The 56,611-nt window shown below is 63.7% G+C and carries 56 protein-coding genes, 2 tRNA genes and 1 pseudogene (2 of these 59 only partly in view); 17 read left to right on the top strand and 42 right to left on the bottom strand.

Going from position 1 to position 56,611, the window contains the following annotated elements:
- On the bottom strand, positions 1–167 hold the 5' portion of the coding sequence (gene pepN, locus HW932_RS13755) for an aminopeptidase N (protein ID WP_176977067.1). 2,470 nt of this gene lie to the left of the window's left edge; only the first 167 of its 2,637 coding nucleotides appear in the window; the start codon lies at positions 165–167; its stop codon lies beyond the left edge, outside the window.
- Between the two features lie 110 nt (positions 168–277).
- Here pepN and grxC point away from each other — a divergent pair, with 110 nt between their 5' ends.
- Genes grxC through HW932_RS13775 form a run of 4 tightly spaced genes read left to right on the top strand, consistent with a single transcriptional unit; the run spans position 278 to position 2,290 of the window.
- Entirely contained in the window at positions 278–544 is a 267-nt protein-coding gene (gene grxC / locus HW932_RS13760; protein ID WP_176977068.1) for a glutaredoxin 3, read from the top strand.
- The gene (locus HW932_RS13765) at positions 537–953 is read left to right on the top strand and encodes an RNA-binding S4 domain-containing protein (protein WP_176977069.1); all 417 of its coding nucleotides are present in this window, start codon (positions 537–539) and stop codon (positions 951–953) included. Before grxC ends, HW932_RS13765 begins: the two co-directional genes overlap by 8 nt.
- Before the next feature lie 20 nt (positions 954–973).
- Entirely contained in the window at positions 974–1,426 is a 453-nt protein-coding gene (locus HW932_RS13770) for a hypothetical protein (protein ID WP_176977070.1), read from the top strand.
- Positions 1,427–1,432: 6 nt separating this feature from the next.
- Positions 1,433–2,290 (top strand): SDR family NAD(P)-dependent oxidoreductase, encoded by an 858-nt coding sequence (locus tag HW932_RS13775; protein ID WP_176977071.1) that lies wholly within the window; start codon positions 1,433–1,435, stop codon positions 2,288–2,290.
- Here HW932_RS13775 and HW932_RS13780 read toward each other — a convergent pair.
- Positions 2,276–2,872, bottom strand: coding sequence for an EF-hand domain-containing protein (locus HW932_RS13780; protein ID WP_176977072.1), 597 nt, complete (start codon positions 2,870–2,872; stop codon positions 2,276–2,278). The two genes, HW932_RS13775 and HW932_RS13780, sit on opposite strands and share 15 nt — an antisense overlap.
- Before the next feature lie 375 nt (positions 2,873–3,247).
- On the opposite strand from HW932_RS13780, the gene HW932_RS13785 reads away from it, so the two are divergent.
- Positions 3,248–4,033: a metallophosphoesterase gene (locus HW932_RS13785; RefSeq protein WP_176977073.1), complete on the top strand. Its 786-nt coding sequence runs from the start codon at positions 3,248–3,250 to the stop codon at positions 4,031–4,033.
- A 12-nt stretch (positions 4,034–4,045) separates the two neighbouring features.
- Here HW932_RS13785 and HW932_RS13790 read toward each other — a convergent pair whose 3' ends face one another.
- Positions 4,046–4,336 (bottom strand): acylphosphatase, encoded by a 291-nt coding sequence (locus HW932_RS13790; RefSeq protein ID WP_176977074.1) that lies wholly within the window; start codon positions 4,334–4,336, stop codon positions 4,046–4,048.
- Positions 4,337–4,515: 179 nt separating this feature from the next.
- On the opposite strand from HW932_RS13790, the gene wrbA reads away from it, so the two are divergent.
- Together wrbA and hda are read left to right on the top strand one after the other, a co-directional pair.
- Positions 4,516–5,106 carry an NAD(P)H:quinone oxidoreductase gene (wrbA, locus tag HW932_RS13795; RefSeq protein ID WP_176977170.1) on the top strand — a complete coding sequence of 197 codons (591 nt, stop codon included), beginning with the start codon at positions 4,516–4,518 and terminating at the stop codon, positions 5,104–5,106.
- Positions 5,107–5,129: 23 nt separating this feature from the next.
- Positions 5,130–5,843, top strand: coding sequence for a DnaA regulatory inactivator Hda (gene hda, locus HW932_RS13800; protein WP_176977075.1), 714 nt, complete (start codon positions 5,130–5,132; stop codon positions 5,841–5,843).
- 2 nt (positions 5,844–5,845) lie between these two features.
- Here hda and HW932_RS13805 read toward each other — a convergent pair whose 3' ends face one another.
- Positions 5,846–6,412, bottom strand: coding sequence for a CDP-alcohol phosphatidyltransferase family protein (locus HW932_RS13805; protein WP_425485121.1), 567 nt, complete (start codon positions 6,410–6,412; stop codon positions 5,846–5,848).
- An 82-nt stretch (positions 6,413–6,494) separates the two neighbouring features.
- On the opposite strand from HW932_RS13805, the gene purM reads away from it, so the two are divergent.
- Together purM and purN are read left to right on the top strand one after the other, a co-directional pair.
- Positions 6,495–7,565: a phosphoribosylformylglycinamidine cyclo-ligase gene (purM, locus tag HW932_RS13810; protein WP_176977076.1), complete on the top strand. Its 1,071-nt coding sequence runs from the start codon at positions 6,495–6,497 to the stop codon at positions 7,563–7,565.
- Complete coding sequence (gene purN / locus HW932_RS13815; RefSeq protein ID WP_176977077.1) at positions 7,555–8,226, top strand: phosphoribosylglycinamide formyltransferase; 672 nt, start codon at positions 7,555–7,557, stop codon at positions 8,224–8,226. The genes purM and purN overlap by 11 nt, the downstream gene beginning before the upstream one ends.
- Here the strand turns inward: purN and HW932_RS13820 are convergent.
- The 7 genes from HW932_RS13820 to rnr all read right to left on the bottom strand — a co-directional run bounded on the left by HW932_RS13820 (position 8,211) and on the right by rnr (position 17,285).
- Positions 8,211–8,888 (bottom strand): Lcl C-terminal domain-containing protein, encoded by a 678-nt coding sequence (locus HW932_RS13820; RefSeq protein ID WP_246296838.1) that lies wholly within the window; start codon positions 8,886–8,888, stop codon positions 8,211–8,213. The two genes, purN and HW932_RS13820, sit on opposite strands and share 16 nt — an antisense overlap.
- Before the next feature lie 25 nt (positions 8,889–8,913).
- A complete protein-coding gene (locus HW932_RS13825) occupies positions 8,914–9,171 on the bottom strand; it encodes a DUF6489 family protein (RefSeq protein ID WP_176977078.1) in 258 nt (85 codons plus the stop codon).
- Positions 9,172–9,211: 40 nt separating this feature from the next.
- Positions 9,212–9,670, bottom strand: coding sequence for a hypothetical protein (locus HW932_RS13830; RefSeq protein WP_176977079.1), 459 nt, complete (start codon positions 9,668–9,670; stop codon positions 9,212–9,214).
- 351 nt (positions 9,671–10,021) lie between these two features.
- Positions 10,022–10,096: transfer RNA gene (locus HW932_RS13835), tRNA-Val, on the bottom strand.
- Positions 10,097–10,168: 72 nt separating this feature from the next.
- On the bottom strand, positions 10,169–14,080 hold the full coding sequence (gene purL, locus HW932_RS13840) for a phosphoribosylformylglycinamidine synthase (RefSeq protein WP_176977080.1): 3,912 nt from the start codon (positions 14,078–14,080) through the stop codon (positions 10,169–10,171).
- 48 nt (positions 14,081–14,128) lie between these two features.
- Positions 14,129–14,872, bottom strand: a complete 744-nt coding sequence (gene rlmB / locus HW932_RS13845; RefSeq protein WP_012970800.1) for a 23S rRNA (guanosine(2251)-2'-O)-methyltransferase RlmB — start codon at positions 14,870–14,872, stop codon at positions 14,129–14,131.
- On the bottom strand, positions 14,865–17,285 hold the full coding sequence (gene rnr / locus HW932_RS13850; RefSeq protein ID WP_176977081.1) for a ribonuclease R: 2,421 nt from the start codon (positions 17,283–17,285) through the stop codon (positions 14,865–14,867). Before rnr ends, rlmB begins: the two co-directional genes overlap by 8 nt.
- 117 nt (positions 17,286–17,402) lie before the next feature.
- Here rnr and HW932_RS13855 point away from each other — a divergent pair.
- The 5 genes from HW932_RS13855 (at position 17,403) to HW932_RS13875 (ending at position 23,046) form a co-directional block, all read left to right on the top strand.
- A tRNA-Leu gene (locus tag HW932_RS13855) sits at positions 17,403–17,489 on the top strand.
- Positions 17,490–17,607: 118 nt separating this feature from the next.
- Positions 17,608–18,975, top strand: a complete 1,368-nt coding sequence (purB, locus tag HW932_RS13860; RefSeq protein WP_176977173.1) for an adenylosuccinate lyase — start codon at positions 17,608–17,610, stop codon at positions 18,973–18,975.
- 222 nt (positions 18,976–19,197) lie between these two features.
- Positions 19,198–20,163 carry a 4-hydroxy-3-methylbut-2-enyl diphosphate reductase gene (ispH, locus tag HW932_RS13865; RefSeq protein WP_176977082.1) on the top strand — a complete coding sequence of 322 codons (966 nt, stop codon included), beginning with the start codon at positions 19,198–19,200 and terminating at the stop codon, positions 20,161–20,163.
- 104 nt (positions 20,164–20,267) lie between these two features.
- A complete protein-coding gene (thiO, locus tag HW932_RS13870; RefSeq protein ID WP_176977083.1) occupies positions 20,268–21,353 on the top strand; it encodes a glycine oxidase ThiO in 1,086 nt (361 codons plus the stop codon).
- A 67-nt stretch (positions 21,354–21,420) separates the two neighbouring features.
- Positions 21,421–23,046: an ATP-binding protein gene (locus tag HW932_RS13875; RefSeq protein WP_176977084.1), complete on the top strand. Its 1,626-nt coding sequence runs from the start codon at positions 21,421–21,423 to the stop codon at positions 23,044–23,046.
- Between the two features lie 12 nt (positions 23,047–23,058).
- Here the strand turns inward: HW932_RS13875 and folC are convergent, their stop codons facing one another.
- The 20 genes from folC to HW932_RS13975 all read right to left on the bottom strand — a co-directional run bounded on the left by folC (position 23,059) and on the right by HW932_RS13975 (position 45,644).
- Positions 23,059–24,339 (bottom strand): bifunctional tetrahydrofolate synthase/dihydrofolate synthase, encoded by a 1,281-nt coding sequence (gene folC, locus HW932_RS13880; protein ID WP_176977085.1) that lies wholly within the window; start codon positions 24,337–24,339, stop codon positions 23,059–23,061.
- A gap of 26 nt (positions 24,340–24,365) precedes the next feature.
- Complete coding sequence (accD, locus tag HW932_RS13885; protein WP_176977174.1) at positions 24,366–25,259, bottom strand: acetyl-CoA carboxylase, carboxyltransferase subunit beta; 894 nt, start codon at positions 25,257–25,259, stop codon at positions 24,366–24,368.
- A gap of 105 nt (positions 25,260–25,364) precedes the next feature.
- Positions 25,365–26,174 carry a tryptophan synthase subunit alpha gene (trpA, locus tag HW932_RS13890; protein WP_176977086.1) on the bottom strand — a complete coding sequence of 270 codons (810 nt, stop codon included), beginning with the start codon at positions 26,172–26,174 and terminating at the stop codon, positions 25,365–25,367.
- The gene (trpB, locus tag HW932_RS13895; protein WP_176977087.1) at positions 26,171–27,421 is read right to left on the bottom strand and encodes a tryptophan synthase subunit beta; all 1,251 of its coding nucleotides are present in this window, start codon (positions 27,419–27,421) and stop codon (positions 26,171–26,173) included. The genes trpA and trpB overlap by 4 nt, the downstream gene beginning before the upstream one ends.
- Positions 27,390–28,049, bottom strand: coding sequence for a phosphoribosylanthranilate isomerase (locus HW932_RS13900; RefSeq protein WP_222932380.1), 660 nt, complete (start codon positions 28,047–28,049; stop codon positions 27,390–27,392). The genes trpB and HW932_RS13900 overlap by 32 nt, the downstream gene beginning before the upstream one ends.
- Positions 28,050–28,065: 16 nt before the next feature.
- Positions 28,066–28,872, bottom strand: coding sequence for a tRNA pseudouridine(38-40) synthase TruA (truA, locus tag HW932_RS13905; protein WP_222932381.1), 807 nt, complete (start codon positions 28,870–28,872; stop codon positions 28,066–28,068).
- A gap of 7 nt (positions 28,873–28,879) precedes the next feature.
- Positions 28,880–31,852 (bottom strand): FimV/HubP family polar landmark protein, encoded by a 2,973-nt coding sequence (locus HW932_RS13910; RefSeq protein WP_176977088.1) that lies wholly within the window; start codon positions 31,850–31,852, stop codon positions 28,880–28,882.
- A gap of 61 nt (positions 31,853–31,913) precedes the next feature.
- Positions 31,914–33,029 (bottom strand): aspartate-semialdehyde dehydrogenase, encoded by a 1,116-nt coding sequence (gene asd, locus HW932_RS13915; RefSeq protein WP_176977089.1) that lies wholly within the window; start codon positions 33,027–33,029, stop codon positions 31,914–31,916.
- A 225-nt stretch (positions 33,030–33,254) separates the two neighbouring features.
- Positions 33,255–34,334, bottom strand: a complete 1,080-nt coding sequence (gene leuB, locus HW932_RS13920) for a 3-isopropylmalate dehydrogenase (RefSeq protein ID WP_176977090.1) — start codon at positions 34,332–34,334, stop codon at positions 33,255–33,257.
- Positions 34,335–34,353: 19 nt separating this feature from the next.
- Positions 34,354–34,992 carry a 3-isopropylmalate dehydratase small subunit gene (leuD, locus tag HW932_RS13925; RefSeq protein ID WP_176977091.1) on the bottom strand — a complete coding sequence of 213 codons (639 nt, stop codon included), beginning with the start codon at positions 34,990–34,992 and terminating at the stop codon, positions 34,354–34,356.
- Positions 34,992–36,395, bottom strand: a complete 1,404-nt coding sequence (leuC, locus tag HW932_RS13930; RefSeq protein WP_176977092.1) for a 3-isopropylmalate dehydratase large subunit — start codon at positions 36,393–36,395, stop codon at positions 34,992–34,994. The genes leuD and leuC overlap by 1 nt, the downstream gene beginning before the upstream one ends.
- Before the next feature lie 55 nt (positions 36,396–36,450).
- The gene (locus HW932_RS13935; protein WP_176977093.1) at positions 36,451–36,945 is read right to left on the bottom strand and encodes a glycosyl-4,4'-diaponeurosporenoate acyltransferase CrtO family protein; all 495 of its coding nucleotides are present in this window, start codon (positions 36,943–36,945) and stop codon (positions 36,451–36,453) included.
- A 4-nt stretch (positions 36,946–36,949) separates the two neighbouring features.
- Positions 36,950–38,524 carry an AAA family ATPase gene (locus HW932_RS13940; protein ID WP_176977094.1) on the bottom strand — a complete coding sequence of 525 codons (1,575 nt, stop codon included), beginning with the start codon at positions 38,522–38,524 and terminating at the stop codon, positions 36,950–36,952.
- Between the two features lie 382 nt (positions 38,525–38,906).
- Entirely contained in the window at positions 38,907–39,176 is a 270-nt protein-coding gene (locus HW932_RS13945) for a type II toxin-antitoxin system HicB family antitoxin (RefSeq protein WP_343047365.1), read from the bottom strand.
- Positions 39,177–39,426: 250 nt separating this feature from the next.
- Positions 39,427–40,869: a hypothetical protein gene (locus HW932_RS13950; protein WP_176977095.1), complete on the bottom strand. Its 1,443-nt coding sequence runs from the start codon at positions 40,867–40,869 to the stop codon at positions 39,427–39,429.
- Positions 40,870–40,932: 63 nt separating this feature from the next.
- A complete protein-coding gene (locus tag HW932_RS13955; protein ID WP_176977096.1) occupies positions 40,933–41,940 on the bottom strand; it encodes a hypothetical protein in 1,008 nt (335 codons plus the stop codon).
- 109 nt (positions 41,941–42,049) lie between these two features.
- Positions 42,050–42,955 (bottom strand): hypothetical protein, encoded by a 906-nt coding sequence (locus HW932_RS13960; RefSeq protein WP_222932382.1) that lies wholly within the window; start codon positions 42,953–42,955, stop codon positions 42,050–42,052.
- A 505-nt stretch (positions 42,956–43,460) separates the two neighbouring features.
- Positions 43,461–44,735, bottom strand: coding sequence for a serine--tRNA ligase (gene serS, locus HW932_RS13965; RefSeq protein ID WP_176977098.1), 1,275 nt, complete (start codon positions 44,733–44,735; stop codon positions 43,461–43,463).
- Between the two features lie 45 nt (positions 44,736–44,780).
- Positions 44,781–45,392: a class I SAM-dependent methyltransferase gene (locus HW932_RS13970; RefSeq protein ID WP_176977099.1), complete on the bottom strand. Its 612-nt coding sequence runs from the start codon at positions 45,390–45,392 to the stop codon at positions 44,781–44,783.
- A 39-nt stretch (positions 45,393–45,431) separates the two neighbouring features.
- Positions 45,432–45,644, bottom strand: a complete 213-nt coding sequence (locus HW932_RS13975; RefSeq protein ID WP_176977100.1) for a hypothetical protein — start codon at positions 45,642–45,644, stop codon at positions 45,432–45,434.
- A 72-nt stretch (positions 45,645–45,716) separates the two neighbouring features.
- Here HW932_RS13975 and HW932_RS13980 point away from each other — a divergent pair, with 72 nt between their 5' ends.
- Positions 45,717–47,201 carry a vWA domain-containing protein gene (locus HW932_RS13980; protein WP_176977101.1) on the top strand — a complete coding sequence of 495 codons (1,485 nt, stop codon included), beginning with the start codon at positions 45,717–45,719 and terminating at the stop codon, positions 47,199–47,201.
- Between the two features lie 3 nt (positions 47,202–47,204).
- On the top strand, positions 47,205–48,113 hold the full coding sequence (locus HW932_RS13985) for a hypothetical protein (protein WP_176977102.1): 909 nt from the start codon (positions 47,205–47,207) through the stop codon (positions 48,111–48,113).
- Between the two features lie 15 nt (positions 48,114–48,128).
- Here the strand turns inward: HW932_RS13985 and HW932_RS13990 are convergent, their stop codons facing one another.
- The 11 genes and pseudogenes from HW932_RS13990 to HW932_RS14040 form a co-directional block, all read right to left on the bottom strand.
- Positions 48,129–48,581 carry a hypothetical protein gene (locus tag HW932_RS13990; protein WP_176977103.1) on the bottom strand — a complete coding sequence of 151 codons (453 nt, stop codon included), beginning with the start codon at positions 48,579–48,581 and terminating at the stop codon, positions 48,129–48,131.
- Positions 48,578–49,816, bottom strand: a complete 1,239-nt coding sequence (locus HW932_RS13995) for a glucose-1-phosphate adenylyltransferase family protein (RefSeq protein WP_176977104.1) — start codon at positions 49,814–49,816, stop codon at positions 48,578–48,580. Before HW932_RS13995 ends, HW932_RS13990 begins: the two co-directional genes overlap by 4 nt.
- A 179-nt stretch (positions 49,817–49,995) precedes the next feature.
- A complete protein-coding gene (hldE, locus tag HW932_RS14000; protein WP_176977105.1) occupies positions 49,996–51,450 on the bottom strand; it encodes a bifunctional D-glycero-beta-D-manno-heptose-7-phosphate kinase/D-glycero-beta-D-manno-heptose 1-phosphate adenylyltransferase HldE in 1,455 nt (484 codons plus the stop codon).
- A gap of 18 nt (positions 51,451–51,468) precedes the next feature.
- Positions 51,469–51,849, bottom strand: coding sequence for a type II toxin-antitoxin system PemK/MazF family toxin (locus HW932_RS14005; RefSeq protein WP_343047366.1), 381 nt, complete (start codon positions 51,847–51,849; stop codon positions 51,469–51,471).
- Positions 51,846–52,100, bottom strand: a complete 255-nt coding sequence (locus tag HW932_RS14010; RefSeq protein ID WP_176977107.1) for an AbrB/MazE/SpoVT family DNA-binding domain-containing protein — start codon at positions 52,098–52,100, stop codon at positions 51,846–51,848. The genes HW932_RS14005 and HW932_RS14010 overlap by 4 nt, the downstream gene beginning before the upstream one ends.
- Before the next feature lie 87 nt (positions 52,101–52,187).
- Positions 52,188–52,937 carry a polysaccharide deacetylase family protein gene (locus HW932_RS14015; protein ID WP_246296839.1) on the bottom strand — a complete coding sequence of 250 codons (750 nt, stop codon included), beginning with the start codon at positions 52,935–52,937 and terminating at the stop codon, positions 52,188–52,190.
- A 43-nt stretch (positions 52,938–52,980) separates the two neighbouring features.
- Entirely contained in the window at positions 52,981–53,532 is a 552-nt protein-coding gene (locus tag HW932_RS22125; protein WP_176977178.1) for a tyrosine-type recombinase/integrase, read from the bottom strand.
- Positions 53,520–53,765: pseudogene (locus HW932_RS21880) on the bottom strand (BRO-N domain-containing protein); the annotation flags it as partial. The pseudogene HW932_RS21880 and the gene HW932_RS22125, both read right to left, overlap by 13 nt.
- A 343-nt stretch (positions 53,766–54,108) precedes the next feature.
- Complete coding sequence (locus HW932_RS14030; protein WP_176977109.1) at positions 54,109–54,561, bottom strand: hypothetical protein; 453 nt, start codon at positions 54,559–54,561, stop codon at positions 54,109–54,111.
- 98 nt (positions 54,562–54,659) lie between these two features.
- Positions 54,660–55,112 carry a DUF4124 domain-containing protein gene (locus tag HW932_RS14035; protein WP_176977110.1) on the bottom strand — a complete coding sequence of 151 codons (453 nt, stop codon included), beginning with the start codon at positions 55,110–55,112 and terminating at the stop codon, positions 54,660–54,662.
- 203 nt (positions 55,113–55,315) lie between these two features.
- Complete coding sequence (locus tag HW932_RS14040; RefSeq protein ID WP_176977111.1) at positions 55,316–55,735, bottom strand: hypothetical protein; 420 nt, start codon at positions 55,733–55,735, stop codon at positions 55,316–55,318.
- Positions 55,736–55,935: 200 nt separating this feature from the next.
- Here HW932_RS14040 and mnmA point away from each other — a divergent pair, with 200 nt between their 5' ends.
- On the top strand, positions 55,936–56,611 hold the 5' portion of the coding sequence (gene mnmA, locus HW932_RS14045) for a tRNA 2-thiouridine(34) synthase MnmA (RefSeq protein WP_176977112.1). 440 nt of this gene lie beyond the right edge of the window; 676 of the gene's 1,116 nt are visible here — the first part of the coding sequence; it begins with the start codon at positions 55,936–55,938; its stop codon lies beyond the right edge, outside the window.

Raw genomic sequence — 56,611 nt, forward strand, 5'->3', positions numbered from 1 at the left:
AGATGGCCATCGCCACGGGTCGCCGCCGGATTACGCCGCAGCGCCAGCCGCGCTTCGACGCGCGTGCACTCGGGATCGAGTTCGAAGCGCAGCTCCACCCGATCGATCAGGAACTCGGGCGGACGATAGTCCTTGAGATGGATGGGATGCGGGGTTTCGCGATACATGGTGCAACCTGAGCGTCTGAGAGGGAAGTGTGAACGACACGACTTGACTGAAGCGGAGCCAGGGGTGAAGCTCGCACACCAAGGTCAATCTTCGCAATAGTTCGGAAACCATGCCACAGGTCACTGTCTACACGACCCAAACCTGCCCCTACTGCGACCGCGCGCGGCGTCTGCTCAAGCGCAAGGGCGTCGACTTCGCCGAGATCCCGGTCGATCACGACCGCGCACGCATGGCCGAGATGGTCGAGCGCAGCGGCCGGCACACGGTGCCGCAGATCTTCATCGACGACTTCCACGTCGGCGGCTATGACGACATGGCGTTGCTCGACATGGAGGGCGAACTCGACGAACGCCTCGGACTCGACACCGATGACTGAGCGCACCGCCGATCCGGCCGACGCCATCCGGCTCGACAAATGGCTGTGGGCGGCGCGCTTCTTCAAGACCCGTCAACTGGCCATCGAGGCCATCAACGGCGGCAAGGTCCATGTCGACGGCCAGCGCGTCAAGCCCAGCCGCGTCATACGTCCCGGCAGCCGGCTGGAGATCCACAAGGATAGCCTGAGCTGGGAGATCGAGGTGCTGGCGATCAACAAACAACGCCGTCCAGCCGCCGAGGCCGCGCTGCTTTATGCCGAATCCGAAACCAGCCGGCTCAGACGTCAGGAACTGGTCCGCGAGCGGCGCGAACTCGGTTCGGCGATCCCCGACAGCAAGGGCCGTCCCACCAAGCGCGATCGCCGCCAGATCCAGCGCTTCACCGAACACGGCGACTCGGCCGGCTGAGCCGGAGCAGGGGGCGCGCCATGGACAACGACGCCTTCCGCGACACCTACCGCGCCGTCAACGAGCGTTTCTGTCCCTATGAAAAGACCATCCTGACCGGCAACGGCGGCTGTTCGCTGGCGCGCAAGTTCTGCATCGCCGAGCGCGAAGGGGTGCAGTGCGACTCGGCCCAGGCGCAGGCCGACTGTCTGGCCCTGCTCGAAGCCCTGAGACGCCAGGCCCGCTTCGCGCTCAAGTCGACCGACACCCACAGCGCCCTGCCCCACAACAAGGCCATGCGCATCCAGGTCGGCGGACTGCGCGGACTGTGCGCGGTCTTGGAGCCGGACGCTGACGTCCCCAGCTACATTGATGACATCAGCGCCACGGTAGCGGCGTCGATCCGGGAGTTCGGCACACTCGACGCCCTGCCCTACTCGCTCATCCTGCGCGAGATCGCGCACTATCAGCCACGCAAACGTCAGGGGCGGTGAAGCTCGATGAAGACAGCACTCGTCACAGGCGCCAATTCCGGTCTGGGCCGCGCCATCGCTCGCGGGTTGGCCGCCGCCGGCTGGCGCGTGGGTCTGGTCGCACGGGATCGGGCGCGCGGCGAAGCGGCCCTGGCCGAGATCCGCTCCGCCACCGGCAATACACATCTGCAACTCTTCGTCGCCGATCTGGCCAGTCAGGCCGAAGTGCGCGCCCTGGCCGAATCCGTGCTGCAACACTTCGACGCCCTGCATCTGCTGGTCAACAACGCCGGCACGGCCTTTCGTGAGCGGTGCCTGACCCCGGACGGGATCGAACGCGCCCTGGCCGTCAATCATCTGGCGCCTTTCCTGCTGACTCACCGGCTGCTCGACCGCCTCACCGCCAGCGCACCGGCACAGATCATCAACGTCGGCACGCGCATGAACACCGCGATTGATCTCGACGACTGGAACTGGGAGCGGCGTCCCTATCGGATGATGGCGGCCTATGGTCAATCCAAGCTCGGCAACCTGCATTTCACCTTCGAGCTGGCGCGACGGCTCGCGGGTACGGGCGTGCGGGTCAACTGTGTCTTTCCAGGCGTCTTCCGCTCCAATCTCGGCGGCACGGATGGCGCTCAGGGGCTGTTCTGGCGGCTGGTCGACCGGCTGATCGGATGGGCGCTGCCCACACCCGAACGCGCCGCACGGGGCATACTGCGGCTGGCCGTCGACGACTCCTTGGCGCAGGTCGCCGGCGCCTATCTCTGGAATGGGCGGCCGATCCAGACGCCGGCCCAGGCACGCGATCCCGAACTGAACCGGCGTGTCTGGACGCTGAGTCTGGCGGCCACGGGACTTGGAGACACATCAAGCCACCAGTGAGAGCGACTCGCTGGATTCGCTGGAGCGATAGGACGAGCCATAGGCGTCCATGAGCTGCATGACGCGCCGCATCACGAACAGATCGGGCCGGGTGGACTGTTCACGGCTGACGGACTCAGCAGAGGCTGTCGCGGCGGCTTCTGTGGCCTGCTGCGCCTCGGCCTCCTCGTCGGCGAGCTGACTGTTGAACGTCTGCGCAAACTTCATCGCCTCGGCGCCCAGCACCTCGGCACGCCCTTGCAGAAACGAGAGACTGTCGGTCAGCGAGCGCATCCCCTCGGTGAGATCGTCCGAACTGACCTTGCCGTCGCCATCCATGTCGAGCGCGGCAACCACATCCTCGACGCCTGGAAGCGTCAAGTTTTCGTCGGATTCATCCTCTGACTCACCCAGACCCAGCGCGGTGAAGGCCGTTTCGAAGTCTTCGGCATCGAGATAGCCCTTGCCCTCGGTGTCCAGATTGGAAAAGACCCGTTCCAGGGTCTGGGTGCGTTCCTGGTAGTCGCGGGTGATGGCGCTCGACGCTCCATAGAGCTTGGAGCCGATGTCGCCAAGGCCGCTCGTGATCGTGCTGATACTCATCTTGTCAAACTCCCGACGGCTGAGGGTACAGGATCGCCCAGGGAGCGATGATCGAAACGATCATCCGACTCCGGGCGGCTCGTATCCCATGGCAGCAAGCGTCGGGCCAGTTTGCACAGGCGCCGCCTGCGATCGAGATGTGAACGGGTTCACGGTTCTCACTCATCGGCCTACCGGCTCCTTCGAGTGTTGTGAACGGCGTCATCACGAACAGCGGTCTGGACTGTTAAAAAGACGGGCATGGACATGCGATTCAGGCGGACCTCCCTTGGACAGCCTCGACCGGAACCGAAGAACATGCCGCAACACCATCCTTTTCGCTCAGTGCGTCAATCCCGTTCGCGACAGATCAACGCCATGGCCGGGGAATCCGCGATGCCGCTTCGTCTTCTGCAACTGACCGACCCCCACCTCTTCGGCGATCCCGGCGGGAAACTGCTGGGCATCACGACGCGCCGCAGCTTCGAGTCCGTCCTGACGCTGGCGCTGTCCGGGAACATACCGCCCGATGCCCTGCTCCTGACCGGCGATCTGGTGCACGACGAAACCCCGGCTGGTTATCGTTATCTGCGCGAGCGGCTCAGGAGAACCGGGGTTCCGCACTATTGCATCGGCGGCAACCACGACATCCCGGCCTTGATGACGGAGCACCTGGATTCGGCGGCTCCAGGCTCCGTGGCGCTGCGTCGGCTCGGTCGCTGGAACCTGATCCTGCTCGATTCGAGCACCCCCGACAGCGATGGCGGATACTTGACGGAGATCCAGCTCACCCGACTCGCCGAGCTGCTGGCCGATGAACGGGCTCCCGCACTCATCGCTCTGCACCACCATCCGGCGGCCATCGGCAGTACCTGGATCGACCGGATCGGGGTCGCGAACGGCGCTGAACTGCTCGCCCTGTGTGAACGTCACGCCCAGGTGAAGGCCGTCCTCTTCGGCCATATCCATCAGGACTTTTCGGCGCGGCATGGAGACTGTCTGCTCCTGGGCGCGCCCTCGACCTGTCTTCAATTCACGCCTGGAAGCGCGGATTTCGCGATCGACGAGATCCCGCCGGGTTATCGTGAACTCAGACTCCACCCGGACGGCCGCCTCGAAACCCAGGTCGTCCGGCTCGAACAGTACGCGGAGATGCCGCTCCATCTGGCGGGCGGATACTGACGCGGCCGTCGCTCAGTCGATGACGAACCCCGGCTGACCCTGATAGTCCAGAGGCTCGCAGGCCACGCCCGTCACCTCGGCCATGGCCGGCCCGCTCCGCAGCCAGTCGCGCAGTTGCGCCACGGCGGCCGCCCCGCCGCAGGCCAGCACCTCGACACGCCCATCGCTCAGATTGCGCGCATAGCCGGTCACGCCCAGTCGCATCGCCTGCTCGCGCGTCGAGGCGCGGAAGAAGACACCCTGAACACGTCCGGCGACCACACAGCGATAGCAGACCCGGTGCTCGGCGGCTCGCTCGTCCATCGTTGAATCCCCCTCGTCATTGTCGTGGATCGCGCGCCGAGACGGCGGCGGAGCGTTCGATGGTGGGGGAGATTCTCACCAGATCGCGACCCTGGATCAAGGATAGCGATTGGCGCGCGCGGCTTTGAATGATTAAATCATCGGACATGCAACCGACACTGTCCGGGACGGACCCGCGTATGAGCTATATCCTGATCCTCTATTACAGCCGCCATGGCGCCACCGCCGAGATGGCGCATCAGGTCGCGCGCGGCGTGGAGGCCGCCGGACTGGAAGCGCGTCTGCGAACGGTGCCGGCCGTCTCCGCCGTGTGCGAGGCCACCGAACCGGCCGTCCCCGCCGGCGGCGCGCCCTATGTGAACCTCGAGGATCTGCGCGACTGCGCGGGTCTGGCGCTCGGCAGCCCGACGCGCTTCGGCAACATGGCGGCAGCCATGAAGTATTTTCTCGACGGCACCAGCAGTCTGTGGCTGGCCGGCGCCCTCGCCGGTAAGCCGGCCGGGGTCTTCACCTCGACCTCCAGTCTGCACGGCGGGCAGGAAGCGACCCTGTTGAGCATGATGCTGCCGCTGCTGCATCACGGAATGCTGGTCATGGGTCTGCCGTACAGCGAAACCGATCTGCTGCATACCCAGAGCGGCGGTACGCCCTATGGTCCCTCGCATCTGGCGGGAACTGAGAACGATCGGCCACTGACGGAAGAGGAAAAGCGACTTTGTCAGGCCCTGGGGCGACGTCTGGCGACCACGGCCTCCCGACTCGCCGGCTGAGACGCACAGACGAGGCCCGACACTTGAACGGCCCGACCCCGCAGCTCCATCTGCCGCTCGAACTGCGACCCGAGCCGACCCTGGAGTCCTATCGGCCGGGGCCGAACGCCGAGGCCCTGGATGCCGTCGCGGCGATGGCACGGGGGGCGGGCGAACCCTATCTGCTGCTCTTCGGCGCCGAAGGCACGGGCAAGACCCATCTGTTGCAAGCCGCCTGTCAGGCCGTCGCACACGCCGGGAGTCAGGCCCATTTCGTGCCGCTCGGGATGGCGGATCTGGATCCGGCGATGCTGGAGAACCTGGAACGGCTGGATCTGGTGGCGATCGACGACATTCAGTGCATCGTCGGCGATCCGGCCTGGGAGCGCGCCCTCTTCGATCTCTTCAACCGGCTGCGCGAACAAGGGCGTTCACTGCTGGGCGCCACCAACGCCGCGCCCGACAGCCTGCCGTTCAGCCTGCCGGATCTGGCCTCGCGTCTGCTGTGGGGGCCGCGTTATCGGCTGCTGCCGCTGTCGGATCTGGACTGCGAACAGTTGCTGCTCGAAGCGGCGCACGGACGCGGGATGCGGCTGACCCCGGAGCTGGTGCGCTTCATCATGAGCCACTACGCGCGTGATCCAGCCTCGCTGCTCGACCTGCTGGCGCGGCTCGACAGCCTCAGCCTGCGTGAGCAGCGCCAGCCGAGCATTCCGCTGGTGCGTCGTATCATGCTGGGGTCTGAGGACGCTTCCTGAGTTCAGTCCGACTTCCAGCCGCTGCGGATCGCCTTGCGGCTCCAGATCCAGACGTATTGCGTGCCGCTGACCACCACAGTGATCAGACAGGCCCAGATCAGTGCGGCAATCGAGACCGCCGGCAGATCCATGACCCCGGCATCGAGGATGACGGCTACGACCAGCACGATCTGCATGGCCGTGTTGACCTTGCTCATGAGGATGGGGGCCGCCTCGACCTCGGCGACCCGGTAGTTGTAGAGCAAGGCGCCGCTGACGATGACCAGATCGCGGAAGATCACCGCCAGCACCAGCCACAGCGGAATGAGTCCATGCACGCCGAGCACCAGAAAGCAGCATACGAGCAGAGTTTTGTCAGCCAGCGGGTCGAGCAGGCCGCCGAGCCGGCTCTGCCAGCCATAGTGCTTGGCCAGAAAGCCGTCGAGTCCGTCGGAGATCCCGGCGGCGGCGAACAGAACCAGGGCCCAGCCGAATTCGTGGACCGCGAGCAGATAGACCACCGGAATCACGGTGATCAGCCGAATCACGCTGATGATGTTGGGGATATCACTGGGCTTCAGGAAACTCATGGCACCGACGCCTATGGAACGCACTGACGGAAGATGGCAGGTATACTAGCGCACCTCGATTCGTCAAGACTGGAGCCATCGCGTGCCGCAGGATTCCCCAACCCCATCCACCACCCTCAGTTATCGTTCGGCCGGTGTCGACATCGACGCCGGCGCCCGACTCGTCGAGCGTATCAAGCCGCTGGCCGCCGCCACGCGCCGCCCCGGCGTGCTCGATGGGCTGGGCGGGTTCGGGGCCTTGTTCGAACTGCCCCTGGAGCGGTTCCGTCATCCCGTACTGGTCTCGGGCACCGACGGCGTGGGCACCAAGCTCAAGCTCGCCATCGAACTGGGCCGCCACGACACCATCGGCATCGATCTGGTGGCCATGTGCGTCAACGACATCCTGGTCAGCGGGGCCGAGCCGCTGTTCTTCCTCGACTACTATGCGACCGCGCACCTGGACGTCGAGGTCGCTACGGCTGTCGTCAGCGGAATCGCGCGTGGTTGTGAACTGGCCGGCTGCGCCCTGACCGGGGGCGAGACGGCCGAGATGCCCGGGCTCTATGGCGCGGGCGACTATGATCTGGCCGGATTCTGCGTCGGCATCGTCGAGAAGGACGCCATCATCCAGCCCTCGCGGGTCACGCCGGGCGATCGGCTGATCGCGCTCGCCTCTTCCGGGCCGCATTCCAACGGCTATTCACTGATCCGCAAGGTCATCGAGACCAGCGGCGCGGATCTGAGCCAGACTCTGAGCGAGACGACGCTGGGCGAGGCGCTGCTGGCCCCGACGCGCATCTATGTGCGCTCGGTGCTGTCGCTGATCGCGGCGCAGCACGTCCATGCCCTGGCCCATATCACCGGCGGTGGTCTGACCGAGAACCTGCCGCGCGTCCTGCCGGACGGCACTCAGGCGTGCATCGATCTCGACTCCTGGACCCGCCCGGCGGTATTCGACTGGCTCCAGACCCAGGGCGGCATCGCCGAGGCCGAGATGCTGCGGACCTTCAACTGCGGCGTCGGGATGGTGGTGTGCGTGGCGGCGGAGGACGTCGAGGCCGCGCTGACCCATCTGCGCGCGCAGGGCGAGACCGCCTGGGTCATCGGTCGGATCGAAGCGACCGAGGGTGAGCCCTGTGTCGTCTATCAGGGCGGCGCCCATGCCGTCTGAACGTGCCCCGCTGTCGGTCGTCGCGCTCATCTCGGGGAGCGGCAGCAATCTCCAGGCCCTGATCGACGCCCAGGAACAGGGCGCGCCCTTCCGGATTCGCGCCGTCATCAGCAACGAGCCGAACGCCTTCGGTCTGGAACGCGCGCGTCGTCATGGGATTGCGACCGAGGCTCTGAACCACCGTGACTATCCGGATCGTGCCGGCTTCGACAGCGCCCTCGCAGCGGCGATCGATGGCCATGATCCGGGCTTGGTGGTGCTGGCCGGCTTCATGCGGATCCTGACGCCGGCCTTCGTCGAGCACTATCGCGGACGGCTGTTCAACATCCATCCATCCCTGCTGCCCAGGTATCAGGGATTGCACACCCACAAACGCGCGCTCGAAGCCGGCGATACCGAGCACGGCGCCAGCGTGCATTTCGTCACCGCCGAACTCGATGGCGGCCCCGTGGTCCTCCAGGCGCGCGTGCCCGTGCTGCCTAGAGACGACCCAGACACGCTGGCCGCACGGGTGCTGAAACAGGAACACGTCATCTATCCGACCGTGGTGCGCTGGTTCGCCGAGGGGCGGTTGCGGCTCGATGCGGATGGGCGTCCTCATCTCGATGGCGAGGTGCTGGACGAGCCGCGCCGGATCGGTCCGGGTCAGGGGTCTAGCTGATCGTCAGCGTCTTCCGTTCCCGGCTCGCGACCGTCATGCGGTTCGAGGCGCCGTTCACTGTAGGGCAGACAGGTCGCGGGTCGCTCAGGCGAGCAGGCCTCGGCATCGCGCACCAGTCGGACATAGAAGGCATCGCGCTTGGTGCCATAGCCCAGATGGCCACGGCGAAAGTCGAGCGTCCAGGCGCTGTCCGGATAATAGGTCGCCGGGTCCGAGGTCCAGAAGCGGCCCGCCGGTGTGCGCGGAAAGGTGACGCCGTCGATGCCGACGCCATAGCAACGTCGCACCAGCAGGGAGCGCAGTTCGTCCTGGGTCGGCAGGCGCCAGTCGGCATAACCGGCGAAACGCCATTCACGCGCGCGACGCTTCGCCTCATCCAGCTTGAAGGCCTGTGGCTCACCCATCGTACAGCCGACCCCGGCCGCACCCTCGGGGCACTGCTTCCACATCAGGCCGGTGCTCCGATCGTAGACCGTGCCGTTCTGGATCTGGATGTAGCGCGAATCGGGTATGGGGGCCGCGTCCCAGTCGACACACTCCTGAGCGACCGCCATTCCGGCCAGTAGGGCCGCCGGCATGAACAACAGTCGTACCCGCCCCTTGCCCGCTTTCAGGCCGGAATCCGGGAACGAGCAGCGGAAGAACCGAGGCTTCAGCCGCATGTGCGCGCCCTGACCGACACCAGCACTATTTGGATCTATCCTCATCCGTCTTCGAGCCGGAGGCCGGGAGACTCGTCATGAGTTTCTGGAAGTAGTCCCAGGACGCGAGGGTTCCGGCCATATAGGGCTGGAAGAGCTTGAGCGGATCATAGCCCTCGACCCCGGCGTTCATGCGCTCGCGGATGTCGTCCATGAGTTGGCGCTGAAAGGCTTCGACGTCCGGGAGCCCGAAGAGCTTGCGCATTTCTTCGGGGGTGATATCCACATCGACCGTGACCTTCATAAAGAACCTCTCCAAGCGTTGACGAGCGGGATGATGCGACTCAGTGACGGCGCGCGCGCGGCATGTCTTCCAGGATCGGTTCCTCGACCTGGATGCCGCGCCGCACGCGCCGACCGATCAGGACGCAGGCACGCTCGAAGGCGCGCTCGGCCTCGCGGGCGTTCCAGTCCCATTCGGATGGATGCGAGGTGGCCGGAAACTGCCAGTGCCCGGTGGTCAGCACCGAACCGATGCGCACCTCCAGTGTCCAGTCGTGCCAGACCATGTCCGGCTGCTCGTCCTCGACGAACTCCTGTTCGACCAGTCGGACATAGTGACCGGCCTGATCGTCCATGGCGACCTGGTTGGTGAGCACCAGGGTGTCGTCGATACAGCTGCTCCAGCCGGTATGGACCGCGCTGGCCGTGGACATGAGGGCATGGATGAGCAGTCCGGGCGTGAGCGTCAGGGACAAAGGAGTGTCCCAGTCCGGCTCACCTGTGTCTCTATCGAGTGTCATTGAGTGAATGTAGAACCTATGTTGCCGGTGGTGGCGCATTCTGGGTGCCAAGCGGCAAGTCTACGTCGGTCGGGCCACGAACAGCAATGCGGATACTCAGCATTTCCGGCGTTACGCCAGACGTATGCACTTGGCGTCATTGGTAAATCATAAACCCATCAAATCGCCGCCTCACCATCGATCCTGTCTTCCTTTTGATTCTTCACGAACGGGAGTCACGCGCCAAAGCACCTTTGGTCGAAGAGCGTCCGCGATGCGTGGGACGGCTATCCCACTTTCGCCCCAAATCCGGCTAGAAAAGAAAAAGGCCAGCAATTGCTGGCCTTTAAATCTCTTAAATTCAAGAATATTTGGTGGGCGCAGGTGGGATCGAACCACCGACCCCTGCCGTGTGAAGGCAGTGCTCTCCCGCTGAGCTATGCGCCCTGAACAGACGGCGAATGATAGCGGTATTGGCGGAGCCTGACAAGCCCCGCCGCACTCGTTCAGATCGACCGATCAGCCGACCCAGACGCGGGCATTGCGGAACAGCCGCATCCAGGGACCGTCCTGACCCCAGTCGTCCGGATACCAGGAGTTCTGGACGGCCCGGAAGACGCGCTCGGGATGCGGCATCAGGATGGTGACGCGCCCGTCGGTGGTGGTCAGTCCGGCGATGCCGTTGGGCGAGCCGTTGGGGTTGGCCGGATAGCTTTCGGCGATCTGTCCGTCGTTTTCGACATAGCGCGCCACGACCCAGGGTTCGGCCGCCGCCAGATGGGCCGGATCGCGGAACTCTGCCCTCCCCTCGCCATGGGCCACGGCGATCGGCATCCGCGATCCGGCCATGCCCGTCAGCAGTACCGAGGGAGTCGCTTCGACCTGGAGCATGAGCGTGCGTGCCTCGAACTGCTCGGAGCGGTTGCGCACGAAGTGCGGCCAGTGATCCGCGCCCGGAATCAGCTCGCGCAGGTTGGAGAGCATCTGGCAGCCGTTGCAGACACCGAGCGCAAAGGTGTCGGTGCGCGCGAAGAACGCCTGGAACTGATCGCGTGCGCGGCCGTTGAACAGGATGGTCTTGGCCCAGCCCTCGCCCGCGCCCAGCACGTCGCCGTAGGAGAAGCCGCCACAGGCCACCAGACCCCGGAAGTCGGCCAGATCCACGCGCCCGGCGATGACATCGGACAGATGCACGTCGACACAGGAGAAGCCGGCGGCATGGAAGGCGGCGGCCATCTCGATCTGACCATTGACGCCCTGATCGCGCAGGATGGCGATCGGCGGACGTGCCCCGCGTTCGATGTAGGGTGCGGCGATGTCGTCGTCGGGATCGAAGGTCAGGACCGCGTTCAGGCCCGGATCGGGTTCAGCGATGCGCGCGAAGGCCTCGGCCGCGCACTCGGGATCGTCGCGCCGCGCCTGCATCCGGTAGCTGGTCTCGGACCAGAGCCGTTGCAGCTCGGCACGATCGGCCGTGAACAGGGTGCAGCAACGATGACAGATACGGATCTGGTCGCTGTCGTCGAGCAGACCGATCACCGGGCTGAACTCGGCCAGACCGTGGTACTCCAGGATCTGGAGCACATCATCCGTGTCGGTATGGCGCACCTGGATGACCGCGCCCAGTTCCTCGCTGAACAGGGCGGCGAGCACGTCGGAGCCGATCGCAGCCAGATCGATGTCCAGCCCGCAATGCCCGGCGAAGGCCATCTCGCACAGGGTCGCGAGCAGGCCGCCGTCCGAGCGGTCGTGATAGGCCAGGATCATGCCCTCGGCGCGCAGTTCCTGGAGCGCAGCGAAGAAGCGCTTGAGCAGATCGGGATCGTCGAGGTCCGGCGGCTCGGTGCCGATCCGGTTGTAGACCTGCGCCAGCGCCGAGCCGCCGAGCCGGTTGCGTCCACGGCCGAGGTCGATCAGGATCAGGTCGGTATCGCCCTGATCGGTACGCAGTTGCGGCGTCAGGGTCTCGCGCACCTCCTCGACCGGCGCGAAGGCCGAGACGATCAGCGACAACGGTGCGGTCATCTCGCGCCGCTCGCCTTCGGGCGTGTTCCACACCGTCTTCATGCTCATGGAATCCTTGCCGACCGGGATGGCGATCCCGAGTTCGGCGCAGAGATCCAGACCGACCGCGCGCACCGTGTCGTAGAGCCGCGCGTCCTCGCCCGGATGCCCGGCCGCCGCCATCCAGTTGGCCGAAAGCTTGATGTCGCCCAGCTGCTCGATGTCGGCGGCGAGGATGTTGGTGATGGCCTCGCCGACCGCCATCCGGCCCGAGGCCGGTGCATTCAACAGCGCCAGCGGAGTACGCTCGCCGATGGCCATGGCCTCGCCGGTGTAGCCGCTGTAATCGCTCAGGGTCACGGCACAGTCGGCGACCGGCACCTGCCAGGGGCCGACCATCTGCTCGCGCGCCACCAGTCCGGTGATGCTGCGGTCGCCGATGGTGATGAGGAAGCTCTTGTCGGCGACCGTCGGCAATCGCAGCACACGGGCGATGGCGTCGCTCAGCTCGATGCCGCTGGTGTCGAACGATGCGCCGGGTGATGGCAAACGCTCGACCTCACGGCGCATGCGTGGCGGCTTGCCCAAGAGCAGCGAAAGCGGCATGTCGATCGGGCGTTCAGCACGCGCGGCGTCTTCGAGCGCCAGATGCTCGGCCTCGGTCGCCTCGCCGACCACGGCATAGGGACAGCGCTCGCGTTCGCAGATGGCCTTGAACTCGTCCAACTGCTCGGCGGCGACCGCCATCACATAGCGTTCCTGCGACTCGTTGCACCAGAGCTCCATCGGCGACAGTGACGGATCGTCGCTCGGGATCGCGGCCAGATCGAAGCGTCCGCCGCGTCCGCCGTCATGCACCAGTTCGGGCAGCGCGTTGGAGAGTCCGCCCGCGCCGACGTCATGGATGAAGAGGATCGGATTGTCCTCGCCGCGCGCCCAGCAACGGTCGATGACCTCCTGACAGCGCCGCTGCATCTCGGGGTTGGCGCGCTGCACCGAGGCGAAATCCAGATCTTCCGCCGAAGCCCCCGAAGCCATGCTGGAGGCCGCACCGCCGCCGAGACCGATCAGCATCGCCGGCCCGCCGAGCACGACCAGCGGCGTGCCCGCCGGGAAGGGACGCTTCTCGACATGCTCGTCGCGGATGTTGCCCATCCCGCCTGCAAGCATGATCGGTTTGTGATAACCGCGCAGTTCGGTGCGGCCGTCCGGGCCGGGGATCGCCTGCTCGTAGGTGCGGAAATAGCCGGTCAGATTGGGCCGTCCGAACTCGTTGTTGAAGGCCGCCGCGCCGATCGGCCCCTCGATCATGATGTCGAGCGCCGAGACGATGCGTCCCGGCTTGCCGTGATCGATCTCCCAGGGCTGCTCGAAGCCGGGGATGCGCAGATTCGACACCGAGAAGCCGCACAGACCGGCCTTGGGCTTGGCGCCCTGCCCGGTCGCGCCCTCGTCGCGAATCTCGCCGCCCGAGCCGGTGGCCGCGCCCGGATCGGGGGCGATGGCGGTCGGGTGGTTGTGGGTCTCGACCTTCATCAACAGATGAATGGGTTCCTCGGACTCGCAGTAGACGCGCGTCTGCGGACAGGGGATGAAACGCCGTCCTTCCCAGCCTTCGAGCACGGCGGCGTTGTCCTTGTAGGCCGAGAGCACGCCTTCGGGCGAACTCTGGGTGGTATGACGGATCATGGCGAACAGCGAATGGGTCTGCGGCTCGCCGTCGATCACCCAGTCGGCGTTGAAGATCTTGTGCCGGCAGTGCTCGGAGTTGGCCTGGGCGAACATCATCAGCTCGACATCGGTCGGATTGCGGCCGAGCGCGCTGAAGTTCTCGGTCAGATAGTCGATCTCGTCGTCGGAGAGCGCCAGCCCCAGTTCGAGGTTGGCTGCTTCCAGCGCCGGCCGTCCGGCACCGATGACATCGACCCGCTGCATCGGACGCGGTTCGGCGGACTCGAAGAGCTGGCCGGCCGACTCCAGATCGAAGCGCACCACCTGGGTCATGCGGTCGTGCAGCACGGCAGCCACGGCGTCCAACGTGGGGCCGTCGAGTTCACCCGGCGCGCCGGCTGCTTCCGGGGCGAGGGTCAGATAATAGGCGATGCCGCGCTCCAGACGCCGGATCGTCTTCAGGCCACAGTTGTGCGCGATATCGGTCGCCTTCGACGACCAGGGCGAGATGGTTCCCGGTCGCGGCACCACCAGCACCAGACGCCCCTCAGGCTCATGCGCCGGCAGACTCGGCCCATAGCGCAGCAGACGCTCCAGGATAGCGCGCTCCTCGGCGCTGAGTTCAGCCGTCACCTGGGCGAAATGCACATACTCGGCATAGGGCTGGATCGGGAACCCGGTCAGCTCGCACAGCCGGTCGGCCAGTTTCTGGAGACGGAGTTCGGAGAAGGCGGGCGCACCACGGAGGACAAGCATCGGCGTTGCTCTTTAGGGACTTAGGTGATTGTCGACAGAAAAAGACGGCTAGGCGCGTCGTTGGCGCAGGGCCTCGTAGAGACAGACGCCGGCCGCGACCGAGACGTTCAGGCTCTCCACCTGGCCACACATCGGCAGACGCACCAGACGATCGCAGCGTTCGCGGGTCAGGCGGCGCAGTCCGCTGCCCTCGGCGCCCATCACCAGCCCCAGCGGGCCGGTCAGGTCGGCGGCATAGAGTTCGTCGCTCGCCTCGCCGGCGGCGCCGATCAGCCAGATGCCGCGCTCCTTGAGCGCATCCATGACCCGCGCCAGATTCGTCACCTGCACATAGGGCAGCGTCTCGGCGGCGCCGCTGGCGACCTTGCACACCACGGGCGTCAGCCCGACGGCGTTGTCCTTGGGTGCGATGACCGCCTGGACGCCGACGGCCTCGGCGGTACGCAGACAGGCGCCGAGATTGTGCGGATCCTGGACCTCATCCAAGAGTAGCAGGAATGGCGGCACATCGAGCCGATCGAGCAGCGCCGCCAGGTCGGATTCGGTACGCGAGGACGGCACCCGAACCCAGGCGAGCGCGCCCTGATGATTGACGCCGGCGGCGGCGCGTTCCAGCTCCGCGCGCTCGACCTGACGCAGCCGGATACCGGCCTCGCGCGCCAGATCGGCCAGTTCCTGCAGGCGCCGGTCGCGACGCGCCCGCTCCAGCCAGACTTCGTCCACACCCTCGGCGCCGAACTTCAGTGCCGCACGGACGCTGTGGATACCCCCGACGGGCGCGCGCTCAGTCATTGCGCTTCACAGTGTTGGACGAGCGCTTGCGCTTGGAGCGCGAACGCGATTTCTTGGGCGCAGGCTTGCCGGCATCGGTCAGGCCGCTTGAGTCGCTCTTGGCGGCGGCTTCCGAAGTCGGACGATCACCCGACGGGCCGCCCTGTCGCTTGCCGCGCTTGGGCTTCGCATCAGCCGGCACCGGCTCGCCGCCCGGCTTCGGCCCGCGACGTCCGGTCTTGGCCATCGGCTCGGCGAGCACGAAATCGATCTTGCGGTCATCCAGATTGACGGAGGCCACCTGCACCCGCAGCCGATCACCGAGACGATAGACCATGCCGGTGCGCTCGCCGTGCAGACGGTGCCCGATGGGGTCGAAGTGATAGAAGTCGTTGTCGAGTGCCGTGATATGCACCAGACCATCGACGTGGACCTCGTCGAGTTCGACGAAGATGCCGAACGAATTGACGCTGGTGATGGTGCCGTCGAACTTCTCGCCCAGCTTGTCCTGCATGAATTCGCACTTGAGCCAGTCCTCGGCGTCGCGCGTGGCTTCATCGGCGCGGCGTTCGGTGCCCGAGCACCACTCGGCGGCCTGTTGCAGCTCGGTCTTGGTGTAATCGAGATCCGAGGCCGTACCGCCGGCGATCAGATGCTTGATGAGCCGGTGCACGACCAGATCCGGATAGCGCCGGATCGGCGAGGTGAAGTGCGTATAGGCGTCGAAGGCCAGTCCGAAGTGCCCGGCATTGTCGGTGCTGTACATGGCCTGCTGCATCGAGCGCAGCAGCACGGTCTGGATCAGACGCCGGTCGGGACGCTCCTTGATCTGCTCCAGCAACGCGGCATAGTCCGCCGCCGTCGGCTTCTCGCCGCCCGGCAGCTTCAGCGCCAACTGCGCCAGGAACTCGCGCAGATCGTTGAGCTTTTCCTGACTCGGCAGATCATGGATGCGATAGATGCCCGGCAACCGCTTGCGCTGGAACTGGCGTGCCGCCGCGACGTTGGCGGCCAGCATGCACTCCTCGATCAGCTTGTGGGCATCATTGCGCACCAGCGGCACCACGGATTCGATCCGTCCCTGCTCGTTGAACAGGAATTTTGTTTCAGTGGTGTCGAAGTCGATCGCTCCGCGCTCGGCGCGTGCGGCCTGGAGCGCCTGATAGAGCTGATAGAGCTCGTGCAGATGCGGCAGGATCTCGGCGAAGCGTTCGCACAGCTCGCCATCGCCGTCGACCACCATGGCCGCGACCTGATCATAGGTCAGTCGCGCCTGCGAGCGCATCACCGCCTCGAAGAAGCGGGTGCGTGTGACCTGACCCTCACGATTCACATACAGCTCGGCCGTCATGCACAGCCGGTCGACATGCGGATTGAGCGAACAGAGTCCGTTGGACAGCACCTCGGGCAGCATCGGGACGACGCGATCGGGGAAATAGACCGAGTTGCCGCGTGAAAACGCCTCGCGGTCGAGCGCGGTGCTGGGGCGCACATAGCTGGAGACATCGGCGATACAGACCAGCAGCTTCCAGCCCTTGGGCTTGCGCTCACAGTAGACGGCATCGTCGAAGTCGCGCGCATCGGCCCCGTCGATCGTCACCAGCGGCAACTGACGCAGATCGACACGCCCGGTCTTGGCTGCTTCCGGTACGTCCTCGCTCAAGCCGGCGACCTCGGCCATGACCTCATCCGGCCACTCGACCGGCAGGTTGTGGGCGCGGATGGCGATGTCGGTCTCCATGCCGGGGGCCAGATGATCGCCGAGCACCTCGCGAATCCGTCCGATCGGCTGGGTGCGCTGGGTCGGCTGATCCGTGATGTCGGCCATCACGATCTGCCCCTGCTCGGCGCCTTCGAGCCGGTCGCTGGGGATGATGATGTCGTGGGTGAGCCGCTTGTGGTCCGGTACCACAAAACCGACGCCACTCTCCTTATATAAACGTCCCACGACGCTGTGGGTGTTGCGTTCCAGGATCTCGACGACCGCGCCTTCGAGCCGTCCGCGCCGGTCGCGCCCGGCGACCCGCACCACCACCCGATCACCGTGGAAGAGCGCGCGCATCTCCTTGGGATAGAGATAGAGATCGTCCCCGCCCTCATCGGGCCGCACGAAGCCGAAACCGTCGGGATGCCCGATGACGCGCCCGGCGATCAGGTCGCGACTGTTGACCGGGCAGAAGGCCTGGTTGCGATTGCGCACCAGTTGGCCATCGCGGACCATGGCCCCGAGACGGCGTTCGAGCGCGATCAGATCCTGTTCGTCAGAGAGCGCGAGTGCGGCGGCGATCTCGTCGAACGCGAGCGGCGCGCCGTGATTGGCCAGGGTTTCGAGGATGAACTCCCGGCTCGGGATGGGGTTAGCGTACTTCCTCGCCTCGCGTTGGCGATGGGGGTCCGCGCTCTTGGCAGGTGTGGCTGATCGGCGTTTGGTCACTATAGAGGAATCGTTGCGAAGAAAGTTGTTAGTTTACCCTTGACAGGGCCGTCCTGTCTCACTAATATGCGCGTCTCCACTGGGGGCACGGCAAAAAAGCCAACGCAAACAGTGACTGCCGAGGTGGCGGAATTGGTAGACGCGCATGGTTCAGGTCCATGTGGGCGAAAGCTCGTGGAGGTTCGAGTCCTCTCCTCGGCACCAAAAATTCCGCAATCACCCATGAGGGTGATATCGAAAAGGCGCTGCATCTCAGGATGCGGCGCCTTTTTTTATGTGTCCGTTTTCGTTCAAGATCCTCGATTGGAGCCAGCCTATGTCGATGCCGCTTTCCACGCTCACCGCGATCTCACCGGTGGATGGCCGCTATGGAGCCCGCGCCGCAGACCTGCGCGCGATCTTCAGCGAATACGGACTCATCCATCACCGCGTCCAGGTCGAGGTACGCTGGCTCCAGACACTGGCCAATCACCCCGGCATCCAGGAAGTACCGTCCTTCTCCGAGACGGCCAACCAGTTGCTCGACCGGATCGTCGCTGAGTTCAGTCTCGCCGACGCCGAGCGGGTCAAGGAGATTGAGCGTACCACTAATCACGACGTCAAGGCGGTCGAGTATTTCCTCAAGGAGCGCATCGCCGAGAATGCCGAACTGACGGCCGTCAGCGAGTTCATCCATTTCGCCTGCACCTCCGAGGACATCAACAACCTCTCGCACGGCCTCATGGTCCAGGCCGGACGCGAACGGGTGCTGCTGCCGCAGATGGACGCCCTGATCGAGTCGATCCGCACGCTCGCTCACCAATACGCCGATCAGCCGATGCTCTCGCGCACCCACGGCCAGCCGGCGACCCCGACCACGCTCGGCAAGGAATTGGCCAACGTGGTGCACCGCCTGCGCGCCCAGCGCACGCGGGTGGCCGAGGTCGCGCTGCTGGGCAAGATCAATGGCGCGGTCGGCAACTACAACGCGCATCAGATCGCCTATCCCGAAGTCGACTGGCCGGCCCTGGCCCAAGGTTTCGTCACCTCATTAGGCTTGACCTGGAACCCCTATACCACCCAGATCGAGCCGCACGACTATCTGGCCGAACTCTTCGATGCGCTGGCCCGCTTCGACACCATCCTGATCGACTTCTGCCGCGACGTCTGGGGCTACATCTCGCTCGGCTATTTCAAGCAGCGCACCATCGCCGGCGAAGTCGGCTCCTCGACCATGCCGCACAAGGTCAACCCGATCGACTTCGAGAACGGCGAAGGCAATCTCGGCATCGCCAACGCCATCCTGGAACATCTGGCCGGCAAGCTGCCGATCTCGCGCTGGCAGCGCGATCTGACCGACTCGACCGTACTGCGCAACCTGGGCGTGGGTCTGGCGCACCTGAGCATCGCGCTCCAGTCGATCCAGAAGGGTCTGAGCAAACTGGAAGCGGACCCCGCGCGTCTGGCCGCCGATCTCGACGCCAATTGGGAAGTGCTGGCCGAGCCGATCCAGACCGTGATGCGCCGCCACGGCGTCGAGCAGCCCTATGAGAAGCTCAAGGAACTGACGCGCGGACGGCGCATCGGCGCCGATGCCCTGATCGCCTTCGTCGACACCCTGGAGATCCCGGACTCGGCCAAAGCCGAACTCAAGGCGCTGACGCCCGCACGCTATATCGGTGAGGCCGCCGCGCTGGCACGCGCCATCTAAGCCCGACATCTCAGCTCGCACGGACGTCAAGGCTTGGGGCGCCGGCATCGGGGGAGGGGCGACCGCATGGAGGCGGTCGTCAAGCCTACAGGGATGTATTCACGGCGCCCCCCCGATGCCGGCACCCCAAGCCGCCCCCCTGGCAGGAACCCAGCCAAAGCTCAGAAAACCTTACTTTGGCTCTCTGTTTCAATCCGACAGCATCGCCTATCCTTGACGACCATGACCTCGAACCAACACGCCCTCTCCATCGAACTGGCCAACCCACGCGGCTTCTGCGCCGGCGTCGACCGCGCCATCGCCATCGTCGAGCGCGTACTCGAACGCTATGGCGCCCCCATCTACGTCCGCCACGAAGTCGTACACAACCGCTTCGTCGTCGACGGACTGCGCGAACGCGGCGCCATCTTCATCGAGGAACTCGACGACGTACCGGACAATGCGACCCTGGTCTTCAGCGCCCACGGCGTGCCCCAGAGCGTGCGCCAGACCGCCGAAGCACGCGGTCTGCGGGTGTTCGACGCCACCTGCCCGCTCGTCACCAAGGTCCATCTGGAAGTCGCGCGCCACTGCAAGAACGGCGTGAGCGTGGTGCTCATCGGTCATCGCGGCCACCCCGAAGTCGAGGGCACGCTCGGCCAGTTCGTCGAGGCCGCTGACGGCGCCGCCATGCATCTGGTCGAGAAGGCCGCTGATGTCGAATCGCTGGTCGTCGCCGATCCCGAACGGCTGGCCTATGTCACCCAGACCACGCTGTCGATGGACGACAGCCGCGAGATCATCGCCGCGCTCCAGTCCCGCTTCCCGGCGATCCAGGGGCCGAAGAAGAGCGACATCTGCTACGCCACCCAGAACCGCCAGGACGCCATCCGCGATCTGGCCCAACGCTGCGACCTGATGCTGGTGGTCGGCTCGCCGAACAGTTCCAACTCCAACCGGCTGCGCGAGCTGGCCGAGAAACAGGGCTGCGCCGCCTATCTGATCGACGGCCCCGAAGACATCCAGCGCGACTGGCTGAATGGCCGCGCGCGCATCGGCGTGACTGCCGGTGCATCCGCCCCCGAGATCCTGGTCGAGCGCGTGATCGCCCAGCTCAAGAACTGGGGCGCCGGCGAGGTCATTGAGCAGGATGGCATCCGCGAGCAGGTCGTCTTCGCCCTGCCGCGCGAACTGGCGCAGGAGCAGTAATCAAAGCGATTTGAACCGCAAAGGCACGAAGAGCGCCAAGATTTGAATTTCTTCGTGTCCTTTGCGCCTTTGCGGTTCACAACTATCAAACTCAGGGCACAGCGATGCGGGATGTTCTGGTCATCGGCGGCGGCATCATCGGTCTGCTGACCGCGCGCGAACTGCGTCTGTCGGGCGCTGAGGTGACGCTGATCGAGATGGGAGAAACCGGACGCGAGTCCTCCTGGGCCGGCGGCGGCATCGTCTCGCCCCTCTATCCCTGGCGCACGCCTGAGCCGATCACGGCGCTGTCGCGCTGGAGTCAGGGCGTCTATCCCGCTTTGACCACTCAGCTCCTTGACGAGACCGGGATCGATCCCGAATTCACGATCAATGGGATGCTGGTCCTGGATGACGAGGATCTCGATCAGGCGCTCGGCTGGGGCGCGCGCCACAGCCAGCCGATCGAGATCCTCCAGGAACCGGCGCCGCACGCGATCGAACCCGAGTTGGGGCCGCGTCCGGCGCGTGCACTGCACCTGCCCGGCATCGCCCAGCTACGCCCGCCCCGGTTGTCGAAAGCGGTCCGGTGCGCGCTCGAAAAGCGTATCGATCTGCGCGAACGCGAGGAGGTGTGTGAACTGCTGGTCGAGCAGGGTCGGGTGCGCGGCGTGCGCACACCCAAGGGTCAGGTCGAGGCCCAGCGTGTCGTCATCTGCGCCGGCGCCTGGACCGCCAAGCTGCTCGAACAACTGGGCACACCGCCGGACATCCAGCCGGTACGCGGTCAGATGCTGCTGTTTCATGCCAAGCCGGGGCAGATCAATCACATCACGCTGCACGCCGGTCGCTATGCCATTCCGCGCCGCGACGGGCGCGTGCTCTTCGGCAGCACGCTCGAACACGCCGGATTCGTCAAGCGCACCACCGCCGAGGACAAGGAAGCCCTCTACCACGACGCCATCGACCTCTTCCCCGTGCTCAGACGCACGCCGATCGAGGACCACTGGTCGGGACTGCGCCCCGGCTCGCCGAGCGGGATTCCCTACATCGGCGCCTATCCGGGGATCGAAGGACTGTATTTCAACGCCGGACACTTCCGTAACGGTCTGGTCATGGGGCCGGCCTCGGCACGGCTCATGGTCGATCTCATGCTCGATCGCGAGCCGATCCTCGATCCGGCGCCCTATGCGTTGAACGCCAGTCGCTGAACGCTGGCAACGGTCCATCGAGTGTCCGACAATGCTCGGTACGACAGATGATTCTGACCTGCCCGCCATGCCTGATGTGAAGCGACCGCTACCGATCAGCATCCAGACCTTCCGCAAGCTGCGCGAGGGTGGTTTCTGTTATGTGGATAAAACCGCACACCTCGCTACCCTGACGCAAGACAACGGCGCCTATTTCCTATCGCGCCCGCGCCGGTTCGGCAAGAGCCTGCTGCTCGATACGCTCAAAGAACTGTTCGAGGGCAGCGAGGAACTCTTTCGCGGACTGTACATCCATGACCACTGGGACTGGGAACAGCGCCATCCGGTGATCGTGCTGGATTTCGCCGCCGGGGTGATCGACAGCCGCGCGGCACTGGATCAACGCATCCGGCGCTTGATAGAGAACAATGGCGAGCGTCTCGGCATCGAATGTGACTGGCACAACAACGATATTCCGGGCTGTTTCGGTGATCTGATTCGCCACGCCCACACGCACTACGGCCAGCCGGTCGTGGTCCTGGTCGACGAATACGACAAACCGATCCTCGACAACATCGACCACCCCGAGCGCGCCGCCGAGATCCGCGAGGGACTCAAGAATCTCTACTCGGTGCTCAAGGCCCAGGATGCCTATCTGCGCTTCGTCTTCATGACCGGCGTGACCAAGTTCAGCAAGGTCAGTCTGTTCTCGGGACTCAATCAGCTCAACGACATCACGCTGGACCCCAGGTTCGCGACCATTTGCGGTTATACGCAACAGGATCTCGAAAACACCTTTGGCCCCCACTTGCAGGGCGTCGATCGGGACGAGGTCCGACGCTGGTACAACGGCTATTCCTTCCTCGGTGAGCCGGTCTACAACCCCTATGACATCCTGCTGTTCATCGACAAGGGCCATAGCTTCCGCAACTACTGGTTCGAGACCGGCAGCCCGAGTTTTCTGATCAAGCTGTTCCAGTGCCGGCGCTACTTCCTGCCCAGTCTGGAGCAGATCGAAGTCAGCGAGGAGATCCTCGATTCCTTCGATATCGAGCGCATCAATCCCATCACCCTGCTGTTTCAGAGCGGCTATCTGACGGTGGAGTCGACCGAGCAGACCTGGGGTGAACTGACCTTTCGGCTGCGGATACCGAATCAGGAAGTACGCACCGCGTTGAACAATCAGTTCATCGACGCCTATGCCGACATCAGCATCGAACGCCTGCGCTACAAAGCGGGCTTGGGCGAGGCACTGACCCAGGGTGATCTGCCGGCGCTGGTCGCGGCCATCAAACGGCTGTTTGCCGGTATCCCCTGGCGCAATTTCACCGGCAATGATCTGCCCGAGTCCGAAGGCTACTATGCCAGTGTGCTCTATGCCTTCCTCGCCAGTCTCAATGCCGAGATCATCCCCGAAGACCTGACCAATCACGGACAGGCGGATCTGACGGTGCGGATCGCCGGCTACACCTATGTCATGGAATTCAAGCTCGACCGGGGCGCGGCCGCCTCGAAGGTCGTGGCTGATGAAGCGGAGACGGCGGCCGAAGCCGAGCCGGCTGAAGTGTCCAACCCGGCCTTAGCGCAGATCCATGCGCGCGGCTATAGCGAGAAGTATCGCGGCACGCCTGGGCAGGGGCTGTTCGAGGTCGGGTTGGTCTTTGGAAGCGCGGCGCGCAATCTGATACAGGCCGACTGGCGGCGCGTGGCCTGAACGCCGCGCGTTCTATACCGGACAGGCCGGATGTCGAAGCGCCTGCCCGACCGTCGTGAACGAGCCGACGATCAGCAGCGCATCGCCGGGCACGGATTCGGCTAAAGCGGCCCCGATCGCCTCGGCGACGTTTCCAAAGGCGCCGCGCCGGTTCGCACCGATCAGTCCATCCAGGCGTGCGCTCAATCGGTCGACCGGCAGGGCGCGCGCGTCCTCGCTCTGAGCCAGATACCAGTCGTTCACGTATTCGCGAATCGGCGTAACGAGACGTTCAGGGTTCTTGTCGGCCAGCACCGCGATCACGGCACGCAAGCGTCCGGGACAGGCGAAATCACGCAGATTGGCGGCCAGTGCTTCAGCGGCTTCGCCATTGTGAGCGACATCCAGAATCCAGGTGACGGCGCTCGGCATGACCTGGAAACGTCCCGGCAGACGTGCCCGCTGCAAACCGGCACGGATGGCGTTGACCGGAACCGGGAGCCGTTCGCGCAAGGCTGTCAGGGCCACGATGGCGGCGGTGGCGTTGTCGAGTTGGAAAGGCCCACGCAGCGCCGGGATCGGAAGCGCCAGCCGCTGTCCATCCGGCCCGGTCCAGATCCAGCCCTCGGTCGTGCGTGCATGGCCGAGTTCGCGCCCGAGCTGGAGCGCCAGCGCGCCGATTCGCGCGGCTTCCGCGCGCAGTGTCTCGGGTGCGTCGCGCTGACCGATGATCGCCGGACGTCCGGGGCGGAAGATCCCGGCCTTCTCGCGCGCGATCGACTCCAGGCTGTCGCCCAGCCAGTCGGTGTGATCCAGACCGATGCTGGTCACGACGGACACATCGGCGTCGATCAGGTTGACCGCATCGAGACGCCCGCCGAGTCCGACCTCCAGCACCACCAGATCCGGCCGGGCACGGGCGAAGATGTCGAGTGCCGCCAGGGTGCCGAACTCGAAATAGGTCAGCGAGATCCCCTCGCGCGCCCGGTCGATGCGCTCGAAGGATTCGCACAGCGTCTCATCCGCGACCGGCACGCCGTCGAGCCGCACCCGCTCGTTGTAGCGGCACAGATGCGGCGAGGTATAGACACCGCATCGATAACCGACCGCGAGTGCCATCGACTCGATCATGGCCACCGTCGAGCCCTTGCCGTTGGTGCCGCCGACCGTGATCACCGGACAGGGCAGGCGCCCGCCCTCCGGAGCCAGCCGCGCCCACACTGTCCCGACCCGCTCCAGCCCCAGATCCATCCGGCTCGGATGCAGACTCGACTGCCAGTCCAGCCAGTCGTCGAGCGTCGCGAAACGCGCCATATCCGTCGTCACCGTCGTACCCAAACTCAGACCGGCACCACGGTCCGGCAGTAACGCGGACGGTGCATCAGCAGCGCCAGCAGATCCGCCAGCCGTTCGCGCAGATCGCGCCGGTCGATGATCATGTCGAGCGCGCCCTTGTCCAGCAGGAACTCACTGCGCTGGAAGCCTTCGGGCAACTGCTCGCGCACCGTCTGCTCGATGACGCGCGGACCGGCGAAGCCGATCAGGGCATTGGGTTCGGCGACATTGATGTCACCGAGCATCGCCAGACTCGCCGAGACGCCGCCCATGGTCGGATCGGTCATCACCGAGATGAAGGGCAAAGAGCGCTCGCGCATCCGGGCGAGTGCCGCGCTGGTCTTGGCCATCTGCATCAGCGAGAACAGGCTCTCCTGCATCCGCGCCCCGCCGCTGGCCGAGAAGCAGACATAGGGCGCGTCATGCTCGATCGCCGCCTCCACACCGCGCACGAAGCGTTCGCCGACCACCGAGCCCATCGACCCGCCCATGAAGCCGAACTCGAAGGCCGCCGCCACGATGGGCGCGTCCTTGAGCCGACCGCGCATCACGATCAGCGCCTCCTTCTCGGAGGACTGTTTCTGGGCGGCGGCGAGCCGGTCCTTGTATTTCTTCAGATCCTTGAACTTGAGCGGATCGAGCGATTCGAGATCGGCGCCGATTTCCTCGCGACAATCGGCATCGAGAAAGGCTTCAAGCCGCCGGCGCGCGCTCAGACGGTTGTGATGCCCGCACTTGGGACAGACCTCCAGATTGCGCTCCAACTCGGCGCGATAGAGGATGGCGCTACAGCCCGGACACTTGGCCCAGACGCCCTCGGGCACGGCACGCTTGGTGTTGGCATCGATACGGATGCGGTCGGGGATGAGCTTCTCGAACCAGCTCTTGCCCTTGTCCATGGCCTGCTTCACGGTGGCGGTGGCCTGGGCCTGGACCTTGGATTTGGTGGATTCTTCCATCGTCGTTGGTGTGCTCTGGACCTTGGTTGCAGTGTGGGTCGCCGATCAGCGCGCCCCGTCGATCGCCGTGCGCAGCTCGGCCAGGAAGGCCGCAACCGTCTCGGGGATGCGCTCGGGCGTCTCGGCGAGCGCCTCGATCCGCCCGACGATGGCGCTGCCGACGATCACGGCATCGGCGACCTCGGCCACGCGCGCGGCGGTCTCGGCATCGCGGATGCCGAAGCCGACCCCAACCGGCAGCTCGACCGCCGACCGGATACGCGCCAGATGCTCAGCCACATCCGCCGTGTCGAGATTCGCCGCGCCGGTCACGCCCTTGACCGAGACGTAATAGACGAAGCCCGAGGCCACGCCGCCGATACGCTTGATTCGATCATCGGTCGAGGTCGGTGCCAGCAGATAGACCAGATCCAGCCCCTGCGCTTTCAGCGTCGTCACCAGCTCATGCCCCTCTTCGGGCGGCACATCGACGATCAGTGCGCCATCGACTCCAGCCGCCTGAGCGCGTTCGGCGAACGCGGCATAGCCCATGATCTCGATCGGATTGAGATAGCCCATGAGCACCACGGGCGTCTCGCTGTCGCGCTCGCGGAACGCACGCACCATCTCCAGCACATCGGCCAGACGCACGCCCTGAGCCAGTGCGCGTTCGGTCGCGCGCTGGATCACCGGACCATCGGCCATCGGATCGGAGAAGGGCACGCCCAGTTCGATGATGTCGGCGCCGGCCGCGACCATGGCGTGCATCAGCGGCACCGTGGTCGCCGGCCCCGGATCGCCGGCGGTGACGAAGGGAACCAGCGCGGTACGACCCTGCGCCTTCAGTTGTTCGAAACGCTGTGCGATGCGGCTCATAGGACCAACCCGTCGTGACGCGCGACCGTGTGCATGTCCTTGTCTCCGCGACCGGAGAGATTGACCAGAACGCTCTGGTCCGGACGCAAGGTGGGCGCGAGCTTGTGTGCATAGGCGAGCGCATGGCTCGATTCGAGCGCCGGGATGATGCCCTCGGTGCGCGTGAGATGATGGAAGGCGGCCAGCGCCTCGTCATCGGTGATCGAGACGTACCGGGCACGCCCGCTGTCCTTGAGCCACGCATGTTCGGGACCGACGCCCGGATAGTCCAGCCCCGCCGAGATCGAATGGGTCTCGATGATCTGACCGTTGTCGTCTTCCATCAGATAGGTGCGGTTGCCGTGCAGCACGCCCGGACGTCCGGCGCACAGAGGTGCGGCGTGATGGCCGGTCTCGACGCCCTCCCCGCCCGCTTCGACGCCATAGATGGCCACGTCCGTGTCCGCGATGAAGGGATGGAACAGACCGATGGCGTTCGAGCCGCCGCCGACGCAGGCCACCAGCGCATCCGGCAGACGTCCGGTGCGCTCCAGCATCTGGGCGCGCGCCTCGCGACCGATCACGGTCTGGAAGTCGCGCACCATCATCGGATAGGGATGCGGCCCGGCGACGGTGCCGATGATGTAGAAGGTGTCATCGATGTTCGTCACCCAGTCGCGCATGGCTTCATTCAGCGCATCCTTGAGGGTGCGTGAGCCGGAGGTCACGGGCACGACCTTCGCGCCCAGCAGACGCATCCGGTAGACATTGGCCTCCTGACGGGCGACATCGACCTCGCCCATGTAGACCACGCATTCCAGACCCAGCCGCGCGGCGACCGTGGCACTCGCCACGCCATGCTGCCCGGCGCCGGTCTCAGCGATGATGCGCGTCTTGCCCATGCGCTTGGCCAGCAACGCCTGACCGATGGTGTTGTTGACCTTGTGCGCGCCCGTGTGGTTGAGATCCTCGCGCTTGAGATAGATCTGCGCCCCGCCCAGTTCACGGCTCCAGCGCTCGGCATGATAGAGCGGCGAGGGGCGACCGACGTAGTCGCGCAGATCGGCGTCCATCTCGGCCTGGAACTCGGGATCGGCCTTGCAACGCTCATAGGCCAGCCGCAGTTCTTCCAGCGGATGCATGAGCGTCTCGGGCACGAACAGCCCGCCATAGGGACCGAAGTGTCCCGTCGCATCCGGCAGGTCATAGGCCGCCGCGCGGCCTGGATCCAGGCGCTCAGCCTGGCTGGTGTCGGCGTTGATCGCCATCTCTTACCCCTTGCATAAACGCGAAAATCAGTTCCGAATCCTTGAGACCCTTGGCGGCTTCGACCCCGCCGCTGACATCGACCCCATAGGGTCGAACCCGTTCGATGGCCTCGGCCACGTTCTCCGGGGTCAGACCGCCGGCGAGCAGGATCTCGGGAGCGATGTCGGGCGGGATGCGCGCCCAGTCGAAGCACTGGCCGGTTCCCCCAGCGCGTCCGGGTTCATAGGCATCGAGCAACAGACCATCGGCCCCGGCGAAACGTTCGCGCTCGGCGGCCAGATCGATCCCCGGACGCATCCGCAGCGCCTTGATCCAGCGCCGTCCGAAGCCGGCGCAGAACTCAGGCGATTCGTTGCCGTGGAACTGGATCAGATCCAACGGCGCCTGCTCCAGGGTCGCTTCGATGGTGTCAACCGAGGCATCGACGAACAGCCCGACGGCGGTGACGAACGGCGGCAGCGCCCGGCATAGCGAGGCGGCCTGCTCGGGCGTGACCGCGCGCGGACTGGCCGGATGGAAGACGAAGCCGACCGCATCGGCTCCGGCCGCCACGACGGCGGCGATGTCCGAGACCCGCGTCAAACCGCAGATCTTGACCCGTGTTCTCGGGATGTGGTTTTGCTTCAACGGTGCCTCGATCGCCTCAAATCGAATTCTTCAAACGCTGGAGCGGATCGGCACGCTCACTCTGCGGCAATCCGAATTCAGCCGGATAGTCGGCGCGGACGAAATAGAGTCCCTGCGGCTGGGCGGTCACGCCGCCGAGTCGCCGGTCGCGGACCTCCAGCAGCTCGCGCGTCCAGTCGACCGACGCCTCGCCGCGCCCGATGGCCATCAGCACTCCGGCGATGTTGCGCACCATGTGATGCAGGAAGCCATTGGCGCCGATCGCCAGGGTGATCAGTCCGTCGCGCTCGCTGAGATCCAGATAGAGCACGCGCCGGATCGGACTCTTGGCCTGACAGGCCACCGCGCGGAAGCTCGAAAAGTCGTGCTCGCCGACCAGCGCCACGGCAGCGGCGCGCATCCGTTCCAGATCCAGTGCTTCATGCACCCAGACGGCCCGATCGCGCTGGAGGGGCGAGCGGGTGCGCCGCGCCAGGATCTGATAGCGGTAGTGCCGGGCCTGAGCGCTGAAACGCGCATGAAAGCCGTCGTCGACCGGATGCGCCCAGCGCACGCCGACATCGGGCGGCAGATTGACATTGGCACCCAGCACCCAGGAACGCTCGCTGCGCGTGGCCGTGGTCTCGAAATGCACCACCTGTTCGAGCGCATGAACGCCGGCATCGGTTCGTCCGGCACAGTGCACGATCACGGGATGATTCGCGACCCGCGAGACGGCTGCTTCCAGCTCGGACTGCACGGTCCGCACCCCGGATTGCGTCTGCCAGCCGTGGAAGTGGGTGCCGTCGTACTCGACACCCAGTGCGATGCGACCCGGTCTCAAGGCGTTCTCAACTCAGTCGCTCCAGCATGGCACGCGCCTCGTTGCGCTGCTCCTCGCGTCCCTCGGCGATGACCTCCTCCAGGATCTCGCGCGCGGCCTCCTTGTCGTCCATCTCCACATAGGCGCGCGCCAGATCGAGCTTGGTGGCGGTCTCGTCCCAGATGCCGGAGTCGATCTGCCATTGCGAGGACAGCAGATCCGAGGGCACGCTCTCCTGCTCTTGTGACAGACCGGAGTCCAAGGCTTCCAGGGACTCATCGGCCTTGTCCGACGGCTCGAGGATGGGCGGTTCCGGAGACCGCAGCGGCTCGTCCAGACGGCCCAGGTCGTCGATCGACAGATCCAGCTCGCCGAGTCCTTCGTCGAGCGACGGCACCTCCAGATCCAGATCCAGGATTCCACCGCCGGCCTGGGGTCCGGCAACGGTCGGCGCTCGCTCGGCGGACTTGGGCGTCTCGTCGGGGAGCCCCAGGTCGAGATCCAACCCCACGGAGTCCTCGGGCAAGGGCAGGATCGAATCGATATCTCCACCCTCGATCGCCTGCTCGATCTCCTCGACCTCCGGAACCGCAGCCCCGGAATCGAGTTCCAGCTTCAGCGAATCCACGGATGGCCTGGAATCCGTCGTCTCCTCGAATTCGAGCGGCCCGGAATCCCCCAGGTCGAGCAGCAGATCCTCCTCGAATCCGGATTCCGGCCCCAGAGCGACCATCGACTCCAGCTCCGGCACGGCAATGGATTCGCTCGATGCTGAGGCCGCGGCGGCGCCGGCCAGACCGGCACTGGCGGCCGCCACGGCCGTGCGGGTCAGTGAGGGCGTCGCCGGAGCCAGCGGCGCGTTCGGTGCGAGCTCATGCAGCAGGCGCTGCATCCGCTCCCATTGGGCCGGCTCCTCGCTGTCTCCACCCGAGGCGCGGATGTCGTCGAGCAGATCCCGCAGGGCCTCGGCCTCGCCGGCGGCCGCGAGCGCCTCGGCCAGCTTGTATTTGATGTCGAGCCGCTGCGGATAGCGTCTGAGTTCCTTGTTCAGGAGATCGCAGGCTTCGCGATGACGGCCATAGGCGATGTAGATGTCGGCCTCGGAGAGCACGTCGGCCTCGTCGGTCTCGGCATCGAAGTCGGTGAGACCGGACATGGGCGGCTCGCTCGCCTCGTCGAGATCCGGTATGACGGGGGCCGAGGCCGGCTCGACGGGACGTCGATGCGCCGGCCGGCGCTTGTCCAGTGACACGGCATCGGCGGGTCCGGCCGCGCGTGAGGCCGCGCTCGGCTCGGGTGCGGTCTCCAGTTCGGACGGCCGGTCGAGCACGAGTTCCGACTCGATGTCGTCCTCGGCGATGTCCTCCTCCTCTTCCTGCTCCTGTCGACGGCGGCGCGCCGTCAGCAGCGAGAAGAGCAGGATTCCGAGCGCCGTCACGCCCGCGAGACCGGCCAAGGGCAACAGCAGCGCATGCCAGGTCGAGGGTGACGCGGGCAGTGGCTCGGGTTCCTTGGGCGTGGTGACTGGCGCCGGTTTCTCGGTCGTCTCTGGCTTCGGCTTGGGCTCAACGGGTTTGGCGGCGTCCGGCGCCCCGGTCGTTGCCGGTGTTTCGGGCATGACCGGCGTCGGCGTCGGGATCGGCACCAGACCGATGGTCGAACCCGACTCCGTCGACTCGGGCGTGGGTTCGAGTTCGGATGTGGGCTCGACTCCGGTGTCCGGTTGCGGGGAGTCGGTCTCCGGCGTCTCACCCGTCGGCGGCGCCTGGAGCTCCGAGGGTTCGGTCTCGACGGCCAAGGATGGCTCGCCGGTCGCCGGCTCGGGTACATCGATCGTTTCCTGGGCCAGGGTATCTGGAGATTCGATCGGCTCCAGTGCGAGATCGGCTCCGGGCTCGGACTCGGGTTCGGTCGGGATCTCGGACTCGACCGCCTGGGCGCGGGCCAGTTCGGCGTTTCGCACTTGCAGCAGGGACTGGATATCGGCGAGCTGAGTCTCCAGTTCCTTGATCCGGTTGCGCAGTTCGAGCGCCTCCTGTCGCGCCGTCTCGCTCGTCTCGATGGCCAGCAGGACGTCCGGCGACTGCACGCCGCCGGTTCCGGCGCCCGGTGCGGCTCCGGGCTGGGGCATGGCGGCGGCCGGGGCGCCCGTACCGGGCGTCGCGCCCACCAGACGCAGACGCGAGAGCATCTCGGGGGTGACATCCGTGATGGGTGCGCGCCGCGCGGGACGGCCGTTCATGGCCGCCTGGAGTTCACGTCGCGCTTCCTCGGCATCCAGGGCGAAGAGTTCGGCGCGCGAGGGGATGACCAGCGTCTTGCCGGCGATCAGACGATTGATGTCGCCCCGGACGAAGGCCCCCTGATTGGAGCGGTAGAGCGCCATGGCGGTCTGGGCATCGGTGGCGCCGGCCGCCGCGTTTCGACGCGCCAGCGACCAGAGTCCCTCGCCGCCGCCCACCGGACCGATGTAGAGCGGAAAGCCCTCGCCTGGGGCCGGGATATAGCCTCCCGAGCCGCTCGCCACGGGCGGCAGGCCGGAATCCCGACCGCTGACCGCGGCTCTGGCCCGTGCGGGCTGGACGTTGGGCGCGCGACGCTCGGTCTGTGCCGGCGGATCGAGCAGGACGGTATAGCCCTTGATCAGACGCCCCGCCGGCCACACGGCCTCGACGAGGAAGTCCAGATAGGGTTCACGCACCGGATCCTGGCTGGAGACGCGCACCCGCACACGGCCATCGGCTGTCACCTCGGGGGTGAAGCGCAGTTGGGTCAGCGCGTAGTAACGCTCGATCCCCTCCTTCTCGAAGGCTTCGGGCGAGGCGATGGAGACGCGCAGGGCGTCGATTTCGTCCGGTCTGACGTCACCGAGATCGATCTCGCCCTGGAAGGGCTGATTAAGCGCGGAGTCGGTGCGCAAGGCGCCCAGTTCCAACGCGAGGGCTGGATGGCCGGTCAAGGCCGCGGCGATAGCGGACGCCAACATCAGCTTGCGAGTCATCCTCCCCCCTCGTGCTCCAGGCAGCGAAAGACATCCACACGAACCGCGCCCGACACCCAGATCAGCGATCCAGCAGGATCGTCAGCATGCGTCTCAAGGGTTCGGCCGCGCCCCAGAGCAGCTGATCGCCGACGGTGAAGGCCGACAGGTAGCGGCTCCCCAGATTCATCGTTCTCAAGCGCCCGACCGGGACGTGGAGCGAACCGGTCACGGCGGCGGGCGACAAGTCATGCATCGTGGCGGTACGGTCGTTCGGCACCACGCGCACCCAATCGTTGGCGCTTGCGATCAGTGACTCGATCTCGCTCAGGGCGATGTCGCGGTTGAGCTTGATGGTCAGACCCTGGCTGTGGCAGCGCATGGCGCCGACACGCACACAGAGTCCGTCGACCGGGATCGGTTGGTCGGTCAGGCCAAGGATTCTATTCGTCTCGGCCTGTCCTTTCCACTCTTCACGACTCTGGCCGTTGTCGAGCTGGGTGTCGATCCAGGGGATGAGACTGCCGGCGAGCGGAACGCCGAAGCTTTCGGTGGGGAATCCGGGGTCGCGCAGGGTCTCGGTCACGCGCCGGTCGATGTCGAGGATCGCCGAGGCCGGATCGGCCAGCAGCGATTCGACCGAGCCGTGCAGCGCGCCCATCTGGGCCAGCAGTTCGCGCATGTTCTTGGCGCCCGCGCCCGAGGCGGCCTGGTAAGTCATGGCGCTGACCCATTCGACCAGACCCTCGCGGAACAGTCCGCCGATGGCCATCAGCATCAGGCTCACGGTGCAGTTGCCGCCGATGAAGTCGCGCTTGCCCGCGTCCAGGGCCGCATCGATCACCGGGCGGTTGACCGGATCGAGGATGATGGTGGCGTCGGGTTCCATGCGCAGTGACGAGGCTGCATCGATCCAGTAGCCGTTCCAGCCGCTGGCGCGCAGACGCGGATGGATCGACTTGGTGTAGTCGCCGCCCTGACAGGTGACGATCGCATCCATTTCGCGCAGGGCGTCGAGCGATTCGGCGTCGAGCAGGGGCGAAGCGCCCTGGCCGACGTCCGGGCCAGGCTGGCCGACCTGGGAGGTGGTGAAGAAGACCGGCTCCGCGATGCGCGCGAAGTCGTTCTCGGCGCGCATTCGTTCCATCAGGACCGAGCCCACCATGCCGCGCCAACCGACGAAACCAACCCGCTTCATCTTTATGCCTCGCCAAACTTTAAAGCGTTATTCGAACTGTATTCTTTGCGCACGACGTATGACACTGGGGCGCGAATCGGGTGACGGCTGTCGGGGGACGCCGTGAATCCATCCATGGAGGCTTGACGACGGCATCCATGCCGTCGACACCCCCGCCAGCCGCCACCCGATCCGCTCGTGGCCATCATCGAGCGATGACGTGCGCTGGGTCTCTTGGCCGATCGCTCAGGCCGACAGTGCGGCGACCACGGCGTCACCCATCTCGGCAGTGCCGACCTGGCGCATGCCTTCGGACATGATGTCGGCGGTGCGCAGACCCTGGTCGAGCACCTTGGAGACGGCGGCATCGATACGGTCGGCGGCTTCGGGCGCGCCGAGCGAGTAGCGCAGCATCATCGCGACCGACAGGATGGTGGCGAGCGGATTGGCCACGCCGCGACCGGCGATATCGGGGGCCGAGCCGTGGATCGGTTCGTACATGCCCTGGCCGTGCTCGTTGAGCGAGGCCGAGGGTAACATGCCGATCGAGCCGGTGAGCATGGCGGCGCAGTCGGAGAGGATGTCGCCGAAGATGTTGCCGGTGACCATGACGTCGAACTGCTTGGGCGCACGCACGAGCTGCATGGCGGCGTTGTCGACGTACATGTGGCTGAGTTCGAGTTCGGGATAGTCGGCGGCGGTCTTGGTCGCGACCTCGCGCCACATCTCGGTGCATTCGAGCACGTTGGCCTTGTCGACCGAGCAGACCTTCTTGCCGCGCTTCATGGCGATGTCGAAGGCGACGCGACAGATGCGCTCGACCTCGGACTCGGTGTAGACCATGGTGTTGAGGCCGCGACGCTCGCCGGAGGGCAGGGTCTCGATGCCGCGCGGCTGGCCGAAGTAGATGTCGCCCGTGAGCTCACGCACGATCATGATGTCCAGCCCGGAGACGATCTCGGGCTTGAGCGTGGAGGCGGCGGCCAGTTGCGGATAGAGCACGGCGGGACGCAGGTTGGCGAACAGGCCCAGGCCCGCACGCAGACCCAGCAGACCCTTCTCGGGACGCTTGGAGATGTGCAGCGGTTCCCACTTCGGGCCGCCGACCGCGCCGAGCAGCACCGCATCCGATGCCTTGGCGGCGGCGAGCGTGTCCTCGGGCAGCGGATCGCCGTAAGCGTCATAGGCCGCGCCGCCGACCAGCGCCTCTTCGAGCGTCACGTCGATGGCGCCCTCGGCTTGCAGTGCATTCAGCACCTTCACCGCCTCGGCGACGATCTCGGGACCGATGCCGTCACCGGCGAGAACCAGAATCTTCTTGCTCAATGGAGTCTCCAGACAGAATTCAGATGAACAGCCAGGGCGCTTCGGCGCGGCGGCGTTCTTCGTAGGCGCGGATGGTGTCGGCTTCCTGAAGGGTCAGGCCGATGTCGTCCAGCCCCTCGATCAGGCGATGTTTGCTGCCCGCTTCGACCTCGAAGGCGATGACCTGACCATCGCTCAGGGTCAGGGTCTGGGCCGGCAGATCGACGGCGATGCGCAGCGGCTCGGCGCCCGTCGCCTTGGCGAACAGTCCGTCGATCACGGCCGCGTCGAGGCGGATCGGCAGCAGACCGTTCTTGAAGCAGTTGTTGAAGAAGATGTCGGCGAAGCTCGGCGCCAGGATGACGCGGATGCCGAAATCGGTCAGCGCCCAGGGCGCGTGCTCGCGCGAGGAGCCGCAGCCGAAGTTCTCGCGCGTGAGCAGGATCTCGGCGCTCTGGTAGCGCGCGTCATTGAGCACGAACTCGGTGTTGCGCGGACGGTGGGTGCAATCCATGTCCGGCTCGCCGTGATCGAGATAGCGCCACTCGTCGAACAGATAGGGACCGAAGCCGCTGCGCTTGATGCTCTTCAGGAACTGCTTGGGGATGATGGCATCGGTGTCGACATTGGCCCGATCGAGCGGAGCGACGACGCCGGTGAAATTCGCGAAAGCCTGCATCAGAGCGTCCTCACGTCGACGAAACGACCGGTCACGGCAGCCGCCGCCGCCATCGCCGGACTGACCAGATGGGTGCGACCGCCCTGCCCCTGCCGCCCCTCGAAGTTGCGGTTGGAGGTCGAGGCGCAGCGCTCGCCCGGCTCCAGGCGGTCGGCGTTCATCGCCAGACACATGGAGCAGCCCGGCTCGCGCCATTCGAAACCGGCCTCGACGAAGATCTTGTCCAGCCCCTCGGCCTCGGCCTGTTCCTTGACCAGACCCGAGCCGGGCACGACCATCGCCAGCTTGATCGAGTCGGCGACCTTGCGCCCCTTGGCGATCTCAGCGGCGGCGCGCAGATCTTCGATGCGCGAGTTGGTGCAGGAGCCGATGAAGACCTTGTCCGGGCGGATCTCGCTGATCGGGGTGCCGGCGGTCAGGCCCATGTAATCGAGTGCGCGACGGATGCCGTTGGCCTTGACCGGATCGGACTCGGCGGCCGGATCGGGCACGCGACCGTCGACCGGCAGCACCATCTCGGGCGAGGTGCCCCAGGTGACTTGCGGCTTGAGGCTGGCGGCGTCGATGTGGAGCACGCGATCGAACTGAGCGCCCGCGTCGCTGACCAGGGTGCGCCAGTGGGCGGCGGCGCGCTCGAAGAGTTCGCCCTCGGGCGCGAGCGGACGTCCGCGCATGTAGTCGACGGTCTTCTCGTCGACGCCGATCAGACCGGCACGCGCGCCGGCCTCGATCGCCATGTTGCAGACCGTCATACGTCCTTCCATCGACAGCGCGCGGATGGCTTCGCCGCCGAACTCGATCACGAAGCCGGTGCCGCCGGCGGTGCCGATCTCGCCGATGATGGCGAGCACGATGTCCTTGGCGGTGACGCCTGCGCCGAGCTGGCCGTCGACGCTGATCAGCATCGACTTGGACTTGCGCTGGATCAGGGTCTGGGTGGCCAGGACATGCTCGACCTCGGAGGTGCCGATACCGAAGGCCAGCGCGCCGAAGGCGCCGTGGGTAGCGGTGTGCGAATCGCCGCAGACGACCGTGGCGCCCGGCAGGGTGAAGCCCTGTTCGGGGCCGACCACATGCACCACGCCCTGACGCTTGTCGCCCATGCTCAGTTCGGTGATGCCGAAGGTCTGGCAGTTGGTGCCGAGCGTCTCGACCTGGAGGCGCGAGACCGGATCGGCGATGCCGGCGGCGCGATCCGTGGTGGGGACGTTGTGGTCCGGCACCGCCAGGTTGGCGCTGGCACGCCACGGCTGGCGCCCGGCCAGACGCAGCCCCTCGAACGCCTGCGGCGAGGTGACTTCGTGGATCAGCTGACGATCGATGTAGAGCAGTGCCGTGCCAGTGTCGTCGACACGGACGACATGCTCGTCCCAGAGTTTGTCGTAGAGGGTCTTGGCGACCATGGCCCTACCTCAAGAAAAAGTGAATCCGCTAGGATAGTCGCGGCGCGCGTCAAACTCAATCGGCGCGCGCGGATCGACGTGTCGAGCGGGCGATGAACCGGCGCAGTCGGGCGCGGTTGTAGCGCTGGATCAGGATGAAGGGCAGGTTGATCAGACCGCCATAGACGACCATGAACAGGCCCATCCACACGGGCGTCCAGAGGAAGAAGGTCAGCGCCAGCGCCCAGGTCAGCCAGTGTCCGAACTCGGCGCGGCTGGTCTCGCGCGCGAAGCGGTCGAGATAGTCCGGCTCAGCGGAGGCGAGTCGGCGTTTGGAGAAGCCGTCGCGTAACAGGCCCCCGGCTTCGGGCAAATGATCCTTCCACACCCGGATGCCCAGCCACTCATAGCAGCGCCCGCCGCGCTCCCAGGTATAGCTTGAGCCGATGATCGGCTGACGGGTCAGCCAGTCCAGCGGCAGGCGCTGCGCCACATAGCCCGCGATCAGGTGAAAGCCGGCCCAGAGCGCGGCGCACAGCGCGATGATGCCCAGGACATCGAGAGCCGTCATGCAGTCAGGCCCGCACCACGCACACCCGGCGCCCGGACGGACTCGTGGTTTCGTCGACCCTGAGTCGCTCGGCCAGCGGCGCCAGCCCCGGACGACGGTCGAAGATCACCAGCCAGCCGCGATCCACTCCCAAACCGGAGAGATAGGCATCCAGTTGCACCAACCCGTCAGGCAGCGGATCGGACGCGCTTGGGCGCCAGACCTTGATCTCGATCCCCAGCGTCACGGCCCGGTAGCGCAGACATAGATCCATGCGTCCGCGCCCGATGGCGTATTCGCGCTCCAGCGCGCCCTCGCCATTGACCACCCGTTGCAAGAAGGCCATGAGCACCAGATGCGGGGCGATCTCGTGATAGGGCGCGCTCCCAAGCATGGCTTCACCGTGCCGGCGCCAGAAGGCGAGGAAGGCGTCGAGCAGCGCCTCGGGATCGAGATCGCCCGTCGGCGTGAGCCAACTCGGGCTGATCTGGGGCAGCGAGTCCTGGGGTCCGCCGGCGAGCGTGCGCGGCAGCACCTCGCGATAGATGGGATTGGCCACTTCCAGTCCGCTACCGCCGGAGCGACGCAGCAGACCCAGGTCGATCAGGTAATCACGTTCGTCGACCGGTATCTCGCCCAGTGCCGTTCCGGCCAGCATGGGTTCGATGATGCGGCGCACTCTGGGTTCGCGCAGCTTGTCGGCCAGTTGGTCGAGATGGGTGACGCGGCGCTGGATGAGGTTCTCCTTGGCCCGGTCGATCAGGGCGATATCGATGGGGCGGGTTCGGTCGCGGCCTTCGGGTATATCGAAGCAGCTTTCATAAGCGAGGGCGTTGACCAGCCAGGGCTGCCCCAGGGTCAGGGTCCAGATTCGATCCCTGGCCTCAGCGGTGAAGACCTGCCCCGTCTCTTTGGTGTGCTCGTCGAGCAACGCCATGACTTCATCGGACGAGAAATCTCCCAGACGCAGCGATTTGGCCTTGATGTTGAACGCGCTTCCGCCGGTGATGGGTTCGGACTCGGAACTGGCGTGAATGCGGTAGTCGCGCAGGTCGCGCACGCCGCAGAGAACCAGGGTGCTCGGGAAGGCTTCGGGGCGTTGCGGATAACCGGCCCGCAACTGGCGCAGCAGTGAGATCAGGGTATCGCCCACCAGGGCGTCGACCTCGTCGAGCAAGAGCGCCACCGGTTGCGGGGAGCGTTCGCACCATTGGTTGAGAAAGGCCCGCAGTGCGCGAGTGGGAGCGTTGAGCGCCAGCACTTCGCGCGCAAGGGCGTCGAGTCCCGAGGCTCCCGTCTGGCGCTGGGCTTCGTCGGCAATCGTTTGCACGATGTCGGCCATAGCCAGCGCGACATCCTCGCGCGCGGCCTGGGCCGTTTCGAGATTGGCGTAGACCGCCCGATAGCACCCCTCGCGATTGAGATGTTCCACCAGCGCCAGCAGACAGGAGGTCTTGCCGGTCTGGCGCGGGGCATGGAGCAGAAAGTATTTCTTCTGCTCGATCAGGGTCAGCACCTCGTCCAGATCCCAGCGTTGCAGCGGAGGCAGGAGGTAATGATCCTCGGGCCGGACCGGACCCTCGGTATTGAAAAAACGCATCCTCGTAACCTTCGGCTTTTTAACGGTCTGCGTGGTCGGTGACGGATGACCAGAGCGACAGTGCCGTCTGAACCAGCGCGATATCAAAGACTCACGCGGCCTGTTCCAAATTGTGACATTAGGCCACCTTTCGGCTGGAGCGCCGTGTTAGCGGCTTTTCACATCAAAGCAGTTTCCTGAATTGCTCTACAGTCAAGCCGGCATCCTTAACGATTCCGCCGAGCGTGCAAGCATCAACTGGATTCCCCCTTGGAATGGTTAGTTAGGATTCGCGCGCCGTCAGACATGATGATGTGCTTGCTTTCACGGACGATTCGGAACCCTGCTTTCTGTAAAGCCCGTACAGCATCGCGGTGATTGATACCTGGAATTTTAGGCATCTTTACGCGGCCACTTCGACTTCCCGCATTTCAGTGTCTGCCGTTGCGGCCAATTCTGCCGAAACTGCAACGTATTCATTTATTGCATCCGCAATGTTTTCCAAGGCTTCCTGCTCTGTCTTCCCCTGCGACCAGCATCCAGGTAGACCTGGACAGGAAATGCTAAAACCTTCATCTGTTTTTCGAAGAGCGACTTTATATTTCATAGGCCACCTAAAACGCTTTGATAAAGCAATTTTTTTGGCGCTAACGACCATGGCTTTGAAGGTCACAAAAAGTGCTTGCGCTCAATGTCTTGATTTTGCTGGGTTAGCAAAGCCCAGGCTAGGGAAAGTTGGGCGGTTTACACCAGATTCGACATCACAAGCGATTGATTCTTAATGTTGTATTTTTGCACCTTCAAAGCCATGGCGCTAACGACCAAGCTCACCAGCGGCAATGAAGCGCAGCGGAATTGCCGTCCGAGCGCAGCCCCTTGTTAGACTTTAAAGCTCCGAAAGCTACGCTTCTTCTCAAACTTCATCAAAATTCAAAAACTTCGTCCGAACTCATAAACAGATCAAAATCTGCGAATGATTTAAATTGTAGGCTTATGCCAAACTGATTATTTATTTTTTCCAGGCCAAGTACAAATTCATCAGGATTCCAGCTATATAATGAATTATCTAGAACACAAAAAGAAGCCAAAAAGTCATTTTTTCTTTGCGAGAAATATGATTCTAAATAGCTCTCCAGCTCAAGGCGATTTTTTTGTATCTCTGGTATAACAGCTAAGCACATGGCCTGAACAGCGTAACGCCGCTCTTTTGCTTCTTTGACAACTCTGCTGTCACCGAGCGCAACTAATCCTGATTGGTGCAGCATATTTCCAATAAAATAACCAACCCCAGCACCCACCAAAGCTCCAATAATTGGAATAGGTATTGCCACCTGCCCAAGCGCACCATAATAAAAAGAGGATGTGCTTGTTATTGCAGTATGACTAACTTCATCTAATAGCTGTTCGCCACCAATATCGCCATTTATGTAAGCAACAAAAGATTTGCTAGCATTGACAACCCCTGCCGCAATAGCAACTGGCGCGTTGGAACGAGCAAATGAGCGGGCAACAGACTCTCCAAGAAGATAGGTGGTTGAGTAAGTAATCCCCTTGCTCATTGCGGTTACGACGTATCCCGTCGCATATCCTTTTGCTGAGTCAACAGCAACACGAGAAAGAAGCTCTCCAACTTCAATCTCACCTTTGTGTAATGAATGAACACCGGTTACAGCACTTATACTACCCGTAAGCAATGCACCAACCTTGCCAGCACGTTTCCCTGATTCGTGCATATCGGTTAATGCCGATTTAAGCTTAAATTTATCTGCAATGTCTTGCGCCGTTTTTACATCAGTAGCATTAAGCGCCTCTTGATATGTAGTGCCAGAAGAAGAAACGTTTTCATGCTTTAAAGATTCTTCAATATTACGCAATGTTTGTTCGTAATCCTCAGCTTTGAGAGCACCCGAATCAATGCGTTTTCTTAATAGCTCCTTAATCTTTTCGAACTGATCGCTTGGCGCAAGCCTTTGCATCTCTTTGTATTCTGCATCAGATAATGCAAAAGCACTTCGTGCAGCACTATTACAAGACTTGGCTTGTGCCTCTCTGACAATTTCTTCTCCGTTTTTAATTAGAATATCGACTTTATCATGAGGCATGCCCATGCTAGCAGTTGTTTTTGCGAACAGATCGCTATCTTTTTTTAAAGCATCGAAATTAAATTTTACAACTTCAAGCTGCTCAAACATATGGCCTTGCGCTTTATCAGCAGCAACATTTTTCCATTTTTCGGCAAGTTGCATTAGTTGGTCGGCATCATTAAAAATACCAAATGTTCTTTCAGTAAAACGTTGCGTAATACCTGCGGATAGGTATCCACCTGCCATTGCATCTATTTTTTTATCCCTATCTGATTTAGCCATTTTTTCACCAAATTAAAAGGATGAAAGCTCGCCAAAACTTTCATCCTTTGATTTTGTTGCCACTCACAAGGAGGAGAGTCTTTCTTCTGCAAACTCAAGCGCCTTATGCGAATCAGGAGTAAGCGCTCCACTTTCGTCAATTAATGGTGCTTCCATAATGGATTTTATAGTTTTTGCGGTAGAGGCGACTATAAAAACACCCTTTTTATCGATTTCTGTGTATGTTGAATAGTTGTCGTTAGATGCTACCAATTCTTCCAAAGAATTAAGCAAGGGAACAAATCTATCATTTAAAGCATTTAAAACCTCGTTTATTTCATTAAATCGTTTATGTATACCATTTGTTGCTACTGTTGCAGTTTTCATTTGTTCCGCTGCAAGCTGGGCTTTATCGTAGTTTGCATAAGCATCATGTTTCGCCGCTTCTGCTTTTGAGGCCAACATCATTCCACCTACAGCCAGGACAGGCCCAGCGACTATGCCTCCAAGAACGACTGTTCCGCCTGCCATACCAAGACCACCCGCAGCAAGAGAACCTCCACCTAACCAAGCTAAAGTAGCATTTGTTGCCGCCACACCACTAAGTGTGCCAATTGCTGTACCTGTTGAAGCCGTCCCTAACAAACCAACGCTGCCATATGCAGCTAATCCTGCTAAACCGCCTGATCCAAGAGCAGCGATACCTCCTCCAACAACTTCTTTCATTTCTAAAGCAGCTTGCTTGATCTCGTTAAGCTCGGCATTCGTTATTTGAGGCAAGTTAGCTGCCTCAAGCAGACGACTGTCCTTAAAGTCAATGTTTTTTATCTTAGAAAAAATTTCCACAAATGGAATAATCGAATCTTCATAGATTTCGAATTTTGACTCACCTAAAAGCTTTATTGCTTCCTGCGCGTCATCATGAGCCGATTTAAGCTCATTACTTGCTTCGTCGTATAAACTCTGAGCTTTTTTGTTCCAACTTTTAGCAGAATCGAAATCAGATTTCGCATCCACGCCTTTCTTGATTCCAAGCGCTGCTGCAGCAAGGGATGCTCCACCTAAAATAATTGGAATTAACGGCAAAGGCATAATTATATTCTCCAGTAATTGTTGATTTATAATTTAACGCTGAGCTGACCTGCACAGTCTGAGGCGGAGTAACCGCAAAAAATTTGTCGGGTTTACCTGTTTGTTAGATTTAAAAAGTTATCACAATTTTTGGCACCGTATTTAGTGATAGTGTGTTTGTGCCCATGCTAGCGACGTCCAACCTCTGAACCATTCCCCTTAGCAGCATTATTAGATCCTCAATGGACTTCCCCCAGTGCTCCCGAACAATATCAACAACCTCTCTTTGACCAGGAACGAACTGCAGACGGTGTGCTGGAGAAATCGAGAAAAAAGCCTCCATTATTCCAATTGATATTTTAAAATCTTCAATAACATCAAACTCACTACCCAAAGAGACAACAGTTTTTATGCCTGACTCGGTCTTTATATTCTGAATCCCGATATTGCTACTAGCTAACTGAACACCAATACCGAATGAACAGAAGCTGGCTTTTCTGCGCCAAAAACTATTCCGCAGTAGTGGGTCAAACTTGTTTCCTTCAACCTCTCCTAAAATGGCAGTGTCCAAGATGTCGCCCTTAAACCGAGCTATCAGAATGCAAAGGTCTACCCACTTTATGTCTTTGTACGCATTTAAAATAGTGCGCTCGTCGTAACCGAATATGGCAGCGCTTGTCGTTCTTAGGAATTGCTCCCCACTATATGAATCGACGCCGCACACGAAAACACCATAAGACGACATATTTCTACGCAAGTCGAAATCATAGTTGTTCGATATTTCGTCTAGAATGGCATAAAGCACGGGGCTACCCTCACGACTCATGAGGTAGTGACAGAGAAAATACTGCAAACCCCAGTTGTGGACATTTTTCCGCATGCGCGCCAAAAAGCCCTGTTCCGTATAGGCGTTCAGCGAGGCTAATGTCTTTGGCTGATCCACCGGTATGCTACGCTGAAACGAATACTCCAACCCTTTATGCTCGTATAAAGTTTCCAGTACAGCACAAAAATGCATGGCCCAATAAGATTTCAAGTCCCCTATGATTCCCGGCTGCACAAGCTTAATCAATCACGCCCCCTATTCTGCTCAGGTCTGGACTTCACGAAAGCTAACAGCTAAAGTAATCTGTTCGAGCGACGCTGGATCGATTCTACACTCTTTGTCTGCGGATTCGACTTATAGCACATGCCGTAACATCAAACAACAGACAAAGCCACCAATGATCGTTTTGGGATCGATTCATTGCCAAATCCAGTCAGTCCGGCGTCAAAGACAAGATCCTCGACGCTATACAGAATGCGCTTCAGTGGCAGGTGCGCCGCGCGAAGGCGTATCTGACGGCTTTCCCGGATAAGCACCTGAAGCAACACACCCGCGAGGACGTGACCGGCTATCTTGAGCAGACGGGTCGACTAGGCGGAATTGCGAACTGGCCGCTTGCGCATTTACTGGTGCGGCGAATCACCCGACGACTCTCGGGGATGTTCACTCCGCCCCCGGCATCGTCCAGCGGGGGCGGTCCTGTTCACAATCCAGGCTAAGACAGCCGCTCGATCCCACCCATATAAGGCCGCAACACCTCGGGAATGATCACACTCCCATCGGCCTGCTGATAGTTCTCCAGCACCGCGACCAGGGTCCGTCCGACCGCCAGCCCCGAGCCGTTGAGCGTATGCACCAGCTCCGGCTTGCCGGTCTCGGGATTGCGCCAGCGGGCCTGGAGCCGACGCGCCTGGAAATCCCCGAAATGGCTGCACGACGAAATCTCGCGATAGGCGCCCTGCCCCGGCAGCCAGACTTCCAGGTCATAGGTCTTGCGCGCCGAGAACCCGAGATCGCCCGTGCACAGTGTCACGACCCGATAGGCCAGTCCCAGCCGTTGCAGAATCGACTCGGCATGCCCGGTCAGCGCCTCCAGCGCCTGCGCCCCATCCTCGGGCCGCACGATCTGCACCAGCTCGACCTTCTCGAACTGATGCTGACGGATCATGCCGCGCGTGTCCTTGCCGTAGGAGCCGGCCTCGCTGCGGAAGCACGGCGTATGCGCCACCCATTTGCGCGGCAGGCTGTCGGCCTCCAGGATCAGATCGCGCGCCAGATTGGTCACAGGCACTTCGGCGGTCGGGATCAGATAGAAATCGCGCTCGCCCGGCACCCTGAACAGATCGGCCTCGAACTTGGGCAACTGGCCGGTGCCGCGCAGACTGTCGGCATTGACCAGATAGGGCACATAGGTCTCGGTATAGCCATGCTCGCCGGTGTGCACGTCGAGCATGAACTGGATCAGCGCCCGATGCAGCCGCGCCATGGGGCCGGAGAGCGTGACGAAGCGCGACCCCGTCACCTTGGCCGCGAGATCGAAGTCCATCCAGCCGTTGCGCGCCCCGAGATCGACATGATCCTTGGGTTCGAAGTCGAACGCCGGCGGCGTGCCCCAGCGGCGTTCCTCGCGGTTGTCCGACTCGTCGCGCCCGTCCGGAACCTCGGCAGCGGGCAGATTGGGCAGACTCAGACTGATGTCGGTCAGCTCGTCCTGGATCGCGCTCAACCGCGACTCGGCGGCCTTGAGTCGGTCGCCCAGATCGGCGACCTCGGCCAGCAGCGGCGCGATGTCCTCGCCAGCCGCCTTGGCGCGCCCGATCGACTTGGAGCGCGTGTTGCGCGTGTTCTGGAGTTCCTGAACCTGGATCTGGAGCGCCTTGCGCTCGGTCTCCAGGGACTCGATCCGCGCGGTGTCGAGCACCAGACCGCGCCGGGCCAGTTGCTCGGCAACCTGATCGAGTTCGGTGCGCAACGAACGTGGGTCTAGCATCGATGATTCCTTCGGCGTGAATGAGAAAAAAGACGGATACGGAGGCTATCCCGGCGCGCGCACGCCGAACGGAACCTTCCAGAACGCGGCGCTGAAATCGCCGGCCAGATAGCCTTCATGAATCTGATAGTCAACCTCCAGCGCCTGGGCCAGATGCTTGATCTCGCGTGGCTGATAGAGGTTGTAGATCGGCGAGGTGTCCCAACCCTTGAGCAGGTTGAAGACGAAGCCGTGACGGCTCGCCTCCAGACAGCGCTCGATGAAGCGCCGCGTCTCCTCGCGGGTGAAGGTGTTCATGGCCCCGCTACAGAGATAGACATCGGCCTCGGGCAGCACGCTGTCCTCGTCGAGGATGTCGAGGACATGGATCTCGCAGCCGGTGCGCCGGCGCGCGGCCTCGACCATGGGGGGCATGACATCGAGCCCGATATAGCGCTTCGGCCGGTCGCCGGTGCGGTCCAGATAGGCGAAGAGATCGCCGAAGCCGCAGCCGGCGTCGGCCAGGGTCAACCGGGACAGATCCGGCGGCAGAAAGGAACGCAGCACCCGGAAGCGGACTTCCTGGGTCTCGGTCGAATTCCACTGCACGCCCTCGGCCGTCTCGCCGTGGGTGTCGAGCGCGCTGCCATAGAAGATCTCGGTATCGACTCTGGGCATGTCAACTGCATTCCTGGGACGTGATTCTCGGGGGATGTCTCAAGCCTCGGCCAACAGGGCCTGACTACAGGGTACGGCGCGCTTCAGGACACAGTCCGAACAGCGCGGTCGACTCCGGCAGACCTGTTTGGCGTGCTCGACGAGCGACGCATGGTACTCCTTGTAGCGCGGCACGTCAGGTTCGAGCGCCTGCTCGAAGGCGTAGAGCAGGATGTCGTCGGCTGCTGCCCTTGACCGCGAGCAGCCGCTCATCACTCATCGAATCCCCCTCGGCTCGGATCGGTTAAACTCATTTCCACGTCGACTCAACGTGATGATCGTCGAATGCCACACGAAGCCCCCATGGTCAATCTTCGCAACAGCACGATACGCACATCCCCGGCTCCAGTGAATCTTACCGTGATCGGTCTGGCGCTGTTCTGTCTGCTGCTCGGAGCACTGCCGGCGCCCGCTCTCGCGGCAGTAGATGTGGTTCTCGCCCTGGACCGTTCGCTCAGCATGAACAGCAACGATCCGCGCCGCGACAGCCTCAAAGGGGCCGAGCTCTTCACTGAACTGCTCCAGACCGGCGACCGGCTCTCGCTGCTGACCTTCGGGCATGACTCACAAATCCTGATGCCGCTCAAGACGCTCGACGATCCGTCCAGGCGCAATCAGGCGCTCGACCTCGTGCGCGGGATCGTGATGGACGGCACGCGCACCGATTTCAGCGCCGCGCTCCGCAGTGCTTACAGAACCCTCACTGCCGGCGGGCGTGATCCGGAGGCCAAACGGATCCTGGTGATCTTCACCGATGGTCAGCTCAACCTGGGGTCGGAGGCGGCCACGGCCCAGGCGCGCGCCGAGATCATCGACAAGCTGATTCCCAGATTCCAGGCCGCCGGTCTCCAGATCCACGGCGTGGCCTTCTCACCCGAGGGCGACATCGACTTCCTGCGTCTGCTCACCGACTCGACCGGCGGACAGGCTTTCCGCGCCGAGCGCCCGGAAGACATCTATCCGGCCTTCGTCAAGCTCTTCGAGCAGGCCGACCAGCCGCTGACGGCGCCTGTGGTCGACGGACAGGTCGAGGTCGACGCCAATGTGCGCGAACTCAAGCTCCTGGTCCAGCGCGACCCCAACGGCGCACCGACCCGCCTGACCGATCCGAGCCAGCGCGAGCTGACCGCCGGCGATCAGGTCGAGGGCGTGACCTGGCGCAGCACCGAGCACTTCGATCACATCACCATCCAGCAACCGGAGGCCGGTTCCTGGCAGATCAGCGGCCAGAACCAGGACAAGCGCGCCTATCTGGAGAGCGATCTCGATCTGGAGGCCAAGCTGCCGGTGCTGGCCACGGTCGACGAAGCCGTGACCGTCGCGGCTCGGCTCATCTATCGCGGCCAGGGCGTCGACGAGCGGCTCGCCAGCAATACCGCCTTCAGCGCCACCCTGCTCGATGCGGCGGGGACGCCCCTGAAACGCATCGATCTCAGGCCGGATATGTCCGCGCCCCAGGCGACCCGCCGCCATCAGGGGCCGCTGAGCTTCACCGCTCCCGGCCCCTATCAGGTTCGGGTCACGGCCGAGAGTGAGAGCTTCCAGCGCACCAAGATCCTTTCGATGAGCGTACTCCCGGCCGACCAGCCGCCCGCGACCAGCGACGATCTGCTGTTCGACGATGAACAGGGCGCGGCGATCGCGATCGTGGTCGGCGCCAATCTGGTCCTGCTCGTGATCGGCGGGATCGCCGGCGGGATCTGGTGGTGGCGGCGTCGCCGGCGCAAGCTGGAGGCACAGCGGGACATCGACGACCTTCCGGGAGCCTGAGCCATGACCATGAGCCATTATGTCTGGATCTACGGACTGGCCGAGGCGCTCGCCCTGGTCTTGATCGTGACCATCGTGCTGGGCGTCAAGTGGTGGCGGCTGCGCAAGGAGCGTCAGGACTGGCTCAAGCTCGCCGAGCGGATCGATCAAATGATCGCCGACGAGATCGCGCGCGCCCGCGACACCCGCACCAAGCGCCCCGAACTGCGCGACGGCTGGATCGCCACCCTGCACGCCATTGCCAAGCCGTTTCGTCATGAACGTCTGGCCGAGGAAGCCGCCTGGCAGGAGGTCTTCAGTGCGATCGACCGCTGTTTCGAGGGACTGGCGCGCATCGCCCCGAGTCCGGCGGCGACCGCGAAACCCGAGACCTCGACGATCCTGCTTCAGGAGGCCGGGCTGTCCTCGCCCAACATGGAAGCCGACATCGACGATCTGCTGCAACAGTATCAGCAGGGCCGCTCGGCGATTGCTTCCAGCCAGTCCACGGATGTCGATCTCAAGTCGAAATACGGCGCGCTCAAGCAGGTCAGCGAAGGACTCCTGGCCCGTATCGCGACCGTCGGCAAGGGCGGCGGAGAGGCCGATATGCTGGCGCTACGCCAGGAGCTCGATCTGTTCATGCAGAGCAATCTGGATTTCATGCAGGCGGCCTACAACGCCGAGCGCAACATCAACTCGCTGGAGCAACAGTTCGACGACTTCGAGGAGCGCATCCACAACCTGCAGGTCTCGGTCAACAACTACCGCAAATCCGTGCACAAGCTCGTCACCGAGCGCGACCTGCTCATCGAGGAGAAGCAGCAGTTCATCACCCAGCTCGAACTCAAGGACAAGGTGATCGCGCGTCTGAACCGCAACTACGAGACCCTGAGACGCGAGTACACCAAGATCTACAGCGGCATCGAGTGACGGCGGCGAAGATCCTCAGTCCTGGCGATGTTCCTTTTGATGGCGCGCGTGCTGGTCGAGCAGGGAGATCAGGGCCTCGCGGCTGATCTTGCCCTGCCCGACCAGGATCTCGCCGAGCGGGGTGCGCTGCCCCTTCAGTGCCCTCAAAACCGTTTTAGGGTCAGTGCCCGCCGGTAGACCCTGCCGGCGCATCGCTTCTTCGAAGCTGACCAGCTCACGGCGCTGGCAGTCCCACAGACGCCCGAGTTCCTCCAGTGACAGCAGCCCTTGCGCGATCAGTGCAAAGGCGGACATCGTGCTCAGGTCGCGCTGCACCCGCAGCGCCTCGATGATATCGGACTCCGGGATGTGACCGCCGAGCACCAGAAAGCGCCCGAACAGCAGCGGGACATCCGGCAGTTCGAAGGCGTCCGACTCCGACACGCCTGCCAAGCCTTCGAACACGGGTCTTTCGATGTGTTCTTTCATGTGGCCAACCCTCGCGATGAGGCCTCTTCACTCGTGACCACGACGATGCCGTCGGGCGAGACATCGAAGCGTTCGCGATCACGCCGTGCGTCGAAACCGATCCGATCGCCGGGCGCGATCCTGACGTCCTTTTCGACGATGCAGTTACGCAGATGCGCGCCCGCCCCGACCCGGACTCCATGAAAGAGGATAGACGCCTCGACGATGGCGCCGTCCTCGACCCGCACCTGGGGAAACAGGATCGAGTGATTGACGCCGCCGCCGCTGATGACGGTGCCGGCCGCCAGCATCGAGTTGACGAAGACGCCCTCGTTGCCGGTCTGCGGTCCGGGGACGGTGCGGGCGGGCGGATACTGCCCCTGATAGGTGTGGATGGTCCAGTCGGGCTGATAGAGATCGAGCGGCGGCTCGGCGCGCAGCAGCGCCATGTTGGCCTGATAGTAGGCGTCGACCGAGGCCAGATCGCACCAGTAGCGGTCCGGCGTCACCCGTCCGCGCGCCTGACCGAAGCGATAGGCGCGAACCGGATGCGCCGCGAGCCGTGGCGCGATGACGTCGAGCGCCAGATCCGCATCGGGCGAGACACCGCGCTCGTAGCCGGCCAGGGCGTCGAGCAGCACGGACTTGTCGAACAGATAGACGCCCATGGTCTCCTGGCGCTCGCCCTCCGCCGTCTCCGCATCATCGGCCCCCGAACCGGGCGCGTGCAGTTCTCGAATAAGCTCATCGGCATCGAGCACGACTCGCGCCTGACGTCCGGCGCCCGGAGCCGACACGGCGCGCACGGCCACCGTGATCGCCGCTCCGGTCTCGCGATGGGCACGCGCCAGCTCGGCATAGTCCATGCGATAGATGGCCTCCCCTTGGAGGATCAACACCTGGCTGGCGCGATTGCGCTCGATCAGATAGCGGTTCTGGCGGATGGCATCGAAGGGGCCGCTGTACCAATCCTGGCTCTCGCGCATCTGGGGCGGAACCGGGGTGATGAACTCGCCGAGTTCGGGATTGAAGATCGACCAGCCGTCACGCAGATGTTTCTGCAACGAATGGCTCTTGTACTGCGTCAGCACCAGCACCTGACGCAGTCCCGAATGCAGACAGTTGGCCAGGGTGAAATCGATGATCCGGTACTTGCCGCCGAAGGGCACGGCGGCTTTGGTACGCTGGCGGGTCAGGGCGTCGAGCCCCAGGCCGCGATCCTGAGCCAGGATGAGAATCAGGGTGTCGGAGGACATGATGGCAGAGCGAACCCTTGGCGATGAGTGAGAAGGCGGTCGACGCACGGCCGGACACTGAGGCGATGTCCGGAACAGCGCATCATCGTAGGATGGGCAGCGCGTCGTGATGCCCATCGTCCCCGGCTGAGTCTAAACTGCGCGCGGTCGGTCGATCCAGACATGCCGCCGACGTTCCTTCAGGCTCCGTCGCCGCGCCGACCGATGGCGCCGATGATACGGCTCGTCGAGCGTCCGGGCACGAAATCGAGTACGCGCACCTCGCCGCCGCGCGCCAGCACCGCGTCGGCGCCGGCGATCTGCTCGGGCTGATAGTCGCCGCCCTTGACCAGCACGTCCGGCCCGACGGCGCGGATCAACGCCTCGGGCGTGTCCTCGCCGAAGGGGCAGACCCAGTCGACTGAGGCCAGCCCGGCCAGCACCGCCATGCGCTGCTCGACGCCATTGATCGGACGGCCCTCGCCCTTGAGCCGGCGCACCGAATCGTCGTCGTTGACGGCGACGATGAGCCGGTCGCCGAGTCGCCTGGCCTGCTGGAGATAGGCCACATGCCCGTCGTGCAGGATGTCGAAGCAGCCGTTGGTCATGACCAGACGCTCACCGGCGGCGCGCGCGGCCTCAGCCGCTGCGATCAACCCGGCGCGATCGAGGATCGGACGCCATTCGATACCGCGATGGGCGCGCTCCAGTTCGGCCGCGCCGACGCTGGCCGTGCCCAGCTTGCCGACGGCCAGACCGGCGGCACAGTTGGCCAGGGCGCAGGCTTCGGCCAGCTCGGCGCCGGCGGCCAGCGCGGCGGCCAGGGTCGCGATGACGGTATCGCCAGCGCCCGTGACGTCGAAGACCTCGCGCGCGCGGGTCGGCAGATGCAGCGCCTCGGCGCCTGCGCGCACCAGCAGCATTCCGCGCTCGCCGAGCGTCACCAGCAGCGCCTCCAGTCCCAGTTCGGCGCGCAGACGTTCGGCCCGTTCGATGAGCGTGGCGTCATCCGGGCAGGCGCCGACGATCTCCTCCAGCTCGGCACGGTTCGGCGTCAGCAGGGTGGCGCCCCGATAGCGGCTGAAATCGCGGCCTTTGGGGTCGATCAGGACCGGCTTGCCCTGGGCGCGAGCCATCCGGATGAGTCCTTGCGGATCGTCGAGCGTGCCCTTGGCATAGTCCGAGAGCAGCAGCAGATCACAGTCGGCGAACGCGGGCGCGACCAGTCCCGGCAGCGGGTCAGGCCCATTCGGCGCCAGCGAGCGCTCGAAATCCAGCCGGATGAGCTGTTGATGATGACTGAGCACGCGCAGCTTGGTGATGGTCGGCACGCCGGCGCGGCGTTCGAAACGGGTGGCGATCCCCTGCCCGCTCAGGCGCGTTTCGAGGATCGCGGCGGCCTCGTCGTCGCCGGTCACGCCGGCCAGCGTCACGCGCGCGCCGAGCATGGCCAGATTGAGCGCGACATTGGCCGCGCCGCCGGGCCGATCCTCGACGCCCTCGACATGCACCACAGGCACCGGCGCCTCGGGCGAGATGCGGCGTGTGGCGCCGGTCCAGTAGCGGTCGAGCATCAGATCGCCGGCTACCAGCACTCGGGCGCGCGCGAAATCAGGGAAGGTCTGGAGACCGAGGGGGAGTTTGCAGGCGGTCATCCTAGCTCCGGAGATCGATCAAGCGATCTGCACGATTTGATTGAGAATCGCACAAACTTCAGTGAACTGGGCCTCGCCGAGTCGCTTCATCGGATGGGGCCGGGCCTGCCTGACACGCCAATCGAAGGACTTCGGTTGATGGCACAGCACGAAGCTGGTTTTGTGCGCGCCCTGTTTGCGCGCGGTTCCAACGGCGACGGCAAATGGGTTGTCGGCATTGTATTCGGCCGTGGTCATGGGCAGACCGATGACCAGCGACGTGCGTTCGTTGAACAGGCGTGGCGACAGTACGAGAAAGGGATGGAGATCGCGCATTTCACGTCCAGCCTGCGGGTTGCAGTCGATCCAGATGATGTCCCGTCGATCGGGCGACCAGTTCGCCGCTGTGGTCCGACTCACCAACGCTCGGCCCCCAGAGGCTCGGTCTCGGCCATGACCTCGCCGCCATGGCGGGTCGGGTCATAGCGCGCCAGCCGTTGTTCCAGTGTGGGGTGTCTGTCGTCGACCGGAGCGATGATCACACGTCCATCCTCTGCAAAGACACGCACCCGCTGATCGACCTGCAGATGCGCTTCGCGCGCGATCGCCGCCGGAAGTCGCACCCCGAGGCTGTTACCCCAGTATTTGATATCGAGAAAGGCTTGAGTCACGATCGATCACCTGGCCGGATGGTTTAAATCGAGTTTAAACATGGCGACCTGGATTTGGCTAGCGCCCCGATCGGTCATGGATCGCGTCTAGGATGCGGTCCCGGCAGCCAGACGCCGACGCCACTCGATCAGTTCGGGTTTGGGCGCGTGCTTGACGGCGAGTTTCCACCAATAGCCGAGCCGATCGTCACCGAAGGAGATCGCCTTGCGCGGCAGTACCAGCGGGTGATCGTCCGGCCCAGCCGCGCCGCGCAGACAGGTCGTCGCGCTCCGGTAGCCGGCCTCCCCGGCCAGTTGCACCGTCGTCTGGTCGAAGCTGCCGAAGGGATAGCAGAGATGCAGCACGGGCGCGCCGAGCACGTCTTCGAGCGCCGCGCGGCTGTCGACGAGCTGACGGCGCTGAGCCTCGGGATCGAGCGTACCGAGCTTGAGATGATCGACGCTGTGAGAACCGATCGTGATGCCGGCCGCGTGCAGCTCGCGCAGACGCCCGGCGCTCATCAGGGTCGGGATCGGGCGGCCCGGATCCTTGGCGAACCATTCGGCGCGGCGTCCAAGCCAACCGCTGATGGCATAGACGGTCGCCGGAAAACCATGACGCTCCAGCACCGGCCAGGCATACTCGGCGAAGTTGTCATAGGCATCGTCGAAGGTCAGAACTACGGCACGCGCCGGTAGCGGACGCTCACCGCGCAGACCGGCCAGGGCGTCGTCGAGACCCAGCACCCGATAGCCGAGGCGCGCGAGCAGATCCATCTGAGCGGCGAAGCGCCGATGGTCGCAATAGTTGGCGCGATGTGCACGCATCGGCGCGAACACGCCGACCTGATGGTACATCAAAATCGACACCCTGTTTAAGCTAGGTTTCATGCGGGTTCTGTTATCCCCCTGTGCCTGTTTTTGCTATGTCCCCGACGATTCGCAGACCCGTTTCGATGCGCGCGGCGTGCTCGGCCAGGTGCTCCGGTGACAGATGCGCATACCGCTGGACCATAGCAATCGTCGACCATCCGCCCAACTCCTGGAGCACATGCAGTAGCGTCCCAGCCTGGACGTGCCAGCTCGCCCAGGTGTGCCGCAGATCGTGCCAGCGGAAGTTCTCGATCTCGGTCGCTCGACACGCCTTCGTGAATGTCGCGTGATCGGCGCGACGCATGGGCGTCCATTCGATGCGCCCCTTGCCGCATCCAGATAGAACGTCGGCAGGCTGCTGATGCCTTTCTCCAGGCCGAACTCCTTGCGCAGTCGCGCATAGGCGGCGTGACTGGCGCTGCCCTCCATGTGGAAGTTGGTCTTGAGCAGATAGACGATCTGGGAGAGCTTGGCCAGATCGGCGCTGTTGACCGTCTCCATCGCCTGCGGGATCTCGGGGTTCGGGATCTGGTAGGAGCCTGTCTTGCGGATCGAGGGCAGGACTTCGGACGTGACCCATTTCCTGAACCGGTGCGGAACTGTCCCCGGCTTGGTGGCGTTGCGGCAACGCAGGATCAGGGTGTAGAGGCCGGATTCGTTGATGATGCCGACTTTTCTTACACCTTCCGTCGTGTCGGTTAAACCGACACCCCTTTCGTCGTCGTCCAGTTTCTCAAGCGCATCGCGGTTGTTGACGATGCCGAGCGCCGCGCAAACATCAGTCGCGACGAACCAAGGGTCGCCGTCGACCATGAGACACGGACGTTGAAGGATTGGTCGAACGAGAAGGACAAGGGCGCGGTCGCGCTGGTGGCTGAAGATGCCATGACAGGCTCCTATTCAGGGTTATCAACGCCCACCGCCTGAGACCAATCAGGATGGTGGGTCGACTGTGGCGGGTTGGTCTACCTGGAATAGGAACAGGCGCATCTTGCGATGCCCCACACACAGCCGCCCCATAGGAACCGCTATGCTGCGCACATAAAAAACCGCACTGTCGAGGCGCGGTTGGTGCGCCTATTCTCCGGGAGACCAATCCCGATCGCTGATGTGCAGCGACCGGGACAGGCTATCCCCGAAGGCGCGCGGGTGTCACCTATCGATTCGAGCGGTAGGTCGATGAGCCGGTGATCTTGCCGTCCTTCATGCGGATCGTCTGGATCGTGTTGCCGCTCTGATACGTCCGGCTCTCATACGAGCCGCTCCGGTAGACGCTCGACGGCGTGCCCATGTCGTCCAGCAAGCGTTCAGTGCGCCGCCGACTTTGCTGGTCAGCTTGATCGGCCTGATATTGAGTCGCACGCATTTGAGTGATCGAGTTAGCGGCTTCAGCCTCCATGACCTGCTGATTGTAGGTCTCTTGCGCGGATCGATTTGCCGCTTCGACGCGCGCTGGGTCGCCCCATGCCGGGACCGCATCCAGAAAACGGACGCCCTCTCCGGTTTCCATTCGGTCGCGCTCGGCTTTCATGGCGCTGGCCGAAATGGACTGCCCTGCCGCTGGTGTTGCGATCAGAACGGCGAGCATGATGATTGTGGTCTTACGCATGGTCCTGCCTCCGTGTGTTGTTATGCCCTGCCAGTGTGGCCGACCCGTGGCGCGCGGTTGCTGCTCGTGGTCAACTTCAGCGGGCGGTCGTTAAGCGGTCAGCGCCCGCCGCGCAACCGCTCCAGCTCGGCCTGATAGCGCGCATTGGCGTTGGCTTCGTCCTGGGAGAGCGCCTGGAGGTAGGTTGCGCCGGCCTGATTGTTGTTGGCGCGTGCCCGATTTGCCTGGATCTCGGCCAGCGTGCGCTGATGCTCAGCGGCCAATTCGGCCTCATACAGCCGCCGATTGGCCTCGATCCGCATCGCGCGCCGCCGATCGATCCCGTCCTCGATCATCTGCTGATGCGTCTCGACCCGCTGCCGATGCGCTTCGATCTGGTCGGCGCTCGGTCGGTGGACGTCGACATCGATCGACTGAGCCTCAGTCGCGCATTGCGTCTGCGAGAAGATTGTCCGGCCGGTGGCCGGGTCGGTGCATTTGAACATCTGGGCCTGAACTGAGCCGCCGGTCAGTGTGGCGATGATGGCGAGTGCGAGCGTGGTCTTGCGCATGGTCCTGCCTCCGTGTGTCGTTGTTGGCTGTGCCGAAAACTGTGCCGGTACAGCATGGGTCGAGCATGGAAAATCCGTGGTTCTGGGCTGGAGTTGAACAGCGAGCGCGGCGTATGCTGTTGTTTTATAAGTTATAGCTGTCGATTCGGCTGGTACATGAGTATCGAAACGCGCGGCCTGGATGGCGTGAACATCGGCGTCCCTCAGGCGATCGAAGCCGCCGTCTCGCGGACACTCGCCCTCACCCGCTCGTGTTCACGGATCACCGGACGCGCGGACAGATAGGTCTCGACCAGTGCATAGAGTTCGAGCGCGGCGCGCTTGGCGCGGTCGAGCGCCAGACGGTCGAAGCAGATCTGAGTCGGCTTGACGCGCAGATAGGAATCGGGACCGGCGCAACGCTCGAAGATGGCGCGCGCCTCGCGCTCGAAGGCCGCGAAATCGGTGCGAATCCGGACATCGGCCTCGGGCGACAGGGTGACATAGTCCCAGAGCACGTCGGCCGAAGTCTCGGCGCTGCGGATCACGATATAGGGGGTGCGTGTCTGGCGGCAATGATGGAACCAATCGGTATCCATGAACGGATCCCGGGCATCGACCAGATCGAAAGTCGCCTCTGACATGACAGTCTCTCTCGTGCTGTATCCTTGTGACATCGTCGTGAACCGACCACGGGCCGGCACTCGGATCTCGGGTGGTTCGCGCCAGCGAGTCGGCTCCCGACGCGGTTTGGTCTGTGATCGGGTTCCAAGGATGAACCCTCGCGGACGCCCTGTCGATTCTGGATCTCCCCAAGTTCAACCATCGCCTCGTCATTGCGTTTATGTCTCCAAACACCCAACCCCCTTCCCCCCGGCGCGTCATCGTCGGTCTCTCCGGCGGCGTCGATTCAGCCATCGCCGCCCATCGGCTGCTCGAACAGGGCTATGCGGTCGAGGCGCTGTTCATGAAGAACTGGGAGGAGGACGACGCCGAGGGTTACTGCGCCGCCGCCGAGGATCTGGCCGACGCGCGCGCGGTGGCCGAGCGGCTCGGGATCCGGCTGCATACGGTCAACTTCTCGGCCGAGTACTGGGATCGGGTCTTCGAGTATTTTCTGCGCGAATACCAGGCGCTGCGCACGCCCAACCCGGACGTGCTCTGCAACCGCGAAATCAAGTTCGCCGCCTTCCTCGACCATGCGCTCGGCCTGGGCGCCGAGGCGATCGCGACCGGACACTATGCCCGGGTCGTCGCCGACGCGCAGGGCGGCTATCACCTGCATCGCGCCGTCGACGCCGACAAGGATCAGACCTATTTCCTGCATCTGCTCGACCAGGAGCAGTTGTCGCGCGCGTTGTTTCCGCTCGCCGATCTCACCAAGGGCGAGGTGCGCGCCCTGGCCCGCCGACTCGGTCTGGCCAATGCCGCCAAGAAGGACAGCACCGGCATCTGCTTCATCGGCGAGCGGCGTTTCAGCGACTTCCTCGCCCGCTATCTGCCGCGCGAGCCGGGACCGA

Source organism: Allochromatium humboldtianum (assembly GCF_013385175.1).
In the GTDB taxonomy this organism is placed as follows: domain Bacteria; phylum Pseudomonadota; class Gammaproteobacteria; order Chromatiales; family Chromatiaceae; genus Thermochromatium; species Thermochromatium humboldtianum.

Coding starts and splice junctions, on each gene's coding strand:
- grxC (WP_176977068.1), top strand. CDS start 278: ATGCCACAGGTCACTGTCTACACGACCCAAACCTGCCCCTACTGCGAC.
- HW932_RS13765 (WP_176977069.1), top strand. CDS start 537: ATGACTGAGCGCACCGCCGATCCGGCCGACGCCATCCGGCTCGACAAA.
- HW932_RS13770 (WP_176977070.1), top strand. CDS start 974: ATGGACAACGACGCCTTCCGCGACACCTACCGCGCCGTCAACGAGCGT.
- HW932_RS13775 (WP_176977071.1), top strand. CDS start 1,433: ATGAAGACAGCACTCGTCACAGGCGCCAATTCCGGTCTGGGCCGCGCC.
- HW932_RS13780 (WP_176977072.1), bottom strand. CDS start 2,872: ATGAGTATCAGCACGATCACGAGCGGCCTTGGCGACATCGGCTCCAAG.
- HW932_RS13785 (WP_176977073.1), top strand. CDS start 3,248: ATGCCGCTTCGTCTTCTGCAACTGACCGACCCCCACCTCTTCGGCGAT.
- HW932_RS13790 (WP_176977074.1), bottom strand. CDS start 4,336: ATGGACGAGCGAGCCGCCGAGCACCGGGTCTGCTATCGCTGTGTGGTC.
- wrbA (WP_176977170.1), top strand. CDS start 4,516: ATGAGCTATATCCTGATCCTCTATTACAGCCGCCATGGCGCCACCGCC.
- HW932_RS13805 (WP_425485121.1), bottom strand. CDS start 6,412: ATGAGTTTCCTGAAGCCCAGTGATATCCCCAACATCATCAGCGTGATT.
- purN (WP_176977077.1), top strand. CDS start 7,555: ATGCCGTCTGAACGTGCCCCGCTGTCGGTCGTCGCGCTCATCTCGGGG.
- HW932_RS13820 (WP_246296838.1), bottom strand. CDS start 8,888: ATGCGGCTGAAGCCTCGGTTCTTCCGCTGCTCGTTCCCGGATTCCGGC.
- HW932_RS13825 (WP_176977078.1), bottom strand. CDS start 9,171: ATGAAGGTCACGGTCGATGTGGATATCACCCCCGAAGAAATGCGCAAG.
- HW932_RS13830 (WP_176977079.1), bottom strand. CDS start 9,670: ATGACACTCGATAGAGACACAGGTGAGCCGGACTGGGACACTCCTTTG.
- purL (WP_176977080.1), bottom strand. CDS start 14,080: ATGCTTGTCCTCCGTGGTGCGCCCGCCTTCTCCGAACTCCGTCTCCAG.
- rlmB (WP_012970800.1), bottom strand. CDS start 14,872: ATGACTGAGCGCGCGCCCGTCGGGGGTATCCACAGCGTCCGTGCGGCA.
- purB (WP_176977173.1), top strand. CDS start 17,608: ATGCCGCTTTCCACGCTCACCGCGATCTCACCGGTGGATGGCCGCTAT.
- ispH (WP_176977082.1), top strand. CDS start 19,198: ATGACCTCGAACCAACACGCCCTCTCCATCGAACTGGCCAACCCACGC.
- thiO (WP_176977083.1), top strand. CDS start 20,268: ATGCGGGATGTTCTGGTCATCGGCGGCGGCATCATCGGTCTGCTGACC.
- HW932_RS13875 (WP_176977084.1), top strand. CDS start 21,421: ATGCCTGATGTGAAGCGACCGCTACCGATCAGCATCCAGACCTTCCGC.
- folC (WP_176977085.1), bottom strand. CDS start 24,339: ATGGCGCGTTTCGCGACGCTCGACGACTGGCTGGACTGGCAGTCGAGT.
- accD (WP_176977174.1), bottom strand. CDS start 25,259: ATGGACAAGGGCAAGAGCTGGTTCGAGAAGCTCATCCCCGACCGCATC.
- trpA (WP_176977086.1), bottom strand. CDS start 26,174: ATGAGCCGCATCGCACAGCGTTTCGAACAACTGAAGGCGCAGGGTCGT.
- trpB (WP_176977087.1), bottom strand. CDS start 27,421: ATGGCGATCAACGCCGACACCAGCCAGGCTGAGCGCCTGGATCCAGGC.
- HW932_RS13910 (WP_176977088.1), bottom strand. CDS start 31,852: ATGACTCGCAAGCTGATGTTGGCGTCCGCTATCGCCGCGGCCTTGACC.
- asd (WP_176977089.1), bottom strand. CDS start 33,029: ATGAAGCGGGTTGGTTTCGTCGGTTGGCGCGGCATGGTGGGCTCGGTC.
- leuD (WP_176977091.1), bottom strand. CDS start 34,992: ATGCAGGCTTTCGCGAATTTCACCGGCGTCGTCGCTCCGCTCGATCGG.
- leuC (WP_176977092.1), bottom strand. CDS start 36,395: ATGGTCGCCAAGACCCTCTACGACAAACTCTGGGACGAGCATGTCGTC.
- HW932_RS13935 (WP_176977093.1), bottom strand. CDS start 36,945: ATGACGGCTCTCGATGTCCTGGGCATCATCGCGCTGTGCGCCGCGCTC.
- HW932_RS13940 (WP_176977094.1), bottom strand. CDS start 38,524: ATGCGTTTTTTCAATACCGAGGGTCCGGTCCGGCCCGAGGATCATTAC.
- HW932_RS13950 (WP_176977095.1), bottom strand. CDS start 40,869: ATGGCTAAATCAGATAGGGATAAAAAAATAGATGCAATGGCAGGTGGA.
- HW932_RS13955 (WP_176977096.1), bottom strand. CDS start 41,940: ATGCCTTTGCCGTTAATTCCAATTATTTTAGGTGGAGCATCCCTTGCT.
- serS (WP_176977098.1), bottom strand. CDS start 44,735: ATGCTAGACCCACGTTCGTTGCGCACCGAACTCGATCAGGTTGCCGAG.
- HW932_RS13970 (WP_176977099.1), bottom strand. CDS start 45,392: ATGCCCAGAGTCGATACCGAGATCTTCTATGGCAGCGCGCTCGACACC.
- HW932_RS13975 (WP_176977100.1), bottom strand. CDS start 45,644: ATGAGCGGCTGCTCGCGGTCAAGGGCAGCAGCCGACGACATCCTGCTC.
- HW932_RS13980 (WP_176977101.1), top strand. CDS start 45,717: ATGCCACACGAAGCCCCCATGGTCAATCTTCGCAACAGCACGATACGC.
- HW932_RS13985 (WP_176977102.1), top strand. CDS start 47,205: ATGACCATGAGCCATTATGTCTGGATCTACGGACTGGCCGAGGCGCTC.
- HW932_RS13990 (WP_176977103.1), bottom strand. CDS start 48,581: ATGAAAGAACACATCGAAAGACCCGTGTTCGAAGGCTTGGCAGGCGTG.
- HW932_RS13995 (WP_176977104.1), bottom strand. CDS start 49,816: ATGTCCTCCGACACCCTGATTCTCATCCTGGCTCAGGATCGCGGCCTG.
- hldE (WP_176977105.1), bottom strand. CDS start 51,450: ATGACCGCCTGCAAACTCCCCCTCGGTCTCCAGACCTTCCCTGATTTC.
- HW932_RS14015 (WP_246296839.1), bottom strand. CDS start 52,937: ATGTACCATCAGGTCGGCGTGTTCGCGCCGATGCGTGCACATCGCGCC.
- HW932_RS22125 (WP_176977178.1), bottom strand. CDS start 53,532: ATGGGTCACGTCCGAAGTCCTGCCCTCGATCCGCAAGACAGGCTCCTA.
- HW932_RS14030 (WP_176977109.1), bottom strand. CDS start 54,561: ATGCGTAAGACCACAATCATCATGCTCGCCGTTCTGATCGCAACACCA.
- HW932_RS14035 (WP_176977110.1), bottom strand. CDS start 55,112: ATGCGCAAGACCACGCTCGCACTCGCCATCATCGCCACACTGACCGGC.
- HW932_RS14040 (WP_176977111.1), bottom strand. CDS start 55,735: ATGTCAGAGGCGACTTTCGATCTGGTCGATGCCCGGGATCCGTTCATG.